The following is a 55608-nucleotide window of genomic DNA, read 5'->3' on the forward strand; positions in this document are numbered from 1 at the left end:
GCCGCGCAAATCCGTCGTCGGTTTGAGATCGCGTGCCTGATAAAGGTCGGCAGTCTTCAAGCCCGGCCAGTCCGAGATCACGCGGCCGCCCTTGATGGCGCCGCCTGCAAGCAACGCAATGGTGCCGGTGCCGTGATCCGTTCCCGACGTTCCATTGATGCGCGCGGTACGGCCAAACTCCGTCACGACCACGATCGCGGTATCCCGCCATTTGCCGCCAAGCCCGGTTTCAAAATCGGCGAGCGCGCCGTCGAGACCCGCCAGCAATTGCGCGAGCCGCCCAACAGGACCGCCCTCATTGGCGTGGGTATCCCAGCCATCGAACGCAAGCGCGGCAATCCGGGGGCCGTCATCTTTCGCCATGATCCTGGCTGCCCCCTGCGCGGCAAGCCGCATCGCATTTGGGCCGCCGAACATCGGCTTCATGCCGCCATCGTTCGCCGCGAGCTTGTCGATCTGCAACCCCTGTGACAGAGCGGTGGCAAGTATCGGATCGCGATGGTTATAGAGTTCGATCAAGCGCATGGCGGTGTCGTCGGCCGCCTGAGGAAGCCGCGCCGGCACCCAGCCGACCGTGGGCGCCGCGCCGCGCAGCACCAGCGGCGTCGTTGCACCGACGCCCAGACCGCGCGAGACATGTTCGCCACGCGGCAGATTTTCCAGAGCGCGATTGAGCCATCCGCTTTGCACCCGGCCGGGACCGGCAAAACCGCTTTCCAGCACGTCCTGCCCGTCAAAATGCGAACGGTCACGATAGGCCGTCGCGGTCGCATGAATCACGGCGGCGTTGCCGTTTTTATACATCCGCGCGAATTCCGGCATTGATGGATGCAGCGCGAAAAAAGAATCGAGCGCGATCGCCGGATGCGGCCCCGCAAGCGCGAGCGCAATGGAGCCGTGCAGCCCGGCGTAATCGGGGTCGGCGACGGGCGCGACGGTCGCAAGGCCATCCAGCGCGCCGCGCAGGATGATCGTTATCAAATATGGATCGCGCCCATCGGCGGCATGGGCAAATTTCGGAAGATAGGCCCATGCTGCGAAGGCCGCGCCACCGGCCAGCAGCGTGCGCCGGGACAAACCGCGCGGCGTTCCATCTTCGCAGCATTCAAGGAAACGATCATGCATGGTTCATCTCCTCTGGAATTCCGGCGACATCAAAAGCAGGGCCAGCGCCTGTTCGCGCGTCTCCGCGCGCGCGACGGCCTTGCGCGTGTCGTCCGAGGCGGCCTCTCCCGCACACGCCTCCAGCACATCGTTCGGATTCAACATGCCGGCGATGCGTGAGGAAATCTGCGAGGCGACGTCGAGCCGCAGTTTCATGTTCTCCGGCGACGCCCACATTGCGTTGGTGTCGGCGAAACCATTCGGCCCCGGCGGAGTCCAGAGCGGCTCACCGAGTAGGTTGAGCGCACCGAGGTAGCGGCCCGACTCCTCGGGAATCCGGCCCATGATCCGCCCCGTCGCGACGAGAAATTCGTTCGGCGTGCGGATCTTCGTCATCGGCGCCGTCCAGGCTTCATCTGAATCCACGAGCGTCGTGGCGAGCGCTTTCAGGTCGCCATCCGTCCGTGCAAAAGCCGTTTCCAGTTTTGCGACCAGCGCAGGCGGCGGATCGTCCGCGATGAAATGCGCCGCAAATTTATGGGCGATGAACTTCGCCGTTGCAGGTCGGCGCGCAATATCCGCCAGCACCATTTCGCCCTGCGTCACACCCGTATCGTCGTAGACCTTGCCCAACAACTTTTGCGGGCCGGGTTCATGCGCGTTGGCATTGAAGATGAAGGTGCCGGGCTCGCCGAGCCGTCCCGCCCGCCCGGCGAAGGTCCATCCGGTCAGGATGGCCGCGAGCGTGGTGACATCCTGCTGAGTATAACCATTGCCGACACCCAGCGTGTGCAACTCCATCAATTCGCGCGCGAGGTTTTCGTTCAGCCCACGCTTGCGGTTGCGCCCGGCCCGCGAATTCGGTCCGACCGACTGCTGATTGTCGAGATAGAACAGCATCGCCGGGTGTTGTTCGACAGCCAACAGCATGTCGCTGAACCGGCCGAGCACATGCGGCCGGATCGCTTCCCGCTCAAAAGAGCCCGCCCATATCCGCGCAAGTTGTCCCTTGTTCGCGGAAATGCAGAAATGGTTCGACCAGAACGCGACGAGCCGCTCCACGATACCGCTTTCGGCCATCGTCGCACGCTGCACGCGCGCGAGGGCTTCGGCACGAAACGTCTGCTGGATCACATTGGGCGACTGCCGTGGCGACGGCTTGCCGGCGGCGCTCGAAAGCGGCTGCATGATATTGCCGGCCTTCGAAGCCCGTTCTCCGCCTTCGCCCGGCTTGCCATCGGATGCCATGGCAAGCGCCTGGGCGGCCGCCTTGCGCTGCTGTTTGACCTCGGCCTGATAATCGAAAGCCACCTGCGCCAGCGCCGGTGTTGCCTGCAAACCGGGAACATCGAGCAGAGCGATATTCCGGCGGCCGAGTTCCGCCTTCACGAAATCCCGCGGGTCGGACGCCGCGCTGGCAAAGTCGCCTGCGCCGCCGCCGCGCGCGCCCAGTCCAAAGCGATTCAGAGCTACCAGCGCCGCCTGTGGATCGCGTGCCATCTTGCAGATCGCCGTCTGTCGGTTCGTGTAGAACAGGCGCAGATAACGCGCCGGATCGCATGAATAGCACCTGAAAGATTTGGCTGAATTTCGTTGGCCGGAATGAAAGATACGTCACAAAAGCTCGATCAATCGCGCCAGATCATCTGCGCCCGCTGCGGGGCGGCCTTCACATGCGACCTGTCGGGACATTGCTGGTGCGCGGAGGAAACCGTGAAGCTGCCGATGCCGCGGGCAGGCGAAGACTGCCTGTGCCCCGCCTGCCTGCGCGCCAGCGACCACGGCCTCGATCAATCGAAGCCGTGAGCCACGCAGAAACCTAGGCCGCTCCCACCACGGGCGCTTTCCTTGCCATGCCATCGAACAGATCGAGCATACGCTCGCGCCAGGCATGGATCAGATCGTCGGGCTTCAACAGCTCGAACGGGCTCGTCACCCGCGCCCACTGGAACGGGCCGAACACGATGTAGTCGGCATAGTTCGGCTTCGCTCCACCGATGAAGGGTTGCGTGCGCAATGTCATCCGCAGCGGATGCAACCATTTGTGCAGGCTCTCCAGCCGTTGCTCCCGTCCGGCGACAACTTCCTCCAGCGGCCTGCCCATGTTCTTCTCGCGGGTCCGGCGAAAATAATCCTTGTCGCCCGCATCGAGCTGGTCGTGGATGTCGGCGATGATAAACGGCGCAATCTGGCCGACCGACACGTCGCTCCAGTTATTGAGGAGACGCGCCATCCCCCGTCCACCCTCGCCGCCGAACAGCGAGGGTTTGTCAGGATAAGTGTCTTCCAGATATTCCGCGATCGTCCATGAATCGTTGACGCGGGCCTCGCCATCGACCAACACCGGTACCTTCTCCGAGCCGTGCGCCTTGATCGCGTCCTTCTGCGCAAATCGCCACGGCACCGTTTCGAAAGCCAGTCCCTTGTGCGCCAGCGCCATGCGCGTGCGCCAGCAATACGGGCTGAAAAGGCGCGCGGGATCGCTGCCGGCGAGTTCGTAAAGCTGCCTTGCCATCAATTCTTGCCCGCAACCTGACCGAACAGAATCTTTTTCGATTCCTCATTCACCGTCGGCGTCTTGTCCGGGTTCACCTGCTTGGCAAGCTTGTAAGCGCGCGCGGTGGCGGGACGCGCATAGATCGCCTCGAACCAGCGCTTCAGATGCGGAAAGTCATCGAGATTCTGCTGCTGATTCTTGTAGGGCACGATCCACGGATAGCAGGCCATGTCCGCGATCGAATATTCACCGGCGATAAACTCACGGTCGGCGAGGCGCTTGTTGAGCACGCCGTAAAGCCGGTTGGTTTCCTTGACGTAACGCTCCATCGCGTAGGGAATTCGCTCCGGCGCATACTGCACGAAATGATGGTTCTGCCCGGCCATCGGGCCGAGGCCGCCCATCTGCCACATCAGCCATTGCAGCACGTCGAAACGCTTGCGCATGTCGGTCGGCAGGAATTTTCCGGCTTTCTCCGCGAGGTAGATCAGGATCGCACCCGATTCGAAAATCTTGACCGGTTCGCCACCGTCCTTCGGCGCCTGATCGATGATCGCGGGCATGCGGTTGTTCGGCGAAAACGCGAGGAATTCCGGCTTGAACTGATCGCCCTTGGAGATGTTCACCGGCACGATCTTGTAGGGAAGCCCGCTCTCCTCCAGGAACATCGTGATCTTGTGGCCGTTCGGCGTGGTCCAGTAGTAAAGGTCGATCATTTCGTGCGTCCTATCGAGGCAAGCGGAAATTCATGCGAATGCATGAACTTTGCGCGATTGTCCCGCCAAGTCAACCAGAACGCCCGCCCTCACCGATTGTTCATCGCCGGACTGCGAAGAGAGTCCCGCATTGAACCCATGCGTTCCCGATGAGACAAATAATGAGCCGCGCCGATCACACACCGGACAACACATGACGTATTCCAAGACCGACCTGCAAGCTGCGTCCGAGGCAGGCATCATCTCGGCCGGACAACTGGAGACGTTGCTTGCGTTCCTGCAATCGCGCGGAACGGCTTCATCCTCATCTCCGAAGTTCGATGTAGTGCATGTGCTTTGGTACGCAGGCGCGCTGATCGTGATCGCCGCCATGGGCCTGTTCAGCACGCTGGCGTTTTCGCAGATGGGTGGACAAGCCCTCACCGCGACGGCGCTCGTCTATGCCGCACTGTTTGCGTATGCCGGTCATTATCTCTGGACCGTCAAGAACCTGCGCACGCCAGGCGGACTCATGATCGCGGTTGCGGTGTCGATGGCGCCGCTGGCGGTTTACGGCATTCAGGATTCGCTCGGCCTGTGGAGCAAGTTCGGCAAGCCCGGCACCACGCACGATTTCTACATCTGGGTGCGCGGAAGCTGGATCTTCATGGAGATCGCGACCATTGCTGCTGCCGCACTCGCGCTGCGCTTCTACCGCTTCCCCTTCATCGTCTTTCTGGCCGCGTTCGCATTATGGTTCCTGTCGATGGACATCGTGCCGTGGATCACCGGCTCCAAACTCCGTGATTTTGAAACCGCGCGGATCGTCTCGATCTGGTTCGGCCTTGCCATTCTCGGCATCGCAGTTGTGGTGAATTCGTATCAACGCACCGGCGATTTCGCCTTCTGGCTTTATCTGTTCGGCGTGCTGACGTTCTGGGGCGGCATTTCCGCGACCTCGGGCGGCACCGTCCTACAAAAAGCAGCCTATTGCGGGATGAATGTCGGCTTCCTGTTCCTCGCCGTGTTCCTGGGCCGCCGCGTGTTCGCGGTATTCGGCACAATCGGCATCGCCATGTATCTCGGCGATCTGGCCGAGAAGGTATTCAAGGACTCGCTGCTGTTCCCGTTCGCGCTGTCCTTGATCGGTGTCGCCATCATCGCCTTCGGCCTCTATTACCACCGCCATCAGGCGGCCATTTCGGGCTGGATCGACGCGCGGATGCCGGAAGCATTGAAACGGTTGCGGCCCGTCAACAACCTCGCCTGAACCCTTTTCCTGCGCGCCCTGCGGCCCCATATTCCGCGCATGGCGAAAAATCCCGATTCCTCGAAAAAGCCGGCAAAAACTCCGAAATCCAAAGCCCATCGCGCCGATGTGAAACCCATCGGGCCCGCGCTGGCGGAGCTTTTGAACCCCGCGATCAATCGCGGCGAAAGCGGACTGGGCTCGGGCACCGGCCTGCAGCCGCCGCCGGACAATTCATGGGACCGCCGCAACGGCGGCGAAGCCGCTGCGCATCGCGCGCGCAAATCGACGCCGAAGACGTTCGATCAGGATAGCAAACCGCGGCCGCAAGGCTTCGACGAGGCACCGCAGGCCAATTACGGCACCAGCGCCCCCATTCCGACGCTCGATCCCGAACTGGCCAAGCAGCTCGGCTACGATGTCGATGACGACGACTCCTTCAAGCCAGCGCGCAACAAGATGGAATCGCTCGGCGTCAAAGCGACCGCCGAGGCGCTGGAATCGCTCATCAAAGAGGGCCGCCCGGAATTTCGCGGCGACAAGATCTGGACGCCGCATCGCCCGCCGCGCCCGGAGAAATCCGAAGGCGGCGTCCACTTCGAACTGAAATCCGAATATCAGCCGAAGGGCGACCAGCCGCAGGCGATCGCCGAACTGGTCGAAGGCATCAACCGCAACGACCGCACGCAGGTCTTGCTCGGCGTCACCGGCTCGGGCAAGACCTACACCATGGCGCAGGTGATCGCGGCTACCCAGCGCCCCGCGCTGATCCTTGCGCCGAACAAGACGCTGGCGGCGCAGCTCTACGGCGAGTTCAAGAATTTCTTTCCCGACAACGCGGTCGAGTATTTCGTCTCGTACTACGACTACTACCAGCCGGAAGCCTACGTTCCGCGCACGGACACCTATATCGAGAAGGATTCCTCGATCAACGAACAGATCGACCGGATGCGCCACTCCGCGACGCGCGCGCTGCTGGAGCGCGACGACGTTATCATCGTCGCGTCGGTGTCATGCATCTACGGTATCGGCTCGGTCGAAACCTACACCGCGATGACGTTCTCGCTGAAGAAGGGCGAGCGCATCGACCAGCGCCAGATCATCGCGGACCTCGTGGCGCTGCAATACAAGCGCACGCAGGCCGACTTCACACGCGGCACCTTCCGCGTCCGTGGCGACACCATCGACATCTTCCCGGCGCACTATGAAGACCGCGCGTGGCGCGTGAATCTGTTCGGCGACGAGGTCGAAAGCATCGAGGAGTTCGATCCGCTCACCGGCCACAAGAGCGACGAGCTTGAGTTCGTCAAGATTTACGCGAACTCGCACTACGTCACACCGCGCCCGACGCTCATTCAGGCGATCAAGGGCATCAAGAGCGAGTTGAAATGGCGGCTCGACCAGTTGCACGCCCAGGGCCGCCTGCTGGAAGCGCAGCGGCTCGAGCAGCGCACCACGTTCGATCTCGAAATGATGGAAGCGACCGGAAGCTGCGCCGGCATCGAAAACTATTCGCGCTATCTCACCGGCCGCAAGCCGGGCGAGCCGCCGCCGACGCTGTTCGAATACGTGCCGGACAACGCGCTGGTGTTCGCGGATGAAAGTCACGTCACCATTCCGCAGATCGGCGGCATGTTCAAAGGCGACTTCCGCCGCAAGGCGACGCTCGCCGAATACGGCTTCCGCCTGCCCTCCTGCATGGACAACCGGCCGCTGCGCTTCGAAGAATGGGACATGATGCGCCCGCAATCGGTCGCGGTATCGGCAACGCCCGCGGCTTGGGAAATGAACGAGAGCGGCGGCGTGTTTGTCGAACAGGTCATTCGTCCGACCGGGCTGATCGATCCGCCGGTCAACATTCGCCCCGCGCGCACGCAGGTCGACGATCTGCTCGGCGAAGTGCGGGCCACGGCCGCGAAAGGCTATCGCTCGCTCATCACCGTGCTGACCAAGCGCATGGCAGAAGACCTCACCGAATATCTGCATGAGCAGGGTATTCGCGTGCGCTACATGCATTCGGACATCGACACCATCGAGCGCATCGAGATTATCCGCGACCTGCGGCTCGGCGCGTTCGATGCGCTGGTTGGCATCAACCTGTTGCGCGAAGGCCTCGACATTCCCGAATGCGCGCTGGTCGCGATCCTCGACGCCGACAAGGAAGGCTTCCTGCGCTCTGAGACGTCACTCATCCAGACCATCGGCCGCGCCGCGCGTAACGTCGACGGCAAGGTGATCCTCTATGCCGACCAGATGACCGGCTCGATGCAGCGCGCGATTGCCGAGACTGACCGCCGCCGCGAAAAGCAGGTTGCGTATAATGAGGCCAACGGCATCACGCCGGAGAGCGTGAAGAAATCCATCGGCGACATTCTCAATTCCGTCTACGAGCGCGACCATGTGCTGGTGGAAGTCGGCGACGGCGGTATGGCCGACGACGCCGTGGCCATCGGCCATAATTTCGAGGCGGTGCTGGCCGATCTTGAAACCCGGATGCGCGAGGCGGCGGCCGATCTCAATTTCGAGGAAGCGGCGCGGCTGCGCGACGAGGTGAAGCGCCTGCGCGCGACCGAGATGGCGGTGGTCGACGATCCCACCGCGAAGCAGAAGGCCGTGACCGGCAAGGCTGGCGCTTATGCGGGCGCGAAGAAATACGGCGAGAGCGCCAACCTGCCGCCGAAACAAAAGTCGCGCATCCACAAGCCTTCACTGGATGAAATGGGCATCGCCACCTGGCATGAGGTGTTGCCGGACCGCAAAGGCGCGAAGCGCCCGCGCAAGCCGACGCTCGATGAAATGGGACCGGGCACCGAGAGCCGGATCTACAAGCCGAAATCGATGCGCGAGGGCGGACAGGAATTCGGCGGAGTCATCAAAGGCCCGTCGCCGCGCTCAACCGGCGGCGCACCGGGACATCGCGGCGGGTGGAAGAAGCGTTAGTTCTTGTCATTGCTACCCAACGAAGCATCCTCGACCTTTGATATTAGGCGATCTTGCCATGCCGAATAAGTTTCGTTTGTTGCAATATTAATCCAATCAGTTCGCCCATTCCGGCTTGTTCCCATAACAGCTTGCGCAGCAGCGCTGGGTGATGTGAATGCAACATCTTCAGTAAAGCGAAGTACGCCATCCATATCGGAGGAACTTAGTTTACCCGTTCTGCGCAACTGCTCGCGATAAGTCCTGACATTCGAAGCCAGAGAGGGCGCCTCTTCAACCCGAGCTTGAGAACCAGCAAGAATTATCATTTGCCCGTCAATCTCTACTGCGCGCGCCTGCAGGCCTCCAGCGCTCATTCGAAATTCTGCGCTTTGCTTATTCGCAATCTCAATCTGACCTACAGATTGAGAGTCATTAAGATTAAGCTGAGCCTTCGAATGCTGGCCACCAGATATTTCTTTGTTTCTTGAGGAGGGAACCTGTGGGGTTGGCCGAACGAAATCTGCCCCAAGAACCGGAAGAAGCAGTTGAAGGCGAACTATGAAGTCATCCATATCCGATAGATCGGCTTCTGGAAGTAAGTCGAATTTAGGATCACTCTTGTTCGCTAATTTTGCTCGACCCTCGCGTTGTATGACCTCGATCAGTTTACTTTCGAGATAGCGCGCATGTGCCTTCGTTAGATTAAGATCTTTGCTCGTTAAGACACAGGCATGCTCCCAAAAATCTTTTTCTTCATCCTTATTGTGACTGGAAATCCTGATGCCGACGTTATCGCCTTCTCCGACATACACCATAACCTGATCGGCATCCTCTGGGTCTGGGCCAATCAGCAGATAAGCTCCAGTTCGCCTAACCTCCGGCCGGGCGAGAAGTGCGGCGATACTAGATCGGGGAGCGAAAAGAATGTGTCCTGTCCAATTTATGATCTCCGCAGTACGCATTCCGTCTGGAACACCATCCACCAAAAATAATTTTATGGTCCTACCTGCCAAATTAGTCATGAAATCTCTATCCATCAAAATTAGTCGATGTAATCTTCCGACCTCCATTCTAGACAGAATGGGATCCTTGCACCAATGCGCAAAGATGTCTCCATATCTCAATGTTGTATGGAGTATTCTGCGATCCGTTACCCGCCCACCCCCGGCGCTTCGTGGCCGGTGCGCGCAACATATTCCGTGTAGCCGCCGCCATATTGGTGGATGCCATCGGGCGTCAATTCCAGCACACGGTTGGAGAGCGCGCCGAGGAAGTGGCGGTCATGCGAAACGAACAGCATCGCGCCCTCATATTGCGCAAGCGCCGTGATCAGCATTTCCTTTGTGGCGATGTCGAGGTGGTTGGTCGGCTCGTCCAGCACCAGAAAATTCGGCGGATCGTAAAGCATCTTCGCCATCACGAGGCGCGCCTTCTCGCCGCCTGACAGCACGCGGCACTTCTTCTCGACATCGTCGCCGGAAAAGCCGAAACAACCAGCCAGCGCGCGCAACGAGCCCTGCCCCGCCTGCGGGAATGAATCCTCCAGCGATTGAAACACGGTGCGCTCGCCGTCGAGCAGATCCATCGCATGCTGGGCGAAGTAACCCATCTTGACGCTGGCGCCGACCGCGACATCGCCCTCGTCCGGCTCCGACGCGCCCGCGACGAGTTTCAACAGCGTGGACTTGCCCGCGCCGTTGATGCCCATCACGCACCAGCGCTCACGGCGGCGGACCTGAAAATCAAGGCCATCATAGATTCGCCGTTCGCCATAACCCTTCTGCACGCTTTTCAGCGTGACGACATCCTCGCCCGAGCGCGGCGCAGGCGGAAAATCGAACGACACGGTCTCGCGCCGTTTCGGCGGATCGACGCGCTCGATCTTGTCGAGCTTCTTCACCCGGCTCTGCACCTGCGCGGCGTGCGAGGCGCGCGCCTTGAAGCGCTCGATAAACTTGATCTCCTTGGCCAGCATCGCCTGCTGGCGCTCGAACTGCGCCTGCTGCTGCTTGTCGGCCAGCGCGCGCTGCTGTTCGTAGAATTCGTAATTTCCGGAATAGGAGGTCAGCGTGCCACCGTCGATCTCGATGATCTTGTTGACGATACGGTTCATGAACTCGCGATCGTGCGAGGTCATCAAGAGCGCGCCATCGTAATTCTTGAGAAAACCCTCCAGCCAGATCAGGCTTTCGATGTCGAGATGGTTCGACGGTTCGTCGAGCAGCATCACGTCCGGACGCATCAGGAGAATCCGCGCCAGCGCCACGCGCATCTTCCAGCCGCCGGAGAGATTGCCGACATCGCCATCCATCATCTCCTGCGTGAAGCTGAGCCCCGCGAGCACTTCGCGGGCGCGGCTTTCCAGCGCGTAGCCGTCAAGCTCCTCGAAACGCGCCTGCACCTCGCCGTAGCGCGTGATGATCTCATCCATCTCGTCCATGCGGTCCGGGTCGGCCATCGCGGCTTCAAGCTCTTTCAGCTCGGCCGCGACTTCGCTCACCGGACCGACGCCGTTCATCACCTCGGAGACGGCGCTGTGCCCCGCCATCTCACCGACGTCCTGGCTGAAATAGCCGATGGACACACCGCGTTCGACCGCGACCTGGCCTTCGTCGGGAAGTTCCTGCGCGGTGGCGAGGCGGAACAGCGTGGTCTTGCCGGAACCGTTGGGGCCAACGAGGCCGATCTTCTCGCCCTTGAGCAAGGTCGCCTGCGCCTCGATGAAAATGATCTGATGGCCGTTCTGCTTGCCGATATTGTCGAAACGAATCATGACGCCGTTGAATGATAAGAGATGAAGGATTTGCGCAGGCTCTTACGGCATGCGGGGCCGTTGCGAAAGGGCATAGTTCCTTATGAGCCACGACCGGCGAATTTCAGAAATGCGACATCATTGCGGCAACGCGCATGAGAAATATTTGTGCATGACGTGATGTGCCGAGGGCTGAACCGCACCCTCGAAACATGTTATTAACCGGCATCGTTTGAGGTCGGCGGCCTGTTGCCCCGTCTTGCGAGAAACCGATGATCTCTTTGCTTGCCAGAGTTCCACGCCAGATCCGGGCGGGGTGCGCTTTGCCTGCCGCGCTGCTGATGCTGTCAGCGGCGGCGGCGCACGCACGCGCGCAGGACGATGAGTCCAACCAGCCGACGCAGACCAAGGACGAGGCAGCAGCGGATGTGCCGGAGCCGACCGCGTTTGAATGGAGTCTGCTGGACCCCTCCATTCCGGTGACGATCGACAAGACGTATAAATATCGTGCGCCCGCGACGCTGTCCGGACCGAGTGCGAACTGGGACCGCACCGAGAAAGACGACGGCGGCTCCGCCGTCACCGTAAAACGGTCGGTGCTGCCGTTCTGGGACACCAAGGTCGGCGCCGACATGAACGTCGCGCCCGATGGCCCCGTTACTTCAGGCGAACTGCTCGCGCGTCAGGCGCAGGGCGATACGACATCGCTGCAATCCGGCGGCAGCGTCTGGGCGACCATGAGCGCGCCCGGCGTCGCCGGCATCTGGGACAAGACATCGCTCAATGCGCGGATCGATCCGTCCGCCGACCAGAACAAGATCGGCACCGCGATCAGCAAGACGATCCCGATTGACAACAACCAGTACGCCCTCACCGTACAGAATGGTTATGCCGTGGCGCAGCCGCTGGATACGCCGATTGCAGGCCTTGGGCCGCGCACGGGCCGCAGCATCGAAGTCGATCGCTCGGCGAAGCTCGAATTCCGCGAAACCGGCACGAGCCTGATCGCAGGCGAGACCCAGTCTTCTCTGGATAACAAATGGCTCGGCCGCGTCGGCGCGGAGCAGAAGCTGTTCGGCGGCGTCAGCATATCCGGCACTTATGCCCAGACCGCCGATGGCTTCGACAACAAGAGCCTCACCGCCGGATACAAATATCACTGGTAGCTGCATTCCCGAACGCCAGCGGGAACCCGTTCATTTCGCAATACGATGTAAATGCCGTCTTAATGCTGGCGCGGCTGCAGCCGTCATATCCTCTTGTCCACAAAAGGCGCGGACGATTACCCTACTCCTGCCTCGTTATGGTCACGATCCGTTGAAGTAATGCCGCCTCACCTTCGTCGTGCGGGGGACAACCGCTCGCAGGCCTTGCGAAAAGGAGAAAGCCGATGAACGCCATGCCGTCAGAAAAAATCGAAACCAACGAAATCGACGACAATCTCGCCGCCGTGACCGATGTCGAGGCCGGCATCCGCGATTTCGTCCGCAACGATATCGCCTACTTGCGCAAGACGCCTTCGATCCTGCACTCCGGCGATAGCCCGGATGCGGCCGCCGAGGCCACCGTCAACAACGTCAACACGCTGATCCAGCGTGTCGCCGGCGCATCCGCGAGCGAAATCGATACCCTGATCACCGAGCTCGAGAACCTTCGCGGCTTCATGCATGAAGAGGGTCAGCGCGTGCAGCGTGAGCTGGCGAGCTTCGCCCAGTTGAGCCAGACCGCGATGAAGTCGACCCGCATGATTGCCGACAGCATCGCACAGTGGAAGCGGCCGTCCGAGCAGTAGGACCCCGGTCTCACCCCATGATCGGCAGGGCCGCCCATCCATCCGGTGCGGCCCCGTCGCCGGTTTGAACCTGCCGCGTGTCTCGCGCGACTTAATGAATGCGCCATCCCGGCGCGTCATGCAGGGGTCAAACCGTGAAGATTATTAAACCCGACACCGCGGAGCCGATTCCGCTTCCCTCCTCAAAACAGAACATCGCGATCATCCTGATCCGCTTTGTGCTGTTTCTCGCCATCGCCGTCGTGGTGCTGTCGCTTGCCTACATCAAGTAACCAACGAAAAAGAACGCTGTTGCGGCTTTCTCCGGCGCATACGCCGTGCGAGAATTAAATCAAACGCAACAGGGGATTTGCGCATGTTTCAGATCAACGATCTTTTCCAGTGGGACCGTTTCATCACGCCAACGATCATCAAGACCTTTTACTGGCTGGTGATCGCGCTCGTCATTCTCGGCGGCATCTCGGGAATCTTCGGCGGGTTGCTGCAGATGGCGATCAGCCCGTTCGCCGGATTCATCATGGTGCTGATGGCGATCGCTGGCGTCGTCGCGGGCGTGGTGTTTTCGCGCATCGCTGCCGAATTCGTGTTGATCGTTTTCCGGATCAACGAACACCTCGGCGCCATCCGCGAACAGGGGCGCACCGACACGCAGCCGCGGTTCTGAACCGCGGCACGCCATTTCAATTACGTGTTGAACCGGAAATGCATCACGTCGCCATCGGCGACCACGTATTCCTTGCCTTCCAGCCTGAGTCTGCCCGCATCGCGCGCCCCCGCTTCACCGCCCAGCGTGACGTAATCGTCGTAAGCGATGGTCTCGGCGCGAATGAAACCCTTCTCGAAGTCGGTATGGATCACGCCCGCGGCACCCGGGGCCTTGGTGCCCTTGGTGATGGTCCAGGCGCGGGCTTCCTTCGGACCGACGGTGAAGTAAGTGATGAGGTGCAGAAGGTCGTAACCGGCGCGGATCAGGCGATCGAGGCCTGCCTCCTCCAGTTCGAGGGTCGAGAGGAAATCCGCACGCTCCTCGCGTGACAGCGTCGCGATCTCGGATTCGATCTTGGCGGAAATCACCACCGCGACCGCGCCTTCCTTCTTCGCATGCTCGAACACGGACTGCGAGAATGCGTTGCCGGTGGCGGCCGCGCCTTCCTCGACGTTGCAGACGTAAAGAACCGGCTTCGAGGTCAGGAGACCGAGCATGCGGAACGTCCGCTCCTCCTCCGGCTTGCGCTCGAGAAAGCGCGCGGGCTTGCCGTCACGCAACAGCTTCAGTGCGCGCTCGACGAGATCGAGCTGCTCCTTGGAGTCCTTGTCGCCGCCCTTCGCCTTCTTGCTCAAATTATCGACGCGCTTTTCGAGGCTTTCGAGATCCGCGAGCATCAGCTCGGTCTCGATGGTCTCGATGTCCGCGAGCGGCGCGATCTTGCCCTCGACATGGGTGATGTCGGAATCTTCAAAGCAGCGGACCACATGAGCCACCGCATCCACCTCGCGGATGGTCGCGAGAAACTGGTTGCCGAGTCCTTCGCCCTTGGACGCGCCCTTCACAAGGCCTGCGATATCCACGAACGTCAGTTGCGTCGGGATGATCTGCGCCGACTTGGCGATCTCGGACAGTTTGTCGAGCCGCGGGTCCGGCACCGCGACCGCGCCGACATTCGGCTCGATGGTGCAGAACGGATAGTTCGCCGCCTGCGCCGCCGCCGTTTCCGTCAGCGCATTGAACAGCGTGGACTTGCCGACGTTCGGCAATCCGACAATGCCGCATTTGAATCCCATGATATCCCCTTGATCGTCAGCGCCAGTTTACTTGTCGCTGGTGTCGTCCTTCGGACCGAATCCCTTGGCGTCCATCGCAAGATGGACCTTGTTCTGAAACGCAGAGTCTTTGCCCTGCGCAAGCAGCGCGGCGTTGTCGGACACGATATCGCACAATGCCTCGACCCAGGGCCGCTCCGCTTTCGCGAAATCGTTCAGCACATGGATGTGCACCAGTTCCTTGACGCCAGGGTGGCCCACCCCCATCCGCACGCGCTTGTATTCGTTGCCGACATGCGACGAGATCGAGCGCAAGCCGTTGTGTCCGGCGATGCCGCCACCGACCTTGACGCGAACCTTCGCGGGCGGCAATTCGATCTCGTCGTGGAACACCACGACATCGCTCTCGCCGAGCTTGAAGAAATTCGCAGCCTCCTGCACCGCGCGACCGGACTCGTTCATGTAGGTCGCGGGCTTCAGGAGAATGACACGCTCGCCATCCAGCACGCCCTCGGAGGTCTCGCCCTGAAAGCGACGGCGCCACGGTGAGAAACCGTGACGCCGCGCCATTTCGTCGAGAACCATGAACCCGATATTGTGCCGGTTGCCTTCGTACTTCGATCCGGGATTTCCCAGTCCGACGAACAGGCGCATGGCGCGGGCAGTCTTCTCTTACTTCTTCTTGTCGCCGCCGGCCGCAGGGGCCTTGGCAGCACCGGCTGCGGGAGCCTTCGCTGCACCAGCCGCGGGAGCCGCAGCACCGGCGGCGGGAGCCGCGGCACCAGCCGCAGGCGCCGCAGCAGCGGCTTCCGCAGCAGGCTTGGCTTCTTCGCCCATGCCCGACGGCGGCACGACGGTGACGAGCGTCACGTCGTCGCGCGAGACCGGTTTCACGCCCTTCGGCAACTGAACGTCGCTGAGGTGCAGCGAGTTGTTGATTTCGAGCTTGGACACGTCGACTTCGATGAACTGCGGAATCTGCTCGACATCCGCCTCGAGTTCGACCGTGTGGTTCACCATGTTGACCGTGCCGCCACGCTTCACGCCCGGAGAAACTTCGGCGCCCTTCACGTGCAGCGGAACGCTAACGCGGATGGTCGCGCCTTTGCCGAGGCGGAGGAAATCGACATGCAGCGGGAAGTCCTTCACCGGATCGAGCGAATAGTCGCGCGGAATCACGCGATGCTTCTGGCCATCGAGATCGATGTTGAACAGCGTGGTGAGGAAGTGGCCTGCGAAGATGTTCTGACGCAGAGCCTTGTCGTCCAGCGAAATCGTGACCGGCGGCTTGTTGTCGCCGTAAATCACCGCCGGCACGCGGCCGGCACGACGTTCAGCCCGAGCGGCCCCCTTGCCGGCCTTCGGACGAGCGGTCGCCTTCAATTCCTTGACGGTCGCCATAGTTGTAAGTCCTTGTTTTTACAAAATTTAAGGGCCGCAAACGCGGCCCGTTCGATCGTCGCGGCAAGCCTCCAGGGGTGCGGGGGCCGCGAACGAGCCGGTTCTTAGCCCCAACGGCCTGAAAAGACAAGGAATGGCGCGCGAAAACCGGGCCGAAACCATTCCAGGGCTCGGGAAAACTCCCATCGGCAAAAATTGGCTGAAAGGTAAAATTCTAAGGGTTCCGAAACGGTTTTATCGGAACTTTGCCCTAGGGTTCCGGTGCCGGAAGAACGCCTGGCCCGGCAAAGTGGGGTTCCAGAAGAGGCCAAGATGACGCTTGCATATAGGTCCGCCGCCAGAAGGCGCGTGCTCCTTGCATCCGACCGTAACGACCGCAGCGACGACCTGATCGCCATCCTGACCAAGGCAGGCGAGGTCGAACGCATGACCACCGCCGAGATGCCCGACGATCCGGATAATTATGCGGGCATCGTCATCGACATCGATCTGTCCTCGGTTCCAAGCGTCCAGACGGTTCGCCGCAAATTGACCGGCAAGGCCTATCAGGGCATGCCGCGACTGTTCGTGCTGTCGGATTCATTGCACCGGGAAGCGACCCAGGCCTGGTCGCTTGGCGCAACCGACACCATCCGCTGGCCATTCGATCCCAAGACCATCCTGCAGCGCGTTGCCCTCTCTTTCCCGCAAACGGAGGAAGAGACCAGCGCGAGCATCGTGCTCAGCGAAGGAATCTCCGCCGCTCAGGATGTGATGGTCCGCATTTTCGAAAAGCTGCCGACCGGCGTGCCGCTGTCCTACAGCGACATCGTCCATGCCGAGGACAAGATCCTGCGGGCATTGCGCCGCTCAAGCCTGCGCGAATGGCTTGTCGCCATCAACAAGCATCATGTTCGCAGCTACCGTCACACGCTGTTCGTCACCGGCTATGCCGTCGCCTTCGCCCAGCATCTCGGGATGCGCAATGAAGACCAGCGTCGCCTCGCCCGCGCAGCCCTGATCCACGATGTCGGCAAGGCCTACATTCCGGCCGCGATCCTCGACAAACCCGAGGCGCTGACACCGGACGAAGAAGCAGAACTCGCCAAGCATTCGCAGATCGGTCACGACGTGCTCAAGGCGCATGGCGATTTTCCGCCGGAGATGCTCGACGTGGTGCTGCACCACCACGAACTGCTCGACGGCAGCGGCTATCCGCAGCAACTGAGCGGTGATCAGATTTCGGATATCGTGCGTATGATCACCATCATCGACATCTTCGCGATGCTGGTCGAGGATCGCGCCGACAGCCCCCCGATGTCGCATCAGGATGCTATCGCGGTGATGGAACGGATGCAGACGCAGATCGACCAGCCCCTGCTCCAGGCGTTCCGCCCGGTGGTGCTGGCGGCGTAACGGCTTTCCTGCTTTCCGCTAGCCGCCGCCGAGCTTGGCTTCGAGCGCGGCGATCCGCGCCTTCAGCGCCTCGTTCTCCTCGCGCGCGAGCCGCGCCATGTCCTTGACCACGTCGAATTCCTCGCGCTTGACGAGATCGAGATCGTTGAGGATCCGCTCGGCCTGATGCCGCACCACTGTGTCGATCTCGCGCTTGACACCCTGGGCGGCGCCGGCGGCGTCGTTCATCAGGCGCGCGACTTCATCGAAAAAGCGGTTGTTGGTCTGGGTCATCTTCATCTCCGATGGCGGCCACGGCCGGCTCTGAAGCACACAATGGGGATCGAAAGGCGCGGGCGCAAGCCGTCTCGCGGGGCTTTGATGCGATCGCGCCATTAACTTTCCATGCTTGATGGGCATGCTTGACTTCCCCCCATCACAGCGGCCATGACCGCATGACGTGATGATCGTCCACGGGGATCGAACCGCCGATGCTGTCCACCATCCTCCTTACCGCGACGTTCATCCCGCTCCTGCTCCAGTTTCCGGCCTTCGATCCGATCGCGATCAGGCTCGGGCCGCTCGCGATCCGGTGGTATGCGCTGGCCTATATCGGCGGCATCGTCATCGGCTGGCTCTATGCCCGCAGCATCATCCGCACCGAGAAGCTGTGGGGCGGCCGCGCGCCGATGACCACGCTCGATTTCGACGATTTCATTCTGTGGGTGACGCTCGGCATCATTCTCGGCGGACGCACCGGCTACGTGCTATTCTACAATCTCGATTTCTTCATCGCTCACCCGGCGCAGATTTTTGAATTGTGGAACGGCGGCATGTCGTTCCATGGCGGTTTCCTCGGCTGCGTCATCGCCGTGCTGGCGTTCGGGTATCACCGCAAGATTCCGGTGCTGTCGCTTGGCGATGTCACCTGCGCGGTCGGCCCCATCGGGCTGCTGCTCGGACGGCTGGCAAATTTCGTCAATGGCGAATTGTGGGGCCGGCCAGCCGATCCGACCCTCCCATGGGCGATGGTGTTTCCGACCGGCGGCCCGGTGCCGCGCCATCCGAGCCAACTCTACGAGGCCGGACTCGAAGGCGTGCTGCTGTTCATCATCCTTGCAGTGGCCATTCGCTGCGGCGCGCTGAAGCGTCCCGGACTCATCATCGGTATTTTCGCAACCTGTTATGGGCTTGCGCGCATCACCGGCGAATTTTTCCGTGAACCGGACCCGCAACTCGGATTTCTGTGGGGCGGTTTGACGATGGGAATGATATTGTCGGCCCCTATGATTGTGGCGGGGCTGACATTCATCGGCGTGGCGTTACGGCGCGGCGCGCGCAACAACGAGGCATCGTGACCGAGATCGAATACACGCCGTTCGAGCTTTATCTGCGCCAGTTGATCGCGACTGCGGGACCGATGCCGGTTTCGCGCTACATGCAGCTCTGCATGACGCATCCGGAATACGGCTATTACGTCAACCGCGATCCGCTCGGCCGTGGCGGCGATTTCACCACAGCGCCCGAGATTTCCCAGATGTTCGGCGAGCTGATCGGCCTGTGGGCGGCCTCGGTCTGGAATGCGATGGGCATGCCCGAGCGCGTCCAGTTGATCGAACTCGGTCCCGGCCGCGGCACCATGATGGCGGACGCGTTGCGCGCGATCCGGATTCTGCCTGCCTTCTTCGACGCGATCGACGTGCATCTGGTCGAGGTCAGCCCGTCGCTGCGCGCGATCCAGCGCGACACGCTCGCCGATGTCAAACCGTTTCAGTGGCATCATCAGCTCAGCGACGTGCCTGATGGCCCGGCGATCATTCTCGCCAATGAGTATTTCGACGTGCTGCCGATCCATCAGATGGTCAAGAAGGACACCGGCTGGCACGAGCGTATGGTGGACGTCGACGACGATATTTTCGTCTTCACCACCGCGCCCGAACCGACGCCGCGCTTCGAGGTCTCGGTGCCGCCTCATGTGCGCAACGCACCGAACGGCACGATCTTCGAGTGGCGCGAGACCAACGAGATCATGGCGCTCGCGCGGCGCATCCGCGAGTTCGGGGGCGCCGCACTCCTGATCGATTACGGCCATGTCCGCTCCGACGCGGGCGACACCTTCCAGGCCGTCGCCAAACACAAATACACCGATCCGCTGCGCGCGCCCGGCACCGCCGACCTCACCGCCCATGTCGATTTCCAGGCCCTCGCCGATGCCGCGCAATCGATGGGCGTGCTTGCGCATGGCCCCGTCGAACAGGGCACGTTCCTCGGTCATCTCGGCATCGAGACGCGTGCGCAAACGCTCATCAAGCATTCCGCGTCGCAAAGCGCGGGCGATGTCGCCAGCGCGCTGAAACGGCTGGTCGAGAGCGGCCCGAAGGCGATGGGCTCGCTGTTCAAGGTGCTCGGCCTGTCGCATCCCTCGATTCCAGCGCTCGCAGCGCTGTCCGATACGCCTTCATGATCGTCACATCGTCATTGCTGTCGGACCTGCCGGGGCTGCGTCACGCTTTCTTCACCCGCGAGGGCGGCGTCTCGGAAGGAATTTACGAGAGCCTGAACGGCGGACTCGGCTCGAAGGACGATACGGCGCGCGTCAACGAGAACCGCCGCCGCATGGCGAGTGCGCTCCATGTGCAGCCATCGCATTTCCTCACCGTCTATCAGGTGCATTCGCCGGATGTCGCGATCGTCACCGAGCCATGGCCGACGGATGAGCGGCCGCATGCCGACGCGCTGGTAACGCGTACGCCGGGATTGGCCATCGGCATCACCACCGCGGATTGTGGGCCGGTGCTGTTCGCCGATCCGAAGGCGCGGGTGATCGGCGCGGCGCATGCTGGATGGAAGGGCGCGTTCGGCGGCGTGATCGAGGCGACGCTCAACGCCATGGAAACACTCGGCGCGCACAGAACCGACATTCGCGCGGCGATCGGCCCGCTCATCCGCCAGCCAAGTTACGAAGTCGGCGCGGAGTTCGTCGAACGCTTCACCGCGACCGATGCCGATAACGCGCGTTACTTCATCCCCTCGTCCCGGCCCGATCACGCGATGTTCGATCTTGCCGGTTTTATCCGCACACGGCTCGAACGCGCCGGGATCGAAGCCATCGGCGATGTCGGCCTCGACACCTATGCCGACCCGCGCTTTTTCAGCTACCGCCGGACGACACACCGCGCCGAGCCCGACTACGGGCGCAACATCCACGCGCTGGTGCTGGATTAACCACGCTCCCACGACCGCCGGTCTGCCCTAGACGTTAATGCATTTTAACGATATCGGTTTGGCCCACGGCGCGACAGACGCCGGTTAGGGAAGCGATTTTTGACGCCTTCAATCCTGACGATGGCAGCGGAGAAGCTTGGTTGGGCGAAAAGGCCTTGCCAGCGAAAAGCTTTTGCCTGGCTGGCGCTTGGCGCCTTGGCGGTGCTGACCGCAGGTTGCACGGCCGAAGGACCCAGCCCGACGGCCTCGCAGGGATTCGGCCCGACCGTCGCCTTTGAATCCGTCGATGGACCGCCACCGCAGGTGTTCCAGCGCCTCGTGAAGGTGCTCGAGACCGAGGGGGCTACCCGCCATATTTCCGTGGTGTCGCGAGAGGCCAACCCGACCTACCGGGTGCGCAGCTATTATGCGGCCCAGGTCAAGCGCGGCACCCATAACGCCTCCATCGCATGGGTCTGGGATGTCTATGCTGGCGACCAGAGCCGCGCCGCCCGCCTCAGCGGCACCGAACCCGCGGGCGCCGCCGGAGCCGATGCCTGGGATGCCGCCAGCGATCAGGTTCTGCGCAGGATTTCTCAGGCCGGCCTCAGCGGGCTGACCAATCTGGTCAATGGCGGCGCTGCGCCGGTCCAATCGGCTCCGCCGGTTCCCGAGACTGCCGGCCCCGCCGTGGCGGGCCTGCCGGCCACCGAGACGCCGGAAACGGGCGCGCCCTCCCAGGCACTGGCCTTCAGCGGCCAATAGATTCCGGGATTCAGCGGGAAAAATAACGCACGTCTTATTGCCAGCGGCGGTATGCGCTTGTTATCACCCCGGCAACTGAAAGAGCCGGGTAAACAGGGGCCTGCCGACATGCTGACGAGCGTAGGAACGAAGACGCGGGACAAAGCCTCTGCGTCGGCGAAGAACGGTTCGATCAAGCTCGTCACCGGCAATTCCAACCCGGCGCTGGCCCAGGCCATCTCCAGCTATCTCGACCTGCCGATGACAAAGGCCGTCGTCCGGCGCTTCGCCGACATGGAAATCTTCGTCGAGATTCAGGAAAACGTACGCGGCTCCGACGTGTTCGTGGTGCAGTCTACGTCCTACCCGGCCAACGACCACCTGATGGAACTGCTCATCATCATCGACGCGCTGCGCCGCGCCTCCGCGCGACGCATCACCGCGGTGATCCCGTATTTCGGCTACGCCCGGCAGGACCGGAAAGTCGGCTCGCGTTCGCCGATCTCCGCAAAGCTTGTCGCCAACCTGATTACGCATGCCGGGGCCGACCGCGTGATGACGCTCGACCTGCATGCCGGACAGATCCAGGGCTTCTTCGATATCCCGACCGACAACCTCTATGCCTCTCCGGTGATGGTGAAGGACATCCGTGACCGCTTCCAGCTTGAGAACGTCATGGTGGTGTCGCCCGACGTCGGCGGCGTGGTCCGCGCACGCGGCCTCGCCAAACGCATCAACGCGCCGCTCTCCATCATCGACAAGCGCCGCGAGCGCGCTGGTGAGTCCGAGGTGATGAACGTGATCGGCGACGTCTCCGGCTACACCTGCGTGCTGGTTGACGACATCGTGGACTCCGGCGGCACGCTGGTGAACGCGGCCGACGCGCTGCTCGCCAACGGCGCCAAGGATGTTTACGCCTACATCACCCATGGCGTGCTGTCCGGCGGCGCGGTTGCCCGCATCACCGCATCGAAGCTGAAGGAGCTGGTTATCACCGACTCCATCGAGCCCACCGAAGCGGTGCGCAACGCCCCGAATATCCGTTCGCTCCCGATCGCGACCCTGATCGGCGAGGCGATCGATCGCACCGCTTCTGAAGAGTCGGTGTCGAGCCTGTTCGACTGAACGGCGCCCCTCGCAGCCCTTCCCTTTCTGCCAATCCGGTTTGCATGGCCTCCGCCGCGCGCCGCATCGAGTCATCCGGACGGCACCGGCGGGACTCGCATGACGCGAAATTTTCGCGCCGGAGTCGCAATCGCCGATTTGATTCCGGTTTGTTCTCTTTTCGCCTGTTGATGACTTCATTTTTTTCCCGAATGCCTGTGGAACGAGTCGCCGTTCGATTGCGCCCGAGTCGCAAATCACAGATCAATTCTCGTGCACCTTCGGACGGCCTGAACGACAAAGCCGGTTCGGATTTGTGGCGACGATGATCGTCAAACCGTTTTTGCATCTCGTTCCGCGTGCACCAATCGACAGGATGAAGCCAGCATGTCCCTCTTGGACATCACTCTCGATTCAACACCCAGCCCTCTCACGGTCGTCGAGGAAATCGCGGCCAGTAACGATCTTGCCTTCGAGCGCTCCGGCGAAGACGAAGTCACCATCGTCTACAAGGGCCGCTTCACCGACTATCAGATCTCCTTCACCTGGATGCCGGAGATCGAGGCCCTGCACGTCGCCTGCGCCTTCGACATGAAGATTCCCGTCGCCCGCCGCGCCGAGGTGCAGCGCCTGATCGCATCCGCCAACGAGCAGATGTGGGTCGGCCATTTCGATCTTTGGTCGCAATCCGGCGTGGTGATGCACCGGCAGTCGCTGCTCCTGCCGGGCAACATGAGCGCCTCGAACGCGCAGTGCGAGACGATGTTCGAGACCGCTGTGATGGCCTGCGAGCGTTACTTCCCCGCCTTCCAGTTCGTGGTCTGGAGCGGCAAGACCGCTACCGAGGCAATGTCGGCGGCGATGTTCGACACGATGGGCGAGGCCTGAGCGGCCCTGCCCTCATGCCCGGGCTTGACCCGGGCATCCCTCACAAGACAATTTGCGAAGCGCATGATTACTGCGGCCATGCCGCAGCAAGTCCCGAGAGGCTGCTTCGATGACCACATCCACCAATGCACTCGCAAACCTGAACGGCTCCATCGTGCTTGCGGGTGCAGGCAAGATGGGCGGCGCGATGTTGTCGGGCTGGCTTGCGCAGGGCGTGGCCGCCGACAGGCTCGCGGTGATCGATCCTGCACCTTCGGATGACATCACGTCGCTGACCGCGAAGGGCCTGCGCATCAACCCCACGCAGCCGGGTGACGTCGCCGTGCTGGTGATGGCCGTGAAGCCGCAGATGTTCGCGGACGCGGCACCTCAACTGCGTACGCTTGTAAAGCCTGCCACGCTGGTGATCTCGATCATGGCAGGCGTGCCGATCGCGAAGCTCTCGCAGGCCTGCGGTGGCAAGGTGGTGCGGGCGATGCCGAACACCCCGGCGGCCATCGGACGTGGGATCACCGTCGCGGTTGCCGAGGCAGGCGTCGGCCAACAGCAGCGCGATATCGCCGATGCGCTGCTGAGCGCGACCGGCAGCGTCGAATGGATCGATGACGAAGCGCTGATGGATGCCGTCACCGCCGTGTCGGGCTCGGGCCCGGCTTACGTCTTCCTGCTTGCCGAAGAGCTTGCCCGCGCTGGTATCGCAGCGGGTCTTTCGCCGGAATTGGCCACGCGGCTTGCGCGCGAGACGGTGGCAGGCTCGGGCGAGTTGCTGCATCGCTCGGACCTGACGAGCGAGACGCTGCGCAAGAACGTCACTTCGCCCGGCGGCACCACCGCAGCCGCGCTCGAGGTGCTGATGGGTCCGGGAGGCTTTCAGCCGCTGCTGACGCGCGCCGTGGCCGCCGCGGCAAAGCGGTCCAGAGAACTCGCGAAGTAACTTTTACACCGGCACGCGCACCGCGGCGCGCAGGCCGCCGAGCGGGCTGTCGCCCAGCGTGATGTCGCCGCCATGCGCGCGGGCGATATCGCGGGCGATGGCAAGGCCGAGGCCGGTGCCGCCCTCGTCCTGGTTGCGCGCATCGTCGAGCCGCAGGAATGGCTTGAACACTTCCTCGCGCAGATGCAACGGAATCCCGGGGCCGTCGTCATCCACCGTCACCGTCAGCCAACGATCGTCGCGATAGCCGGTGATGGAAATCGTATCGGCGTGGCGCGCCGCATTGGACACCAGATTGGCCAGACAACGCTTGAACGAGGCGGGGCGCACCGTGACCATCGGATCGCCCTCGAAAGTCACGGTCGCCGGATGGCCGTGGCGCTCCGCATCGCCACGCAACTCCTCCAGCGCCTGCGCCATGTCGGTCGGCGTCGCCTGCTCGCCGCTGTCGCCGCGCGCGAAGGCGAGATAATCCTCCAGCATGCCGCTCATCTCGTCGACGTCCTTGCGCATGCCATCGGCTTCCGCGCCATCGCCAAGCAATGCCAGTTCGAGCTTGAAGCGGGTCAGGATGGTGCGCAGATCGTGGCTGACGCCCGCGAGCATGGTGGTGCGCTGTTCGATGCTGCGCTCGACGCGCTCCTTCATCTCCATGAAAGCCTGCGCCGCGCGCCGCACCTCACGCGCGCCGCGCGGCCGGAAGTTCGGCGCATCACGGCCCTTGCCGAAATTCTCGGCGGCATCGGCCAGATGCAGGATCGGCCTGATCTGGTTGCGCAGGAACAGCACCGCGACAATCAGAAGAATTGACGACGTGCCGAGCATCCAGAAGATAAATATCTGCGAGTTCGAGGCATAGGCCGCGCTGCGCTGGGCGTAGACGCGCATCACCGTGTCGTCGAGCTTGATACGAATTTCGACGAGATTGGAACGGCCCACCGTATCGATCCAGAACGGGCGGCCGATCTGCCGGCTCAGTTGCAGCGACAGCGCCTGATCGAGCAACGAGAAGAACGGCTTCGGGCCCGGCGGCGGCATGTCGTTCGGCGGCAGGAAATCCACCACGAGGCCGAGGCGGGTCTGCGCGATGCGGCGGAGCTGCACGCGATCCTTGTCCTGCGGATAGGTCTTGTAGACATCGATCAGCCCGGAGATGTCCTGCACCACCGCCGCCGACAGACGCCGCGTCACCGTGTTCCAGTGCCGCTCCATGAACACGAACGCGACCACCGATTGCAGGATCACCATCGGCACGATGATGATGAGCAGTGCGCGCGCATAAAGCCCCTTCGGCATCAGTTCCTTGAGGCCGCGGGCGAACCACTCGTTCAGCACCGACATGCCCCGGAGCAAGGGATGCAACACGGATTTTGCGGACTCGAGCATGCTCATGGCGAGGCGACGAGCCGGTAACCGATGCCGCGCACCGCTTGCAGGAACAGGGGATTGGCGGGATCGCGTTCGATCTTGCGGCGCAGGCGGTTGATCTGGACGTCGACCGCGCGCTCGTTGCCGTTGGCGCCGTTGCCGGTCAGCGCGCCGCGCGGCACGGTTTCACCCGGCGACGCCGCGAGGATACGCAGCATCTCGCGCTCGCGGTCAGTGAGATGAACAACCTCCTCGCCGTTGCGCAATTCGCCACGCTCCAGATGATAGACGTAAGGCCCGAACGCGACCGACTCCACCGTTTCCACCGCGACCGGCGCAACGCGTTTGAGGATGTTGGCGATACGTAGCAGCAATTCACGCGGCTCGAACGGCTTGGCGACATAATCGTCGGCGCCGATCTGCAGGCCTTCGATCCGGCTTTCCGCTTCATGCCGCGCGGTCAGCATGATGATCGGCACCTGCGAGGTTTCGCGCAAGCTCCGCGCGAATTCGAAACCGGTTTCGCCCGGCATCATCACGTCGAGGATCAGGAGATCGAAATGCAGGCCGGTCAGCTTGGCGCGCGCGGCCGCGGCGCTTTTCGCCGTGGTGACGCGATAGCCCTCGTTGCCGAGAAAGCGCGACAGCAGATCGCGGATGCGGCGGTCGTCATCCACCAGCAGCAGATGCGGCGCCTCATCGTTGATCGGCTTCAGCCTTTTTGCACCGGCTGCCGTTTCGTTCACGATCTCGTCCTCATGTCCGGGCCGCCGCCTTTGAGTATGACCTCAAGCACCTTGTCGGGATCATCATGATCGATGAGACCGAGCAGGAACTTGCGGACGCTCGAAGCACCCTCCGGGTCAAGCGTCGCGAGCGCGCGGTCGATGCGCCTGGTCTGGAGGCTCGCCAATTTCACCACCAGCGCTTCGCCCTTGGCGGTGGCGAAAAGAAGACGCTGGCGGCGATCGCTGTCGCCGGCCCGCTGGATGATATAGCCCTCGTCGAGGAGTTGCTTCAGGACCCGCCCGAGTGATTGCTTGGTGATGCGCAGAACCTCCAGCAGGTCCGCCACCTTCAGCCCAGGATAGCGCTGGACGAAATGCATCACGCGATGATGCGCGCGACCGAAGCCGAACTCCTCCAGCACATGGTCGGCATCGCCGACGAAATCGCGGTAGGCGAAGAACAGTAATTCGACGATGTCCCAGCGCACCTCGGGCGGCAGGGATTGGCCGCTCGAAAGCTCGGTTCTGATGGTTTTTAAATTTATGTCAGCCATGTTGACATATTTTGGTTTTACGTTACAAAGCAGGTGCCTTTCGCGAAACTTTCGGAAAAACTCCGGCGTTCCGTGAAGGTCTCGATAAATTACAGGGCGACGGCCCAATCTAGCGATTGATTGTCCGTCGGCCCGGCGCGAAACATACTGGACTTCACGGATTTCGCGAAATCGTAACGGCATGCGCGCTGGCCGTCCGGAACGACGCCAAGCGACAGACTGTATTGGGAGACAAAATCATGGGCGTGTCCTTCGACAAAATCGATGGCGCGGTCTTGCTGGAATTCGAAAAGCAACTCGCAGCGAATCCCACGCCCGCAAACGACCGCACGGCAAAACTCGCTGACCCTGGGTTTGGCCGCGTTTTCACCGATCACATGGCTGTCGTCCGCTACAACCACACGAAGGGCTGGCACGGCGCGCGCATCGAATCCCGCGCGAGCTTCGCCCTGGACCCTGCGACGGCCGTCCTGCACTACGCCCAGGAGATTTTCGAAGGCCTCAAGGCCTACCGGCGCGCCGATGGCGGCGTGAACCTGTTCCGCCCCGACGCCAACGCGCGGCGCTTCTGGAATTCGGCGGAACGCATGGCCATGGCACCGCTGCCCGAGCACGTGTTCATTGACGCCGTCGAACATCTGGTGCGCACTGACCGCGACTGGATTCCGGGTGGCGAAGGCAGTCTCTATCTGCGGCCCTTCATGATCGCCAACGAAATCTTCCTCGGCGTCAAGCCGTCCGCTGAATACATCTTCGCCGTGATTGCATCGCCGGTCGGCTCCTATTTCAAGGGCGGCCCTGCCCCCGTTTCGATCTGGGTCTCGGAGAACTACACCCGCGCGGCCATCGGCGGCACCGGTGCCGTGAAATGCGGCGGCAATTATGCCGCAAGCCTGCGCGCGCAGGCCGAAGCCATCGAGCATGGCTGCGATCAGGTGGTGTTCCTCGACGCGGTCCAGCGCCGCTACATCGAAGAACTCGGCGGCATGAACATCTTCTTCGTGTTTGACGACGGCTCGCTGCTGACGCCGCCGCTCGGCACGATCCTGCCCGGCATCACGCGGGACTCGATCATCACCCTCGCGCGAGAGGCAGGCAAGCTCGTGCGCGAAGAGCCCTACACGATCGATCAGTGGCGCGCGGATGCCGCCAGCGGCAAACTGAAGGAAGCCTTCGCCTGCGGCACCGCGGCGGTGATCTCGCCGATCGGCAAGGTGCATTCGGTGAGCGGCGATTTCGCGATCAACGGAGGTGCCGCCGGCCCGGTCGCGATGGGACTGCGCAAGCAACTCGTGGACATCCAGTACGGCCGCGCGGCGGATGCGCACAACTGGATCAAGAAGGTTTTCTGATCCATTCGCCTTAACAAGTTTCGAATGACGCCGCAGCCTACGCTGCGGCGTTTTCGTTTACCGGCACCAGTCCCAGTCGGGCGCGGCGCATCCAGCGTCCGATCATCGCGCAGGCGACGACCGCAAGGCCCGAGGCTAGTCCGATCCAGATGCCGGTACCGCCGAAGCCGAGCCTGAACGCGAACAGCAGGCTCAGCGACATGCCGATGCCCCAATAGCCGATGGCGGCGTAGACCATCGGCACCCTTGTATCCTGCAAACCGCGCAGCATGCCCGCGCCGACCACCTGCGCACCATCGAAGATCTGGAAGACCGCCGCCCACATCAGGAACGACACCGCGAGGCCGACGACGGCGGCATTGGCCGGATCGTTGAGATCGACAAAGGCCGCGATCAGCAATCGCGGCGCAGTCAGCATCAGCGCGCTCATTGCCGCCATGAAGGCGATGGCCAGCACAAAGGCGGTCCAGCCCGCGCGCGTGATTCCATCCGCATCGCGGGCGCCATAGGCAAGACCGACGCGCACCGTCGCCGCCTGCCCCACGCCCATCGGCACCATGAAAGTGGTCGATGCGATCTGGATCGCGATGGCATGAGCGGCGATGGCATCGGTGCCGAACTGTCCCATCAGGAACACGGCTGCGTTGAACACCGTGATCTCGAACATCACGGTCGCGCCGATCGGCAAGCCGACCCGCCACAGCGTCCGCAACCGCGGCCAGTCCGGCCGCCACCAATGGCCGAACAGGCGATAGCGGCGGAAACGCGCCGCACACATCACCACTATAACCATGCCCGTAAACAGAAACAGGTTGGAGAGCGCCGTTGCCGTGCCCGCGCCGCGCAGCCCCATCGCCGGAAAGCCGAAATGGCCAAACACCAGCGCGTAGTTCGCGGCGATATTGAAAAAGAACGACATGCCGGTGATGACCAGCGCCCACACCGGCCTCTCCAATGCGGCAACGAACGAGCGCAGCACGATGTAACCCAGCGAGGGCAGCACTCCCCATTGCAGATGGTGCATGAAGGCGGCAGCCTCCGCCGCCAACGTGGGATCGAGCCGGAACGCGATCAGGATCGCTTCCGCCTGCCACAGCAGAATCCAGCTCGGCACCGCGATGATCAGCGCGCTCCACAATCCCTGCCGGAATGTGCGGCGCACGTCCCGCACCATATGCAGCTTGCGGCCGATCGCGCTCGCCATCATCGGCGAGGTCGCCGTGAGCAGGCCGATTCCGAACAGCAGCACCGCGAGATAGAGATTGACCCCGAGGGTTGCTGCGGCGAGCGCCGTCGGCCCAAGACGCCCCACCACGATCACATCGGTCGTGGTCAGCGCGATTTGCACGAGATTGGTCAGCACCAGCGGCCAGCCAAGCGCGAGCATCGCGCGAAATTCATCGCGCCAGACTTCTCGCGTCGAGACGCTCTGGGGAGTTACGAAAAGCATGATCGTTGACAGATAGGCAGCGGGGGCGAAACTACAGCCATCAAGCCGCAGAATATCGCAACATCATGGCGGCCGGACTGCCGGAGGCTTGCCTTTCCCTATACCGCCGAGCGCGCTTTCCACATCTCGTAAGGGTCTTCACCTTCGATGCGAACCGGAATGTGAGTGGCCTTCACGGATTGTGCGGCCAGCGGCTTGGCCATCTCGGCATAGACTTTCGCCGTGGACAGGCTGTAAGGCTCGCCTTCCTCATTGGAATAAGCGTAGGCGAATTCCCGAATCCCGGTGAGATGCATGGCCGAGAGGCACATCGGGCAAGGATGGCCGCTCGCATAGATCGTGCAACCGTCGAGACGCGGACTGCCGAGCACGTGGCTGGCCACGCGAATGGCCTGCAACTCGGCATGCGTGGTCGGGTCGCCGGTCTCGAGAATCTCGTTGACGCCGGTTGCAATCACCTTGCCATCCTTGACTAGCACCGCGCCGAACGGGCGCCCGCCCTTGCGGACGTTCTCACGCGCCAGTTCGATGGCTTCGCACAGGAAGCGTTTTGCGTCTGGCATGTCGGCCTCCTTGAAATCAGATCAGGCTAAATCCTGCGCGCCGACCCAGAACACCTCGCCTTCCGACTCCTCGGTGTCGAGCCAAAGCAGCGGCAGGGTCGGGAAAGCATCCTCCACCGCCTCGCGGCAGCGGCCGACCTCGCAGAGCAGGCCGCCATTCGGTGTGAGGTGCGCAGCTGCTTCATTGATAATCCGCCGGACGATGTCGATGCCGTCCGCACCGCCGTCGAAGGCGAGTTTCGGCTCGTGCCGGCATTCCGGCGGCAGCGAAGCCATCCCCTCCGCGTCGACATAGGGCGGATTGGAGATGATAAGGTCGTAGCGTTCGTTGCCGAGCGGCGCGAACAGGTTGCCCTTGTGCAGCGAGATGCGATCTTCGAGGCCGTAGTCGGCAACGTTCTTCGCCGCCACCGCGAGCGCATCCTTCGAGAGATCGACCGCATCCAGCGTCGCATTGAAGAAAGTCTGCGCCGCCAGAATGGCAAGGCAGCCCGAACCGGTGCACAGATCGAGCACACGCCCGACGCTGCCCGGATCGTCGATCAGCGGCATTTCGCTGTCGCCGCTGAAATGTGAATCCAGCAATTCGCCGATGAAGGAGCGCGGCACGATCACGCGCTCGTCGACATAGAACGGCAGCCCGCGCATGTAGATCTTGTTGACGAGATAGGCCACGGGCTTGCGCGTGCGCACGCGCTGACCGATCAGGCCAAGCAGTTTTGCGGCTTCCGCCTTGGTCACCCGTGCCTGCGCGAATGTCTCGAACTGCTCGGGCGCAAGATGCAACGCCTCGGTGACGAGGAACGCCGCCTCCGCCACCGGATCAGTGGTGCCATGCGCGAACACCAGTTCAGCCTCGTTGAAGCGGCTGACCGCATAACGCAGGACATCCAGCAGCGTCAGCAATTCGCCGGGCTTGGCAACAGGAGCAGCCTTGATGCGCGTCGCGACCTTAACACGCGGCGCAGCCTTGCGGCGCGACACAGCACGCGTCGCCTTCGTCGTCTTGCGTGCCATTATTTGCGCCCCCAGCGCGAGGTCGCTGCGTCGTCAGCGCTGTGTGCCTCGACCCAGACACCTTTGGTTCCGGACAGGCGCTTTTCCGATTTCCAGAACGGCGCGTTGGTCTTGAGATAATCCATCAGAAATTCCGCCGCCTGAAATGCCGCCTCGCGGTGCGGCGATGCCGTCAGCACCAGCACGATATTGTCACCCGGCGTAACAGTGCCGAAGCGATGGATCACGGTGACGCCGGACAACTGCCAGCGCTTGCGCGCTTCCTCGGCATGACGGCGGATCTCGGTCTCCGCCATGCCGGGATAATGCTCCAGCGTCATCTCCGAAATCGCCAGATCGTCATCGCCGCTGCGGCAGATGCCGATAAAGCTCACCACCGCGCCAATGTCCGGGCGGTTCGCAGTCAGCATTCTGGTTTCGAGCGCGACATCGAAATCGTCATGCTGCACGCGAACTGTGATCGGGATGGTCATCGTGATGGCTCAGCCGCCGGTCATCGGCGGGAAAAATGCGATCTCGCGCGCGCCCGCAATCGCCGCGTCCGGTTTGACATGGGTGTGGTCGATGGCGGCGCGAATGATCGCGGGCTTCTCGAAGGCGCGGGCGTATTCCTCGCCGCGCTGCGTCAGCCAGCCGATCAGGTCACCGACCGTACGGATGGCGGCGGGCGGATCGATCGTCTCTTCCGCCTTGCCGATACGCTCGCGCACCCATGCGAAATAAAGAACCTTCATCACTCATCCTCCACCAGATGATGGATGCCGGAACGGAAATAGTCCCAGCCGGTATAGAGCGTGACGAGAGCCGATATCCACAACAGCGTGATTCCGATCGGGATGGTCGGCGGCAGGATCGCCTCGCCCGCCTCACCCGCGATCAGAAACCCGATAGACACCAGTTGAACAGCGGTCTTCCACTTCGCAAGCTGCGTCACCGGGACGCGGACATGGAGCGCCGCGAGATATTCGCGCAACCCCGAGACCAGAATTTCGCGGCACAGGATCACGATCGCGGCCCATAGCGACCAGCCCTTGATGGTCTCGTCCGCCGCCAGCATCAGAAGGCACGACGCCACCAGCAATTTATCGGCAATCGGATCGAGCATCCGCCCGAACGCGGATTGCTGATTCCACATCCGCGCGTAATAGCCGTCGAAGAAATCGGTGACCGCGGCAATGATGAAGACCGCGAGCGCGACCCAGCGCAGCCACAAGGGCCCGTTGCCGATCGACTGGGCATACATGCAGGCGACCACGATCGGCACGGCCGCGATCCGCGAATAGGTCAGGATATTCGGCAGCGCAAACGAGTGTTTGAGCGGCTTGCGGGTGGTCACACTGGACATGGGCACGATACCAATACTGTGCGGCTCCCAAGGTCAACACCGAAGGCGATCATGGCGGTTATGTCCCCTGTCAGGCTCACCGGTCAGGACCGGGCGGGATGGAAGAAATCGTGGATTCGCCGCGCGCTTTCGGCGCTCACGCCTGGAACCTTGCCAAGGTCTGCCAGCGAGGCGCGCTCGATTTCCTTCAACGTTCCGAAATGATGCAGCAGCGCCCGCTTGCGGGCCGGGCCGATGCCCGGAATTTCCTGCAAGCCCGCCTCGCGGATGTCCTTCTTGCGCAGCTTGCGGTGCGATCCGATCACGAAACGGTGTGCCTCGTCGCGCAGCCTCTGGATGAAATACAGCACCGGATCGCGCGGCTCGAGCTTGATGGCCGGGCGGTCCGGCAGGAACAGCGTCTCGCGCCCGGCGTCACGGTCCGGCCCTTTGGCGACCGACATCAACGAGACGCCAGTGACGCCGAGTTCATCGAAAATCTGGCGCACCGCGTTCAACTGCCCAAGGCCGCCGTCGATGATGACGAGGTCCGGCCATTGCGGGACGTCATCGTCCTTGGCCTGCGCGCCCGCCTCCGCCGACAATAGCCGCTTGAAACGGCGCTGCAACACCTCGCGCATCATGCCGTAATCGTCGCCCGGCGTGAGATTTTCAGAGCGGATGTTGAATTTGCGATACTGGTTCTTCATGAAGCCTTCCGGCCCTGCGACCACCATGGCGCCGACCGCATTGGTGCCCTGAATGTGGCTGTTGTCGTAGATCTCGATCCGGCGCGGCGGCTGCGGCAATTGCAGCGCGCTCACGAGGCTGTCGAGAAGCCGCGTCTGGGTGGCGGTGTCGGCGAGCTTGCGGCCCAGCGCCTCGCGCGCGTTGGTCAGCGCGTGATTGACCAGTTCCTTTTTCTCGCCGCGCTGCGGCGTCGAAACCTCGACCTTGAATCCGGCCTTGACGCTGAGCGCGCTGGCCAGCAGTTCGCCTTCCTCGATCTTGTGGGAGAGGAGGACGAGCTTCGGCGGCGGCTTGCCGTCGTAGAATTGCGACAGGAACGAGCCCAGCACCTCCTCCGCCGTCAGCGACTTGTCTGCGCGTGGGAAATAGGCGCGGTTTCCCCAGTTCTGCCCGGTGCGGAAGAAAAACACCTCGACGCAGCTATAGCCGCCCTCCTGATGGATGGCGAACACGTCCGCCTCCTCCACCGTGCGCGGATTGATGCCCTGCTGCGCCTGCACCGCCGACAGCGCGGCCAGACGGTCGCGATACAGTGCCGCGCGCTCGAATTCGAGCTCGGCGGAGGCCTTCTCCATCTCCGCGGCGAGTTGCTCTTTCACCGCGCGGCTGCGGCCGGAGAGGAAGTCGGTCGCCTCCCGCACAAGCTGGGTATAGGCGGGGAAATCGATCTCGCCGGTGCACGGCCCCGCGCAGCGCTTGATCTGGAACAACAGGCAAGGCCGGGTGCGGCCCTCGAAAAACGAATCCGTGCAGGAGCGGATCAGAAACGCGCGTTGCAGCGCCGTCAGCGTCCGGTTGACTGCGCCGACGGAGGCGAACGGCCCGAAATAGCGGCCGGGCCGCGTCTGCGCACCGCGATGCTTGACGAGCTGCGGCGCCCAGTGATCGCTGGTGATGAGAATATAGGGAAACGACTTGTCGTCGCGCAGCAGCACGTTGAAGCGTGGCCGCAACTGCTTGATGAGGTTCGCTTCCAGCAGCAGCGCCTCGGTCTCGGTTTCAGTCGAGACGATCTCGACATTCACCGTCATCGCGATCATGCGCGCGATCCGCACCACATGGCCGGTCGGGCGGGCGTAGGACGAAAGCCGCTTTTTGACGTTCTTGGCCTTGCCGACATAGAGCACGTCGCCGCTCTCGTTGAGCATGCGGTAGACGCCAGGAGAGGTTGGCGCGAGCTTCACCGCCTGCTCGATCACGGCGCGGCCGACTCCGAGGCGGCTCTCGCCCCCCCATTCGGCCTCATCCTCCACCGGCTCGGGAAGCGCGGAGTCGTCCTCCTCCGGGTTGGTCACGGCAAGGTCGCTATCCTGCGGCGGGACATCGGAGGAACCCGGCGCCTGCGCGCCGCCGGGTGCCGGCGGACTCGTCACCGGATCATCAACGCTCCGCCCCGGTGCGGCCATCGATCTTTCATGATCGTCGCTATTCATGGCCCCAAATTAGTGATCGCGGAGGCTGAGGGCCAGCGGTCGGTAAGATTCTCTTAACAACGATCCACCCCGAAAACCCCGCGTTAAGAAGTGTTTAACGTAAAACTCTCGATAAATTTTACGCAGAAAAGACGGGCTTTCGTAACCACGATGGCCCGTGACCCCCGCCTTGGAGGCGCGGGTCGAAAAGTCAGTAGCGTATGCGTCGGGAGTATTTGAGATGTTGAAGAAAGCCCTCGGAGTAGCGATCCTGGCCCTGAGCAGCGCTGCGAGCGCCCAGGCCGCCGATCTCAGCTATCGCCGTCAGGCGCAGCCCTACACCGTCAACCAGCCGCTGAACGGCTATAGCTGGGCGGGCCCCTATCTCGGCGCCAACCTCGGCTACAATTTCGGCGACGTCTCCAACAGCGGGACCAGCCCTTCCGGGTTCAGCGGCGGTATCCAGGGTGGCTACAACTGGCAGTTCGGCACCCCCTGGGTGCTTGGCCTCGAAGCCGACCTGCAGGCCACCGGCGCTGACGACACCTTCGCGGCATGGAAGTTCTCCAACCCCTGGTACGGCACCATTCGCGGCCGCGTCGGCTACGCCATCAACCCGAATTTCATGATCTACGGCACCGGCGGTCTGGCCTTCGGCCAGTTGAAGGGCACCATGCCGGGCCTGAGCGAAACTCACACCACCGCGGGCTGGACCGTGGGCGGCGGCGCCGAATTCGCTCTCACCAACAACTGGTCGCTCAAGGCCGAGTACATGTACGTCGATCTCGACAGCAGCAACTTCCTCATCACCGGTCTGCCGAACGGCTATCAGTTCTCGACCGTGCGCGTCGGCGTGAACTATCACTTCTGATCGCAGCGAAAGCATCGCTTAGCGCTTTTCAATCCCGGGCCTTGCGCCCGGGATTTTTCATGGAGCGAAAGACTTCAGGAGAATACTTCAGGACGAGACCACGAGGTCGACCGCTTTCGGGCCCTTGCCCTTCTTGTCGGGCTCGACCTCGAACGTGATGTGCTGCCCTTCGGTCAGGTTTTTCAATCCCGCTTTCTCGACCGCGGTGATGTGAACGAAGACATCCCGCCCACCGTCATCGGGCTTGATGAACCCGTAGCCCCGCTCCGCATTGAAAAACTTCACGACCCCTGTCATCGCCATGGGATCCCCTCCCCGCACGTATCTTCGACCGGCGTCCCCACGCCAGCCCCCCGGCAATCAGCTAATCACTGCCGCGCAGACTTGACTATTGCCTATGTGGCAAGTTCGAAAAAATACCAGACTGCGGAGGGAAGGCCTCAGGGGCGGACGACTTCGATGCGATAACGCCCAGCGCCACCGAGGCCGAGCGGCTTCTCCAGCTCGGGCAGGACCGTTTTGAGCTCGGAGGCGAGCGTCCAAGGCGGGTTGACGATCAAAAGCCCGGTCGAGACGAGCCCGCTGTCAGCCGTCTGCGGCGCGACGCTGAATTCGACGCGCAGGCAATTCTCACCGCCACCCTCGCGCGCAGCCGCAACCGAGGCGATCTCCCGTGCAAGCCGGTCCGGGCCGCGCCGGTCCTTGGCCGGGTACCAGAGCATGTAGATCCCGGTCGGCCATTTCGCATAGGCCGCAGCGAATTTCTCCACGAGGCGGGAGAATTCATCCTTGTCCTCGAACGGCGGATCGATCAGCACCAGCCCGCGCCGTTCATTCGGCGGCACGTAGGCGGTCAGCGCGGTCCAGCCGTCGAGATCGACCACGCGGGCCTGTGGATCGCGGGAGAGATTGCGGATCAACTCCTTGCGGGCGGCGTCCTGAATCTCGCACGCCACCATCCGGTCCTGCGGCCGCAGCAGCGCCCGCGCGATCAAAGGCGAACCGGGATAGGCGACAAGCTCGCGCGGCGGGTTGAAGGCGCGGACGATGTCGAGATAGGGCGCGACCAGCGCCTGCGCTTCGTCTGAAAACCGCGCCTGCAAAATCCGCGCGACGCCGAACCGCCACTCGCCGCTGCGCTCCGCCTCGTCGCCGGTCAGGTCGTAACGGCCCGCGCCCGCATGAGTGTCGATGACGCGAAACGCCGACTGCTTCTGGTGCAGATAGGTCAGGATCCGCGTCAGCACGATATGCTTGATGACGTCCGCGAAATTGCCGGCGTGGAAGGCGTGGCGATAATTCATCGGCGCGGCTTACGACATGGCGGCGGTTTACGCAAAGCCTTAGCCTTTGCGCAAAAGCGCACCGCTCCTAGCCGCCGCGCATCGGCGGCATCACGATCTGGTTGCGGCGGCAGGCGCTGCGATCGACCTGCTCACAAGCACGGAACTGCAGATCCTTGTTCATACAGATCCGCACCTCACCAAGCCTGCGGCTGTCGCAGCGCACGGCGATGGCGGAGGCGCTGAGGCCCGGATTGGCCTTGATGAAGGCTTCCTCCACCTCGTTCGGCGACACCGTCTTGGGTGCGGCGAGGTCGAGATATTCCTCCGGAATCTTCACCGTGGCGCGGGCCTTGCGGATGGTCTCGAAATAGGCGCGCGCGCCAAGCCCCGCGCAGGTGCCGTGCTTGTCCCACTCGCTGTAGATCAGCCCCGGTGCCGGCATCAGATCGAGCATCGAGCGCATGACGTTGCGGTCGAGCCGCGGCGCGGGCCGCCGGCAATATTCGGGATAGCCGCGCTCATATTGCGGCCACAGCCCATGCACCACGAACGAATAGGGACGCCCGCCGCACTGTGCCTGCGTGCTGCGCCCGTTGCTGCCGCGCTCGCGCGCGGCCTCGCAGAAGGACGGCGACCATGACAGCGACAGCACGTAGAAATCGAAAGCGCCCGGCGCGTTCTGGCGATGATCCTGCGCGGATGCGTTCGCGCCTGCCAGCAGCAGCGCGCCCGAGACGAGAGCGAGCGAAGCCAGCCCCCGGCGCAAACCTCTCCAACATCCGATCATGAAAACGCCCCCACCCCTTACGCCTTCGAAAAGCGTAACGAGACCTCCGGAACATTACAAGAACAAATTGCAGCAGGCCGAATCGACCTGCGTTACGGCATCGCCGCGCGGCAATTGCGGCCGTAGGCCCAGTTGCGGTCAAGCCCGACCACGCACCATTCAACGCCGGAGCTGAGACCCGTCCCCGCAAAGCCGCCATCCTCGATGATGGAATAGCGCACGAGGCGCGGATGGCCGTCGCTGATCATCGCGCTCGCCGTGCAGAAGCGGCGGGGAATCGCGTTGTAGGCGCCGTTCGGGCTTTCCCACGGGCGGAAAGCCACCTCGCGCACATCGGCAAAGCCGGTGATGCGCAGGTCCGAATTCCAGTAGGTCGATTCCTTCTGCGCGAACTGGGCAGAGACCGCGTGCAACGCCTGCCAGCATTCGCCCATTTGCCCGTCATAGCGCGGGCTGGAGAGCCAGAAGTTCAATTCCAGCGGATTGGCGGCGCGGGCGCTGTCCACAGTGGAGATCGCACCGAAAGCCGCGACCAGCATGGCGAGGACCGCGATTCGCGGCGACGAAAAAGCAATGCGCATGTGACGAAAGCCCATGATGAGTTGCCGGACGGTGCCGCGAAGCCCGATCCTGGTCAAGTGCAGCGCGGCAACACCTTCGGACAACGCCCCATCGCCAGCCCGCCAGCGCTTTCAAAGCCATCGCGCCAAGGCTAGACTCAGCCGCAAATCGAAGGAGCGACCGATGCGCATGAACGGACGTTGGATGATGGCGGCAGCGGCGATCGCCTGCGGTATCGCGGTGAGCACGCCGGCCAAGGCCGACTGGGTGCCGCCGTTCAAGGGCAACGACACCGGCGGCATCATCGCCTACGCGCTCTACCAGCAGGGCGCGGACATCAAGGCGATGGCGACCGACCATTGCGCCCGCTACGGCAAGGTCGTGAAGCTCACTGGCGTCGATGCGCAATATGGTGGCTACATTTCCTTCGCCTGCGTCTGGGTGCCGCCCGGCAGCACCCAGCGGCCGCTGCGCACGGCCTACTGATTTTTCGGATCAGGGAGGATCGGCCATGACACCGCGTCTGACCCTCCGAACCGCCGCTCTGGCCGCCACATGCGGCTGCGCCACGCTGGCCAGCGCGGCCTCGCTTGAAGATATCCCGAACCGCAAACCGGGCCTGTGGGAAATCAAGATGATGTCCGCCGACGCGCGGATGCCGCAGCAGACGATGCAGCAGTGCACGGATGCCAGCACCGACGCCGAAATGCGCACGACCTTCAGCCCGATGGCCAAAGAGATGTGCTCGCAGCAGAACATGCAGAAGACGACGACCGGCTACAGCATCGATGCCACCTGCAACTTCCATGGCATCGCCTCGACCTCACACACCGAGATCAGCGGCGATTTCAATTCCGCCTACACCGTGAAGGTCTCCACCACCCGGAGCGATGGCCCGCCCGGCGTCGCGCAGGCGGGCGACATGACCATGAACGCCACATGGGTCGGCCCCTGCAAGGATGGGCAGAAGGCCGGCGACATCATCATGCCCGGCGGCATCAAGATGAATGTCAACGACATGAAGGCCCTGCGCGCGCTGATCCCGCAGCGCGCACCCTCATCTCACCCGCACTGATAATCAGCTACGCCTTCTTCTGGCGTTCCAGATAGATCTTGCCGCCCTTCATCTTGTGCTGAAGCGGCGCCTCGTTGATCTGGATCACCACCGCATCGGGCTCGACGCCGAGATTCTTCACGAGCGCGGCGGTGATGTCGACCATCATGCCCTTCTTCTGCTCGTCGGTGCGGCCGGCCGCCATGTTGATGGTGATCTCGGGCACGACGTTTCTCCGCGTTCGATCTGAAAGGCTTCAAGCCCAGTTGATGTCGTGGCGCGCCAGCACCTTTTGCACACCCTCGACAAGTTCGCTCTCGCTGACGGCGAACTGCGCCTCGTGCTGCTGCTTCTGCAGGAACGCCTCGCGATCCGCGCTCTCGCCACCGACCTGCGCGCCGAGAATGAGATCCTTAATCTGCACGATGCCCTTCGCTTTCTCATCGCCGCCCTGAATGATGGCGCAGGGCGAGTTGCGGCGGTCGGCATATTTGAACTGCACGCCGAGATTGTTCTTCGGATTGCCGAGATACATCTCGGCGCGGATTCCAGCGTTGCGCAGCGTCGTGACAAACTTCTGGTATTGCGCGATCTCGTTGCGGTCCATCACCAGCACGACCACGGGACCGGCTTCCGGCCTGGTGTCGATCTTGCCGAGCAACGTGAGTGCCGCCTGCAGGCGCGAGACGCCGATGGAGAAGCCGGTCGCGGGCACCGGCTCGCCACGGAAGCGCGAGACGAGACCATCGTAACGCCCGCCGCCACCGACCGAGCCGAACCGCACCGGGCGGCCTTTCTCATCCTTGGTCTCGAGCAGCAGTTCAACTTCGTAGACCGGGCCCGTGTAGTATTCGAGGCCGCGCACGACGGATGGATCGATCTTGATGCGGTCTCGCGTATACCCCGAAGACTCAGCGAGCATTGCAATTTGCCGCAACTCTTCGATCCCATCTTTGGCGGTTTGAGTTGAACCGAAATGCGTCATCATTCCATCGAGGACGCCTTTATTGCTTTCTACGAAATAGGATTTGTCACCGTCATCGCTTGAAAACGTTAGGACTTTTCCAACAGTGGATCGCTTTTCTGGTGACAGGTTGGTTACGTCCTGAAGTTCAGTCACATTACCTGACTGAAGCAGAGCAAACACAACGATCTTTTCAGTCTGTTCGTGATTCAAACCGGCGCCCTTGGTGAAGTCGCCTTTTCCTTCCTCACCACCATCCCATCGTCCTGCACCGAGCAGTTTCCGAATTTCATCGATCGGAAATTTATCCAGCTTGTCGATAGCGCGTAGCACCGTGAGCCGCTTGCCTGCATTCTCTTCGCCACCGAGACCAATGCTCTCCATCACGCCGTCGAGCACCTTGCGGTTGTTGACCTTCACCACATAGGAGCCGCGCGGAACGCCCAGCGCCTCCATCGTGTCGGCGGCCATCATGCACATCTCAGCATCGGCGGCGGGCGAAGCCGAGCCCACGGTGTCGGCGTCGAACTGCATGAACTGACGGAAGCGCCCCGGCCCCGGCTTCTCGTTGCGATAGACGTAGCCGTTGCGATAGCTGCGATAGGGTTTCGGCAGCGTGTCGAAATTCTCCGCGACATAGCGCGCGAGCGGCGCGGTGAGATCGTAGCGCAACGAAATCCACTGCTCGTCATCGTCCTGGAACGAGAATACACCCTCATTCGGCCGGTCCTGGTCGGGCAGGAATTTGCCGAGTGCGTCAGTGTATTCCATCGCCGGGGTCTCGACCGGTTCGAAGCCGTAACGCTCGTAGACGGCGCGGATTTTCTCCACCATCGCGCGCGTTGCGGCGATCTCGGACGGCGTGCGATCCACCAGCCCGCGCGGCAGGCGGGCACGGAGTTTTTGCGGCTTTTTGGATTTTTTGTCGGACATGGCCGGTTGGTATCAGCCGCCAAAACGTCCGGCAAGCACCGAAGGGGTCAGTTCACCAGCACCGCGCCATCGCAGCGGATGCCCGCGACCCAGACATCCGCCTGCCCCAATCCGACCCCGAGTGTCTGCAGCACCGTATTCAGCAGCGTGTCGATCGAGCCAGTGGCACCCGAGATGACCGACACCACCTGCGGCCCGAGCCCCGGAATCGGCAACGCCAGCGGGCCGAGTTGAACGGACAGCGACAGGTCACCCAGCAGGCTCCCCGTCAGCGACGAAGTGAAGGACGTGGTGTTCACGGTCTTGCGCGTCTGCGCCTGAATATCGGCATAGCTGAAATTCACATTGGTCGGAGCCGTGTTCGCCATCGCCGCATGGGCGCGGCCCGTGATCTTGATCGCGCCGAGATCGACGATAGTCGCGGCCGGCGGATTCGGCTTGGTGGTGAAATTCGTCATATCGGCACTGGTCACTCCGCCGATCCACGCATCGACGATGCCGGGCGAGACGCCGAGTTGCGCGGTGGATGACGCGATGTCGGGATAGCCGCAACTCACGTTGTTCAACGTCGCGGTGCCCGCCGCGACTTCCACATAGATCGGCAGGTTCACCGCCGCGACCGAGCCGCTGCCGATCAACTGGACCGTCGCGAGGATACGGGTTTGCGCGGTGTGCACGCTCGCCCCCGCCTGGCCGATGGTGATCCAGCTTGAACCCACTGGCCGTTCGCCGACAGTGACCTGAAGCGAGACGGCAGCGATGCCCGGCAGGCCAAGATTGAGGCTCGTGGCGATCTGGTGGGTGCCGTTGGCCAGTTGCGCGGTGGCCGACAACAGATCCAGTGCGTCGAGATCGACACCCACTTTCGGCTGCTGGCCCACAAGCATGTCGCCATAGGGACCGGCATCGATCAGGTCACCGAGCGTCACCTTGGTGGTGACGCCTGCCAGCGACGAACCGACGTTCGACAACGCGCTGCTCGCGGCGCCTGTGGCACCGCTTGCCTGCAGCGCGGCAATGACGTCCGTCACTTTCAGGTTGGATTGCAGCAGCGAATCGTAACTGACGCCGGTGAGATTTGCGCGCGTCGCCAGCGCCGACATGAAATCGAACAGGTTGACCTCGGCATCCGCCAGCGCCTGATAATCCATCGCCGAGAGCGACAGCGAGGTGCCAAGCATCTGGCCCAGCAACTGGTTGAGCAACCCGCCGTTCAGCGAGGCGAGCCGCGAGCCGATCGCGAAGGTCGCAAGCTGCGTGGTGCTCGCGACCGAACTGACCCGGAGATTGATATAGGGATCGCCGGTCAGCACCTTGCCGAAGAACAGCGGCGTCTTCGTCTGCATGGTGACGCGCACGGCGTTGGCGGGCGTGGCTCCCGCGGTGAAGCGCTGCTGCGGCACAAGCGACGTGTCCGCCTTGTACACACCGGTCTCGACAGCCACGAGCGAGTCCGGCGGGTAGTTGTTTTTGGCGACAGTGGCCGCAGCAGCGCGGGGGGCCCGGGTGAGATCGCTCGCCGCCACGATGGCGGCGAGGTCGGCCGCGCTTTGCGCGCGGCGCTTGTCGGTGAACACCGAGCCGACATCGACACCGAGCGCGGCACAGCCGGTCACCAGCAGCATGCAGGCGGCGGCGATGAAGGCGATGTTGCCGCGTTCGTCGGAGACGAACTGGCGGCCCAGATGCCGCGCGAATTGTCCCGGCTGCTTCATCAATAGCCTCCGCGCGGAATCGCGGCCGAGCGCACGATGACCGGCGGCGGGGCGGGCACGAAGGACGGCAGCGAATAAATGAGCGTGTTCGAGGCGTCGTAGTTGACGGTAACGATGAACACGTTGGGATCGGCACCGGAGGTCGCGGCGTTGACCGACAGATGTGCGGGCACGATCAGCGGATAGCTCGCGGCGTTCTGTGTCACATAGTTCGTGGCCAGAGATTTGCGCTCGGTCTCATTGAGGCCCGCGACCGAAGTGCGCGCAGCTTCGGCGGCCAGTTGCTGCACGTCGTGGACCATCGCGAGATAGGCGCCGAACATCACGATGCCGAACACCAGCAGCATGAAAACCGGCAGCACCAATGCGAATTCGACGGCGGACGCACCCGAACAGGCGCGGCGAAAATCCCGGAAGCGGTGAAAGCCCGTTGTCATGGGCGCAGGATGCTCACACAACTTTTAACAGATTACGAAAGATATATACTACCAATGGTAGTAAATACATGCCGTCCCGGATGCGCAGGCACCGGGGGCGAGCGATGCGCCCACCGTCGTTCCGCTCATTGTCCCCGCCTGATAGGGTCCCGGCCATCTGCCTGCCCGAGGGAAGGAAATCCGTCTTGAATATTCAGCAGTCCCGCTCCGTTTTGTCGCCGAACGACCTTGCCGCCTATTGGATGCCGTTTACCGCCAACCGCGCCTTCAAGAAGGCACCGCGCATGCTCGCGGGCGCGAAGGACATGCACTACTTCACGACGGACGGGCGACAGATCATCGACGCGGCCTCGGGCATGTGGTGCTCGAATGCAGGCCATTGCCGCGAGCCGATCACGCAGGCGATCGCCAGGCAGGCGGCGACCTTGGACTATTCGCCGCCGTTCCAGTTCGGCCATCCGCAGGCGTTCGAGCTTGCGAACCGCATCGCGGCGCTCGGCCCTGAGGGGCTCGATCATGTGTTCTTCTGCAATTCGGGATCGGAAGCGGTCGACACCGCGCTCAAGATCGCGCTCGCCTATCATGCGACGCGCGGCGAAGCCGCGCGCACGCGGCTGATCGGGCGCGAGCGCGGCTATCACGGCGTCGGCTTCGGCGGCATTTCGGTCGGCGGCATGGTCAACAACCGCCGTCTGTTCGGCGCGCTCCTGAACGGCACCGATCACCTGCCCACGACCTACGACCGCGAGCACCAGGCTTTCTCAAAAGGCGAACCGGAATGGGGCGCCCACCTCGCCGACGAACTGGAACGGATCGTCACGCTCCACGGCAAGGATACCATCGCAGCCGTGATCGTCGAACCGATGGCGGGGTCGACCGGCGTGCTGGTCACACCGAAGGGCTACCTGCAGAAGCTGCGCGCGATCTGCGACAAGCACGGCATCCTGCTGATCTTCGACGAGGTCATCACCGGCTTCGGCCGCCTCGGCTATGCCTTCGCCGCCGAGCGCTACGGCGTGGTGCCCGACATGATCACCTTCGCCAAGGGCGTCACCAACGGCGCGGTGCCGATGGGCGGCGTGCTGATCCGCAACGACATCCACGATACGTTCATGAAGGGGCCGGAACACATCGTCGAGTTGTTCCACGGCTACACTTACTCGGCGCATCCGCTTGCCTGCGCCGCCGGCCTCGCCACCCTCGACATCTACCGCGACGAGGACCTGTTCGCGCGCGCCCGCAAGCTGGAACCGTTGTTCGCCGACGCCGTGATGGGGCTGCGCAAGGAACCGAACGTCATCGACATCCGCACGGTCGGTCTGACGGCGGGTATCGACCTCGCGCCCAAGGACGGCCAGGGCGGCCTGCGCGGCCTCACCGCGCTCGCCAACGCCTTCAACGACCATGACCTGATGCTGCGCGTGGCGGGCGACACCCTCGCCTTGACGCCGCCTTTGATCATGAGCGAGGCCCAGATCGGCGAGATCATGGACAAGGTCGCGGCCGTCATCCGCTCGGTCGCCTGAACGCCCGCCCTGCCCGCGCCCGGCCAGCCGGCAGGACGCGGGCCGTTTCGGCGTCTTCGGACCCGCTCCGGCCGCACATCCGGCGGTGGAGAAACACCAGACAGCGCCCCGCAGAACTTCCCGTTGAATCGAACTTGATGCTAGAATCAGCCTTGCCGGGGGGATGGCTGCTGCATGGTCCGCGTATCGACGATTTTCATCGCCATCTGCATGGTGCTGATCGCGGCTTCATTCGGCCTGATTCTGTACGCGATGACTGGCCTGAGCATGCGCGAATCCGCGCTTGTTGCACTGGCCGCGTTCGTTTGCCTTATCCTCTACAATGCCATCTCGATGCGCATCCGCGGGGGCACCGATGCCAGCGGCCAAATCGCGGACCTATCGCGCGGCACCGCCGATCTCGCCCGGCAGGTTGCCGAGTACGGCCGCCGCATGGCGCTGATTGAATCGAGGCTCGCCAGCGCGGACAATGTTGCGCAGGACCGCGCCCGCGCGGTGATGGGCGAGATCGGCGAACTCGGTGTCATGATCAAGCACCTCGCCGGGTCGGTCGCGACCCACGACGAACTGCTGACCTCCGCCACAAGCCTGACGGTCGCACACCATCCTTCGCAGCCTCAGATGACGAGCGCGCCTCAGACCCAGCCTGTCGAGCCAGTCCACGCGGCCGAGTCGCCCGCGCCAGTGCCCGTCGCATTGCAGGCTGCCGCAGAAGCGATCTCGAATCTTCCGGACATGCTTGCCGCCATCAAGAATGCGACGGAAGCCAACCGCATCGATCTCTATCTGCAGCCGATCGTGTCGCTGCCCCAACGCAAAGTGCGCTTCTACGAAGCCGTTTCGCGTCTGCGCGACGAGAAGGACCACGTGTTCACCGCAGGCCAGTTCATCGACATCGCCGAAGCGAGCGGCGTGGTCGGCCAGATCGACTACACCGTGCTGTTCCGCTGCGTTCAGGTGCTGCGCCGCCTGCAGGTGCGGACCAAGGACGTCGGCATGTTCTGCAACATCTCCGGCGTCACGCTCGCAAACCCCGACATTTTCGGTGAGTGCATCGCCTTTCTCGAAGCCAACCGCGCGCTCGCGCCCTCACTGGTGCTGGAATTCAAGCAGAGCGCCTTCCGCAGCCTCGGCCCCATCGAGATCGAACATCTCGCCGCGCTGAAACGGCTCGGCTTCCAGTTCTCCATCGACAATATCGCCGACATCAGGATCGACGGCCGCGAACTGGCCGACCGCGGCGTACGCTACATCAAGGTCCCGGCCTCGCTGCTGCTCGACCAGAAGGAGGCCGCATCCTCCGACATCCATACCGCCGATCTGACGAGCCTGCTGACAAGGTTCGGCATCGACCTGATCGCGGAGAAGATCGAGGGCGAGCGCTCCGTGGCGGATCTGCTCGATTATGACGTGCGCTTCGGCCAGGGCTTCCTGTTCTCCGCGCCACGGCCGCTCCGTCCGGAAGCCGCAGTGCCGACTCCGGTCGCCGCGAGCCGCCAGTCAAAGGCTCCTTCCCCACCACCCGCCGAGCCTGCCGCGGTCGCCGCCCGCGCAGCCGCCGAGACACGCCTGTCCGGCACTGCCGCGCTCGCACGGCGGATCGCGCAAAGCTGAACCTTTCTTTCCTCGCCGCATCGTGGCAGGGGTTGGTCATGCGCATATAACTGCGCCTGATCTTTCCCCGGACACGAATAATGAGCTTTCCCCGCTTCGCCCCGCATTTGCGCGACCTCGTTCACGACACAGACGTTCTCATCAGCGACATCTGGGGCGTGGTCCATAACGGCGTGGTGGCGTTTCCCGAGGCCTGCGAGGCCTTGCAGACATTCCGCAAGCAGGGCGGCATCGTGGTGATGCTGACGAATTCACCGCGCCCGACGCCAGCCGTGCAGGAGCAGCTTCGCGACCTGCGCGTGCCGGACGATTGCTACGACGACATCGTCACCTCCGGCGATCTGTCGCGCCATTACATCGCCGCGCGCCCCGGCCAACCTCTCTACCAGATCGGCCCGGACCGCGACGGCCCGACCTTTCATGGCCTCGACGTCAACTTCGCGCCGCTGGAGCGTGCCGATTATATCGTCTGTACCGGGCTGTTCGACGACGAGACCGAGACGGCGGAAGACTATCGCGAGATCCTGCTCAAAGCCCTGAGCCGCAAGCTGCCGATGATCTGCGCCAATCCCGACATCATCGTCGAGCGCGGCCACAAGATGATCTATTGCGCGGGCGCGATCGCCGAGCTGTATCGCGAGCTTGGCGGCGACGTCACCTTCTACGGCAAGCCGCACCTCCCCGCCTACCAGCGGGCGTTTGAGCTTGCCGCCGCGCGACGCGGCGCGGCTGTGCCGCGAGAGCGGATGCTGGCGATCGGGGATTCGGTACGCACGGACCTCGCGGGAGCTAACAATTCCGGCATCGCATGCGTGTTCGTGACGCGTGGCATCCATTCGGCCGATTTCGCGAGCCTTGAAGAGCTCGACGCCGCAACATCCAAACAATTGTTTGGTGACACCCAGCTACCTTCCGTGCTGATGCGGGAGTTGCGCTGGTAAGAGGCCCGCCGACAAGCCTCAAAAGCAAAATGCCCGGCGCGAGCCGGGCATTTCAAAACACAAATCCGTCGATCGCGCAGCGCTTACGCGTTGTTGTCGGGGAACACCGCGTCGATCTTGGTCTTGAGCGTCGCCGCATTGAACGGCTTGACGATGTAGTTGTTCACGCCGGCTTTCTTCGCCGCGATCACGTTCTCGGTCTTGGACTCGGCGGTGATCATGATGAACGGCGTGGTGGCGAGATTGGGATCGCCGCGCACTTCCTTGAGCAGGTCGTAACCCGTCATCGGCTCCATGTTCCAGTCGGAAATCACGAGCCCGTATTTCTTGCCGCGCATTTTGGCGAGCGCGGCCGAGCCGTCGCTGGCGTCGTCGATGTTCTCAAAGCCAAGTTGTTTCAAAAGGTTTCTGATAATGCGGATCATGGTGTTGTAGTCATCCACCACCAACACCGGCATCGATAAGTCCATAGCCATCGCTCAGCTTCTCCCGAACGCCCAGCCCATGGGCGCGCTTCGTCTATATTCTATAGTGGCGCGATCCGGACCTTGCGGTCCCATCCCAGCCTTGGGAGGAATTGCTAGCATCCCGGCTTAAACAGCCCGTTAATCCGTTCCATCGCCTTGACTTCATCCTCCCCACCCGGTCACTTCGAGCATCCTGTTCTCACTTGGCGTTATGATAAAAAATCCGTTTCAAATCATCCACGACACCACTCCGCCGGCCGACATCCCGCGCGGCGCGGTCATCGCGCTGGGCAATTTCGACGGCGTTCACCTCGGGCATCGCACCGTGATCGCGGCCGCCCAGAAAATCGCTAAAAGCGCAGGGCAGAACGCTTTTGCATTAAGTTTCGAGCCACATCCGCGCAGCTTCTTCAATCCGGCCGCGGCGCATTTCCGTCTCACCAACGAACAGGCCAAGCTGCGCCTGCTTGCAGGCACCGGGCTCGATGGCGCGGTGGTGCTCGACTTCAACGCGGCCCGTGCCGCCACCAGCGCACAGGATTTCATTAACCAAGAACTCGTCCAGCGGCTTGGCGTGTCCGGAATCTCCGTCGGCGACGACTTTCATTTCGGCAAGGGCCGCAGCGGCTCGCCTGCGACTTTAGCCGAACAGGGCGAGCGGCTCGGCATCAAGGTCCACATTCAATCGCATGTCGATCTATCGGGACTGCCGATTTCCTCCAGCGCCATCCGCGCCTCGCTCGCCGAAGGCCGCATTCGCGACGCCACCGCCATGCTCGGCGGGCCGTGGTTCGTCAGCGGTACCGTGATCCCCGGCGAGAAACGCGGGCGCGAGCTTGGCTATCCCACAGCCAACATCCGGCTCGATCCGCATGTCGACCTCAAGCACGGGATTTACGCGGTGCGTGTCGGACTCGGCGGCGGCACCGACCCGCAGCGCTTCGATGGCGTCGCGAGTTACGGGCGGCGGCCAACCTTCGACAACGGCCCGCCGCTGCTCGAAGTCTTCCTGTTCGATTTCAGCGCGGACCTCTATGGCCAGACGCTCGACGTCGCCTTCATCGAATATCTGCGCGACGAGCTGAAATTCGACAGCATCCCGGCGCTGATCCGGCAGATGGACGACGACAGCCTGCGCGCGCGCGCCGTGCTGGAGGCGGCCCCCGGCGCATTTCCAACCCTCGGTGCGATCGGCTAAACGGAAATCTCGCCCTTCCGGCCGCACAACCCGGGCCGCATGGGCAAAAACATCGGCCCGATAGAAGCATTTACCGCTTTGGACCGTTTCCCCACGGCCAGAAAATGCTATTCACCCCGCCATGACCGAGAAGCCTAAATCCGACGCCCCCGATTATTCCAAAACCCTCTACCTGCCGCAGACGGACTTCCCGATGCGCGCGGGCCTGCCGCAGCGCGAGCCGGACTTCCTGGCGCGCTGGAACGAGATCGGCCTGTACGAGCGGCTGCGCGAGCAGTCCAAGGACCGTCCGAAATTCGTGCTGCATGACGGCCCGCCCTACGCCAACGGCAACATTCATATCGGCCACGCGCTCAATAAGATCCTCAAGGACCTTGTGACCAAGAGCCAGCAGATGCTCGGCCACGATTCCAACTACGTGCCGGGCTGGGACTGCCACGGCCTGCCGATCGAGTGGAAGATCGAAGAAGGCTACCGCGCCAAGGGCAAGAACAAGGACGCGGTGCCGATCAACGAATTCCGCAAGGAGTGCCGGGCGTTCGCGCAGAAATGGGTCGACATCCAGCGCGAGGAATTCAAGCGTCTCGGCGTGATCGGCGACTGGGCGCATCCCTACACCACCATGAACTTCGCCGCCGAAGCGCAGATCGCGCGCGAGATCATGAAGTTCGCCGCCAATGGCCTTCTGTATCGTGGCTCGAAGCCGGTGATGTGGAGCGTGGTGGAGAAGACCGCGCTCGCCGAAGCAGAGGTCGAATACGAAGATCACATCTCCGATACGGTGTGGGTGAAGTTTCCGGTGAAAGCCGCGTTCGGCCGTCTCGCCAACGCCTCGGTGGTGATCTGGACCACGACGCCGTGGACGCTGCCCGGCAACCGCGCCATCTCCTTCTCCTCGAAGATCGGCTACGCCCTCTACAAGGTCACCGACGCACCCGCCGATAACTGGGCGAAGACCGGCGACCTTCTGATCCTCGCCGACAAGCTCGCCGGGGATGTGTTCAAGCAGGCGCGCGTCACCACCTTTGAGCGCGTGTCCGACATCGACAGCGGCATTCTCGACGCGCTCGAATGCAGCCATCCGCTGAAAGGCCTGGACGGCGGCTACGAATTCACCGTGCCGCTGCTCGACGGCGACCACGTCACCGACGACACCGGCACCGGCTTCGTCCACACCGCGCCGGGCCATGGCCGCGAGGACTTCGACATCTGGATGGCGAATGCACGCGAGCTGGAAGCGCGCGGCATCTCATCCACGATTCCCTACACCGTCGATGCCGACGGCGCGCTGACCGCGCAGGCGCCTGGCTTCACCGGCAAGCGCGTGCTCACCGACAAGGGCGAGAAGGGCGACGCCAACGATGCCGTCATCAAGGCACTGATCGAGCGCGGTGCATTGCTCGCGCGCGGCCGTCTCAAGCACCAGTATCCGCATTCCTGGCGCTCGAAGAAGCCGGTGATCTATCGCAACACGCCTCAATGGTTCATTGCGATGGACAAGGATATTCTGAACAGCGGCAAGGCGAAGCCCGGCGACACGCTCCGCCATCGCGCCTTGCAGGCCATTTCCGTGACGCAATGGGTGCCCGAGCAAGGCCAGAACCGCATCACCGGCATGATCGCGGGCCGCCCCGACTGGGTGGTGTCGCGCCAGCGCGCATGGGGCGTGCCCATCACCGTATTCGTTCGCGAAAAGGGCGACGGCTCGGTGGAGATTCTCCGCGACGAAGCCGTCGATCTGCGGGTCGCAGAAGCCTTCATGAGTGAGGGCGCCGACGCCTGGTACGCCGATGGCGCGCGCGAACGCTTCCTCGGCAATCATGCCAACGAAGACTGGAAGAAAGTCGACGACATTCTCGATGTCTGGTTCGATTCCGGCTCGACGCACGCTTTCGTGCTGGAAGACGCGCAGCAATTCCCCGGTCTCGCCGGCATCAAGCGCAAGGCCGACGGCGGCAACGACACCGTGATGTATCTCGAAGGATCGGACCAGCATCGCGGCTGGTTTCATTCCTCGCTACTGGAAAGCTGCGGCACGCGTGGCCGCGCGCCCTACGACATCGTTCTCACCCACGGCTTCACGCTCGACGAGCACGGCCGCAAGATGTCGAAGTCGCTCGGCAACACCACCGCGCCGCAGGATGTCATCAAGCAGTCGGGCGCGGACATCCTGCGCCTGTGGGTGGCGCAGTCGGACTACTCCGACGATCTGCGGATCGGGCCGGAAATCCTCAAAGGCACCATCGAGACCTATCGAAAGCTGCGCAACACGATCCGCTGGATGCTGGGCAGCCTCGCGCACTTCCATAACGCGGACCGCATCAAGGTCGACGAGATGCCCGAGCTTGAACGGCTGATGCTGCATCGGCTCTCCGAGATCGATGCCGTCGTGCGCCAAGCCTATTCCGAGTTCGACTACAAGACGGTGATCGCCGCATTGTCGCATTTCATGAACACCGAACTGTCGGCGTTCTACTTCGATATCCGCAAGGATACGCTGTACTGCGACCCGCCATCGTCAGTGGCGCGCAAGGCGGCGCTCACGGTGATCGATTATCTGTTCCGTAGCATCGTCACCTGGCTCGCGCCCATCCTGTCTTTCACCGCCGAGGAAGCGTGGCTCTCGCGCTATCCCGACGCATCGTCCGTGCATCTGGAGCCATTCCAGAGCGTGCTCGCGGCATGGCGCGACGATGCGCTGGCCCAAAAGTGGGAAGCAATCCGCGAGGTGCGCCGCGTCGTCACGGGCGCGCTGGAAGTCGAGCGCGCCGCCAAGCGCATCGGCTCCTCGCTGGAAGCCTCGCCGCTGGTCTACGTCTCGGACATGGCGCTGCTCGGTACTCTCGCCGACATCGACCTTGCGGAAATCTGCATCACGTCCAACGCGATGGTGACCAACGAGACCCCGCCAGCCGGTGCGTTCACACTCAACGATGTTCCGGGTGTCGCCGTTGTGGTCGAGAAGGCCGCCGGCACCAAATGCGCGCGCTCATGGAAGATCCTCCCGACCGTCGGCGACGATCCCGAATATCCGGATGTCACGCCGCGCGATGCGCAGGCGCTGCGCGAGTGGAAGGCGCTGGGAGGGACCGTCTAACCGATGTCGCCCCTGCTGCGCTCCGGCCTGATCGCTGCCGTCGCCACGCTGATCGTCGATCAGGCCTCCAAGCTGTGGCTGCTGCATGTGTTCGACATCGGCCGCCGCGGCATGGTGCGGGTGACATCGTTCTTCGATCTCGTACTCGCCTGGAACACCGGCATCAGCTACGGCTGGCTTCAGAACATGGGCACGACGGGCCAGACCCTGCTGATGGCCGGCAAAGCAGTTGCCATCGTCTTGCTGGCCATCTGGATGGCGCGCTCGCAGACCCGGCTTGCGGTGATCGGCCTCGGCCTCATCATCGGCGGTGCGATTGGCAACGCCATCGACCGCATCGCCTACGGCGCGGTGGTGGACTTCGCCCTGTTCCACATCGCGGTCGCCGGAAAAACCTATAGCTGGTATGTGTTTAACCTTGCCGACGCGGCGATTGTTGCCGGTGTCGCCGCCCTGCTATATGACTCCCTGATCGCCCCAGCCGCCGCAAAAACGCCCCGATAAACGGCGATACAGGCAGCGGCCGGTGACGCTTAAGTGACTGTGCTATCGCCACATTTCCTGTCGAAAGCTGGACGGATCACGATGATTTCCCTGCGCTCCGATGACACCCTCGCCAAGCCCGCCATCTCGAAGGCTGCGCTGACGCGCATGTTCAGGGTTACCGGGATTGCCTGCGCACTGACGCTCGCCGTCGCCGCCAGCGCCGCTTACGCTCAGGACGATGACGAGCAGCAGCCGGACACGACCTTCGAGCACAAGATGATCGACGGCCTGCTGCGCGGTCTCGGCGGCGAGACGATGGAAGACAACAACAAGGGCATCGTGTACCGCGAACGCTCTCCCCTGGTGATCCCTTCCAAACTCGATCTGCCGCCACCGGCATCGTCGAAGACGCCGACTGCGGCAAACTGGCCGAAGGATCCCGACGTTCAGGCCCGTAAGGAGGCCATCGAAGCCAGCAAGCAACCGGGGCCTGATTGGGACCAAGCCAAGCGGCCTCTGATGCCGAGCGAACTCGCCAAGAAGCCATCGTCCAAGAAGCGCGCAACGGCACTCAACGATGACCGTCCGGGCATGGACAACTCCAATTACAACCTGATGACGCCTTCGCAGCTTGGCTTCAAGAACAGCATGATGTCCGACCTGTTCGGCGGCGGCAAACAGGAAACCGCGAAGTTCGTCAAGGAGCCCGAGCGCAGCGAACTGTCGCAGCCGCCCGCCGGCTATCAGACCCCGTCGCCGAATTACGCCTATGGCGCGGGTCCGATGGAAAGCAAGACCAAGACCGAATACAATCCGATCTTCGATAAGGGCGGCAATTAAAACAGCCCACGCAGGCTTGCGGCCAGATCCATACATTGATTTGTCGTAAGCTTACGCCGCGCGCCATGATCCCGCCATCCGGGCAGCCCAGTCAGGGTTGTTCTTTGTATTGTTTCGGAGCCGATATCGGATCATGCGCGATCTCAAAATCATTTCCCGGCGTGACGCACTCCGCGGCATCGCACTGACCGCAACCGCCCTGACCTCGCCGTGGCCTGCTTTCGCGGACACCGCGCCAGCCTCGAACCAGCCCTCGACATTCACCATCGCCAACGGCCTACAGGTCGTGGTCATTCCCGACCATCGCACGCCAACCGTCACCCAGATGATCTGGTACAAGGTCGGCTCGGCCGACGAGACGGCGGGAAAATCAGGGCTCGCGCATTTTCTCGAACACCTGATGTTCAAGGGCACCGCGAAGCATCCCGCCGGAGAATTCTCGCAGAGCGTGGTGCGGGTCGGCGGCAGCGAGAACGCCTTCACCTCGTATGATTACACCGGCTACTACCAGAGCGTGCCGCGCGACAAGCTCGCGCTGATGATGGACTTCGAATCCGACCGCATGACCGGGCTGATCCTCAAGGATGAGAACGTCTTGCCCGAACGCGACGTCGTGCTGGAAGAATACAACATGCGCGTCGCCAACAGCCCTGATGCCCGGCTGACAGAACAGGTGATGGCGGCGCTCTACCTCAATCATCCCTATGGCCGCCCGGTCATCGGCTGGCATGCCGAGATCGAGAAGCTCAACCGCGAGGAAGCTCTCGACTTCTACCGCCGCCACTACGCCCCCAACAATGCGACGCTTGTGGTCGCGGGAGACATCACTGCCGAAGATCTGCGGCCCATGGTCGAGGCGACCTACGGCAAGATCGCACCGCAGCCATCCATTCCCGCCAAGCGCATCCGCCCGCAGGAGCCGCCGCCGGCAGGCCCGCGCACCGTAACCCTGGCCGATCCGCGTGCCGAGCAGCCAAATCTGCGCAGGCTTTATCTCGTACCGTCGGCGGTCACAGCTGCCGCGGGCGAGAGCGAGGCGCTGGAAGTCCTCGCGCAACTGATGGGCGGCGGCGTCAATGCCTATCTGTTCCGCGCGCTCGCGGTGGAGCAGAAAGTCGCGGTGAGCGCCAATGCCTGGTACCAAGGCACGGCGCTCGACCCATCCCAGTTCGGCATCGCCGCCTCGCCGAAGCCCGGCGTCACCTTCGAGCAGATCGAACAATCGATCGACAAGGTGATCGCGACCGTTGCGAAAACGCCGGTCCCGGCCGAAGACCTCGAGAGCGCAAAAACCCAGTTGATCGCGGAATCGGTCTACGCCCGCGACAGCCAGAGCACGATGGCGCGCTGGTACGGCGGAGCGATCACCGTCGGCCTCACCGTGGCGGATATTCAAAGCTGGCCGGATCGCATCCGCGCGGTCACGGCGGCGCAGGTCAGCGATGCTGCAAAGAAGTGGCTCGACAAGAAGCGCTCCGCGACAGGCTACCTCATCAAGGAAGCGCCGTCGCGCGAGGAGAAACGCTCGTGAGAATCGCCTTGAAACACATTGCCCGGACGCTCGCACTCGGCGCGGCACTCCTTGCCTTCGGCCACGCGCCCGCGCAGGCTGCCGCCAAAATCCAGCGCGTGATCTCGCCCGGCGGCATCGAAGCCTGGCTGGTGCAGGATGCGACCGTGCCGCTGGTCGCCATGCAATTCGCCTTTCGTGGCGGTAGCGCACAGGACCCTGCCGACAAACCCGGCGTCGCCCAGTTGATGGCCGACAATCTCGACGAGGGTGCCGGCGATCTCGATTCCAATGCCTATCATGAACGGCTGGAGCGCCACGCGATCCAGATGAACTTCACCGTGACGCGCGACTACATTCGCGGCTCGCTGCGGATGCTGAA

General features: G+C 62.8%; 57 protein-coding genes (2 of these 57 running past the window's edge). 28 read left to right on the forward strand and 29 right to left on the reverse strand.

Translation table 11 applies throughout. From position 1 onward, the window contains the following. Positions 1-1125 carry the 5' portion of a DUF1501 domain-containing protein gene (locus AC1RNA_RS00575; RefSeq protein WP_492949873.1) on the reverse strand. Its footprint begins 111 nt before the window's first position, so 1125 of the gene's 1236 nt are visible here — the first part of the coding sequence; its start codon is at positions 1123-1125; the stop codon falls past the left edge of the window. Between the two features lie 3 nt (positions 1126-1128). Next, a complete protein-coding gene (locus AC1RNA_RS00580; protein WP_492949874.1) occupies positions 1129-2604 on the reverse strand; it encodes a DUF1800 domain-containing protein in 1476 nt (491 codons plus the stop codon). Between the two features lie 102 nt (positions 2605-2706). Here AC1RNA_RS00580 and AC1RNA_RS00585 point away from each other — a divergent pair, with 102 nt between their 5' ends. Next, positions 2707-2910 (forward strand): cysteine-rich CWC family protein, encoded by a 204-nt coding sequence (locus AC1RNA_RS00585; RefSeq protein ID WP_492949875.1) that lies wholly within the window; start codon positions 2707-2709, stop codon positions 2908-2910. Between the two features lie 13 nt (positions 2911-2923). Here the strand turns inward: AC1RNA_RS00585 and AC1RNA_RS00590 are convergent, their stop codons facing one another. Beyond that, a complete protein-coding gene (locus AC1RNA_RS00590) occupies positions 2924-3619 on the reverse strand; it encodes a glutathione S-transferase family protein (protein WP_492949876.1) in 696 nt (231 codons plus the stop codon). Continuing rightward, entirely contained in the window at positions 3619-4317 is a 699-nt protein-coding gene (locus AC1RNA_RS00595) for a glutathione S-transferase N-terminal domain-containing protein (RefSeq protein WP_009339940.1), read from the reverse strand. The genes AC1RNA_RS00590 and AC1RNA_RS00595 overlap by 1 nt, the downstream gene beginning before the upstream one ends. A gap of 193 nt (positions 4318-4510) precedes the next feature. Here AC1RNA_RS00595 and AC1RNA_RS00600 point away from each other — a divergent pair, with 193 nt between their 5' ends. Then, positions 4511-5566: a hypothetical protein gene (locus AC1RNA_RS00600; protein ID WP_492949877.1), complete on the forward strand. Its 1056-nt coding sequence runs from the start codon at positions 4511-4513 to the stop codon at positions 5564-5566. A 39-nt stretch (positions 5567-5605) separates the two neighbouring features. Then, positions 5606-8485 carry an excinuclease ABC subunit UvrB gene (gene uvrB, locus AC1RNA_RS00605; RefSeq protein WP_492949878.1) on the forward strand — a complete coding sequence of 960 codons (2880 nt, stop codon included), beginning with the start codon at positions 5606-5608 and terminating at the stop codon, positions 8483-8485. Here the strand turns inward: uvrB and AC1RNA_RS00610 are convergent. Both AC1RNA_RS00610 and AC1RNA_RS00615 read right to left on the reverse strand, forming a co-directional pair. After that, positions 8482-9489 (reverse strand): GIY-YIG nuclease family protein, encoded by a 1008-nt coding sequence (locus AC1RNA_RS00610; RefSeq protein ID WP_492949879.1) that lies wholly within the window; start codon positions 9487-9489, stop codon positions 8482-8484. The genes uvrB and AC1RNA_RS00610 overlap by 4 nt on opposite strands. 128 nt (positions 9490-9617) lie before the next feature. Next, complete coding sequence (locus tag AC1RNA_RS00615) at positions 9618-11240, reverse strand: ABC-F family ATP-binding cassette domain-containing protein (protein WP_492949880.1); 1623 nt, start codon at positions 11238-11240, stop codon at positions 9618-9620. A 251-nt stretch (positions 11241-11491) separates the two neighbouring features. Between AC1RNA_RS00615 and AC1RNA_RS00620 the strand changes: the two genes are divergently transcribed. The 4 genes from AC1RNA_RS00620 (at position 11492) to AC1RNA_RS00635 (ending at position 13675) form a co-directional block, all read left to right on the forward strand. Continuing rightward, entirely contained in the window at positions 11492-12385 is an 894-nt protein-coding gene (locus AC1RNA_RS00620) for a hypothetical protein (RefSeq protein ID WP_009339932.1), read from the forward strand. A 224-nt stretch (positions 12386-12609) separates the two neighbouring features. Next, the gene (locus AC1RNA_RS00625; protein WP_009339931.1) at positions 12610-13011 is read left to right on the forward strand and encodes a hypothetical protein; all 402 of its coding nucleotides are present in this window, start codon (positions 12610-12612) and stop codon (positions 13009-13011) included. 134 nt (positions 13012-13145) lie between these two features. Further along, the gene (locus AC1RNA_RS00630) at positions 13146-13283 is read left to right on the forward strand and encodes a hypothetical protein (protein ID WP_009339930.1); all 138 of its coding nucleotides are present in this window, start codon (positions 13146-13148) and stop codon (positions 13281-13283) included. Between the two features lie 83 nt (positions 13284-13366). Then, positions 13367-13675 (forward strand): DUF4282 domain-containing protein, encoded by a 309-nt coding sequence (locus AC1RNA_RS00635; protein WP_009339929.1) that lies wholly within the window; start codon positions 13367-13369, stop codon positions 13673-13675. A gap of 20 nt (positions 13676-13695) precedes the next feature. Here the strand turns inward: AC1RNA_RS00635 and ychF are convergent, their stop codons facing one another. From ychF to AC1RNA_RS00650, 3 genes are read right to left on the reverse strand one after another with little or no spacing between them, the layout of a single operon-like run. Beyond that, positions 13696-14793 carry a redox-regulated ATPase YchF gene (gene ychF / locus AC1RNA_RS00640; RefSeq protein WP_492949881.1) on the reverse strand — a complete coding sequence of 366 codons (1098 nt, stop codon included), beginning with the start codon at positions 14791-14793 and terminating at the stop codon, positions 13696-13698. Between the two features lie 27 nt (positions 14794-14820). Next, positions 14821-15426, reverse strand: coding sequence for an aminoacyl-tRNA hydrolase (gene pth / locus AC1RNA_RS00645; RefSeq protein ID WP_009339927.1), 606 nt, complete (start codon positions 15424-15426; stop codon positions 14821-14823). Positions 15427-15444: 18 nt separating this feature from the next. Beyond that, a complete protein-coding gene (locus tag AC1RNA_RS00650) occupies positions 15445-16173 on the reverse strand; it encodes a 50S ribosomal protein L25/general stress protein Ctc (RefSeq protein ID WP_009339926.1) in 729 nt (242 codons plus the stop codon). 312 nt (positions 16174-16485) lie between these two features. On the opposite strand from AC1RNA_RS00650, the gene AC1RNA_RS00655 reads away from it, so the two are divergent. After that, positions 16486-17568: an HD-GYP domain-containing protein gene (locus AC1RNA_RS00655; protein WP_492949882.1), complete on the forward strand. Its 1083-nt coding sequence runs from the start codon at positions 16486-16488 to the stop codon at positions 17566-17568. Positions 17569-17586: 18 nt separating this feature from the next. Here the strand turns inward: AC1RNA_RS00655 and AC1RNA_RS00660 are convergent, their stop codons facing one another. Continuing rightward, positions 17587-17841, reverse strand: a complete 255-nt coding sequence (locus AC1RNA_RS00660; RefSeq protein ID WP_009339924.1) for an accessory factor UbiK family protein — start codon at positions 17839-17841, stop codon at positions 17587-17589. A gap of 230 nt (positions 17842-18071) precedes the next feature. Between AC1RNA_RS00660 and lgt the strand changes: the two genes are divergently transcribed. From lgt to proC, 7 genes are all read left to right on the forward strand, one after another. Further along, on the forward strand, positions 18072-18905 hold the full coding sequence (lgt, locus tag AC1RNA_RS00665) for a prolipoprotein diacylglyceryl transferase (protein ID WP_492951153.1): 834 nt from the start codon (positions 18072-18074) through the stop codon (positions 18903-18905). Between the two features lie 62 nt (positions 18906-18967). Further along, entirely contained in the window at positions 18968-20011 is a 1044-nt protein-coding gene (locus AC1RNA_RS00670; RefSeq protein WP_492951154.1) for a class I SAM-dependent methyltransferase, read from the forward strand. Further along, entirely contained in the window at positions 20008-20772 is a 765-nt protein-coding gene (gene pgeF, locus AC1RNA_RS00675; RefSeq protein ID WP_492949883.1) for a peptidoglycan editing factor PgeF, read from the forward strand. The genes AC1RNA_RS00670 and pgeF overlap by 4 nt, the downstream gene beginning before the upstream one ends. A gap of 120 nt (positions 20773-20892) precedes the next feature. Beyond that, positions 20893-21516, forward strand: a complete 624-nt coding sequence (locus tag AC1RNA_RS00680; protein WP_492951155.1) for a hypothetical protein — start codon at positions 20893-20895, stop codon at positions 21514-21516. A 108-nt stretch (positions 21517-21624) separates the two neighbouring features. Further along, positions 21625-22620, forward strand: coding sequence for a ribose-phosphate pyrophosphokinase (locus AC1RNA_RS00685; RefSeq protein ID WP_009339919.1), 996 nt, complete (start codon positions 21625-21627; stop codon positions 22618-22620). Between the two features lie 366 nt (positions 22621-22986). After that, positions 22987-23487 carry a type III secretion system chaperone family protein gene (locus tag AC1RNA_RS00690; protein WP_009339918.1) on the forward strand — a complete coding sequence of 167 codons (501 nt, stop codon included), beginning with the start codon at positions 22987-22989 and terminating at the stop codon, positions 23485-23487. 109 nt (positions 23488-23596) lie between these two features. Continuing rightward, positions 23597-24421 (forward strand): pyrroline-5-carboxylate reductase, encoded by an 825-nt coding sequence (gene proC / locus AC1RNA_RS00695; RefSeq protein ID WP_492949884.1) that lies wholly within the window; start codon positions 23597-23599, stop codon positions 24419-24421. A 3-nt stretch (positions 24422-24424) separates the two neighbouring features. Here the strand turns inward: proC and AC1RNA_RS00700 are convergent, their stop codons facing one another. Genes AC1RNA_RS00700 through AC1RNA_RS00710 form a run of 3 tightly spaced genes read right to left on the reverse strand, consistent with a single transcriptional unit; the run spans position 24425 to position 27071 of the window. After that, positions 24425-25762: an ATP-binding protein gene (locus tag AC1RNA_RS00700; RefSeq protein WP_492951156.1), complete on the reverse strand. Its 1338-nt coding sequence runs from the start codon at positions 25760-25762 to the stop codon at positions 24425-24427. A 47-nt stretch (positions 25763-25809) separates the two neighbouring features. After that, positions 25810-26535: a response regulator gene (locus AC1RNA_RS00705; protein WP_492949885.1), complete on the reverse strand. Its 726-nt coding sequence runs from the start codon at positions 26533-26535 to the stop codon at positions 25810-25812. Then, the gene (locus tag AC1RNA_RS00710; RefSeq protein WP_492949886.1) at positions 26532-27071 is read right to left on the reverse strand and encodes a MarR family winged helix-turn-helix transcriptional regulator; all 540 of its coding nucleotides are present in this window, start codon (positions 27069-27071) and stop codon (positions 26532-26534) included. Before AC1RNA_RS00710 ends, AC1RNA_RS00705 begins: the two co-directional genes overlap by 4 nt. 239 nt (positions 27072-27310) lie before the next feature. Between AC1RNA_RS00710 and AC1RNA_RS00715 the strand changes: the two genes are divergently transcribed. After that, positions 27311-28423, forward strand: a complete 1113-nt coding sequence (locus AC1RNA_RS00715) for a branched-chain amino acid aminotransferase (RefSeq protein WP_009339913.1) — start codon at positions 27311-27313, stop codon at positions 28421-28423. Between the two features lie 37 nt (positions 28424-28460). Here the strand turns inward: AC1RNA_RS00715 and AC1RNA_RS00720 are convergent, their stop codons facing one another. The 7 genes from AC1RNA_RS00720 to uvrC all read right to left on the reverse strand — a co-directional run bounded on the left by AC1RNA_RS00720 (position 28461) and on the right by uvrC (position 34960). Then, positions 28461-29873 (reverse strand): MATE family efflux transporter, encoded by a 1413-nt coding sequence (locus tag AC1RNA_RS00720; protein WP_492949887.1) that lies wholly within the window; start codon positions 29871-29873, stop codon positions 28461-28463. Between the two features lie 98 nt (positions 29874-29971). Continuing rightward, positions 29972-30436 carry a nucleoside deaminase gene (locus tag AC1RNA_RS00725; RefSeq protein WP_492949888.1) on the reverse strand — a complete coding sequence of 155 codons (465 nt, stop codon included), beginning with the start codon at positions 30434-30436 and terminating at the stop codon, positions 29972-29974. 21 nt (positions 30437-30457) lie between these two features. Next, on the reverse strand, positions 30458-31453 hold the full coding sequence (gene prmB, locus AC1RNA_RS00730) for a 50S ribosomal protein L3 N(5)-glutamine methyltransferase (RefSeq protein ID WP_492949889.1): 996 nt from the start codon (positions 31451-31453) through the stop codon (positions 30458-30460). Then, positions 31453-31926: a molybdenum cofactor biosynthesis protein MoaE gene (locus AC1RNA_RS00735; RefSeq protein WP_492949890.1), complete on the reverse strand. Its 474-nt coding sequence runs from the start codon at positions 31924-31926 to the stop codon at positions 31453-31455. The genes prmB and AC1RNA_RS00735 overlap by 1 nt, the downstream gene beginning before the upstream one ends. 9 nt (positions 31927-31935) lie before the next feature. Then, positions 31936-32187, reverse strand: coding sequence for a molybdopterin converting factor subunit 1 (moaD, locus tag AC1RNA_RS00740; RefSeq protein WP_009339908.1), 252 nt, complete (start codon positions 32185-32187; stop codon positions 31936-31938). Continuing rightward, a complete protein-coding gene (gene pgsA / locus AC1RNA_RS00745; RefSeq protein WP_009339907.1) occupies positions 32187-32798 on the reverse strand; it encodes a CDP-diacylglycerol--glycerol-3-phosphate 3-phosphatidyltransferase in 612 nt (203 codons plus the stop codon). Before pgsA ends, moaD begins: the two co-directional genes overlap by 1 nt. 83 nt (positions 32799-32881) lie before the next feature. Beyond that, positions 32882-34960, reverse strand: coding sequence for an excinuclease ABC subunit UvrC (gene uvrC / locus AC1RNA_RS00750; RefSeq protein WP_492949891.1), 2079 nt, complete (start codon positions 34958-34960; stop codon positions 32882-32884). A 220-nt stretch (positions 34961-35180) separates the two neighbouring features. Here uvrC and AC1RNA_RS00755 point away from each other — a divergent pair, with 220 nt between their 5' ends. After that, positions 35181-35810, forward strand: coding sequence for an outer membrane protein (locus tag AC1RNA_RS00755; RefSeq protein ID WP_009339905.1), 630 nt, complete (start codon positions 35181-35183; stop codon positions 35808-35810). A gap of 87 nt (positions 35811-35897) precedes the next feature. Here AC1RNA_RS00755 and AC1RNA_RS00760 read toward each other — a convergent pair whose 3' ends face one another. The 4 genes from AC1RNA_RS00760 to AC1RNA_RS00775 form a co-directional block, all read right to left on the reverse strand. Beyond that, on the reverse strand, positions 35898-36113 hold the full coding sequence (locus AC1RNA_RS00760) for a cold-shock protein (RefSeq protein WP_009339904.1): 216 nt from the start codon (positions 36111-36113) through the stop codon (positions 35898-35900). A 137-nt stretch (positions 36114-36250) separates the two neighbouring features. Then, complete coding sequence (locus AC1RNA_RS00765) at positions 36251-37114, reverse strand: 23S rRNA (adenine(2030)-N(6))-methyltransferase RlmJ (protein ID WP_492949892.1); 864 nt, start codon at positions 37112-37114, stop codon at positions 36251-36253. A 67-nt stretch (positions 37115-37181) separates the two neighbouring features. Continuing rightward, positions 37182-37883: a ribonuclease T2 family protein gene (locus AC1RNA_RS00770; protein WP_009339902.1), complete on the reverse strand. Its 702-nt coding sequence runs from the start codon at positions 37881-37883 to the stop codon at positions 37182-37184. Positions 37884-37975: 92 nt separating this feature from the next. Continuing rightward, the gene (locus tag AC1RNA_RS00775; protein ID WP_492951157.1) at positions 37976-38464 is read right to left on the reverse strand and encodes a hypothetical protein; all 489 of its coding nucleotides are present in this window, start codon (positions 38462-38464) and stop codon (positions 37976-37978) included. Positions 38465-38627: 163 nt separating this feature from the next. Between AC1RNA_RS00775 and AC1RNA_RS00780 the strand changes: the two genes are divergently transcribed. After that, the gene (locus tag AC1RNA_RS00780; RefSeq protein ID WP_492949893.1) at positions 38628-38930 is read left to right on the forward strand and encodes a hypothetical protein; all 303 of its coding nucleotides are present in this window, start codon (positions 38628-38630) and stop codon (positions 38928-38930) included. A 25-nt stretch (positions 38931-38955) separates the two neighbouring features. After that, positions 38956-39519 carry a DUF3617 domain-containing protein gene (locus AC1RNA_RS00785; RefSeq protein ID WP_492949894.1) on the forward strand — a complete coding sequence of 188 codons (564 nt, stop codon included), beginning with the start codon at positions 38956-38958 and terminating at the stop codon, positions 39517-39519. A gap of 7 nt (positions 39520-39526) precedes the next feature. On the opposite strand, the gene AC1RNA_RS00790 is transcribed toward AC1RNA_RS00785, so the two are convergent. Genes AC1RNA_RS00790 through AC1RNA_RS00805 form a run of 4 tightly spaced genes read right to left on the reverse strand, consistent with a single transcriptional unit; the run spans position 39527 to position 43547 of the window. After that, on the reverse strand, positions 39527-39724 hold the full coding sequence (locus AC1RNA_RS00790; RefSeq protein ID WP_492949895.1) for a tautomerase family protein: 198 nt from the start codon (positions 39722-39724) through the stop codon (positions 39527-39529). Positions 39725-39754: 30 nt separating this feature from the next. After that, positions 39755-41395, reverse strand: a complete 1641-nt coding sequence (gene hisS / locus AC1RNA_RS00795) for a histidine--tRNA ligase (protein WP_492949896.1) — start codon at positions 41393-41395, stop codon at positions 39755-39757. A gap of 47 nt (positions 41396-41442) precedes the next feature. Further along, complete coding sequence (locus AC1RNA_RS00800; RefSeq protein WP_492949897.1) at positions 41443-43110, reverse strand: pilus assembly protein TadG-related protein; 1668 nt, start codon at positions 43108-43110, stop codon at positions 41443-41445. Beyond that, entirely contained in the window at positions 43110-43547 is a 438-nt protein-coding gene (locus AC1RNA_RS00805; RefSeq protein WP_492949898.1) for a TadE/TadG family type IV pilus assembly protein, read from the reverse strand. Before AC1RNA_RS00805 ends, AC1RNA_RS00800 begins: the two co-directional genes overlap by 1 nt. Before the next feature lie 185 nt (positions 43548-43732). Between AC1RNA_RS00805 and aptA the strand changes: the two genes are divergently transcribed. The 3 genes from aptA (at position 43733) to AC1RNA_RS00820 (ending at position 47628) form a co-directional block, all read left to right on the forward strand. After that, positions 43733-45073: an omega-aminotransferase AptA gene (aptA, locus tag AC1RNA_RS00810; RefSeq protein ID WP_492949899.1), complete on the forward strand. Its 1341-nt coding sequence runs from the start codon at positions 43733-43735 to the stop codon at positions 45071-45073. A gap of 174 nt (positions 45074-45247) precedes the next feature. Next, on the forward strand, positions 45248-46687 hold the full coding sequence (locus tag AC1RNA_RS00815; protein ID WP_492949900.1) for an EAL domain-containing protein: 1440 nt from the start codon (positions 45248-45250) through the stop codon (positions 46685-46687). 80 nt (positions 46688-46767) lie between these two features. Then, positions 46768-47628, forward strand: coding sequence for a TIGR01459 family HAD-type hydrolase (locus AC1RNA_RS00820; protein ID WP_492949901.1), 861 nt, complete (start codon positions 46768-46770; stop codon positions 47626-47628). An 83-nt stretch (positions 47629-47711) separates the two neighbouring features. Here AC1RNA_RS00820 and AC1RNA_RS00825 read toward each other — a convergent pair whose 3' ends face one another. After that, positions 47712-48104, reverse strand: coding sequence for a response regulator (locus AC1RNA_RS00825; protein ID WP_009339892.1), 393 nt, complete (start codon positions 48102-48104; stop codon positions 47712-47714). A gap of 202 nt (positions 48105-48306) precedes the next feature. Between AC1RNA_RS00825 and AC1RNA_RS00830 the strand changes: the two genes are divergently transcribed. The 6 genes from AC1RNA_RS00830 to AC1RNA_RS00855 form a co-directional block, all read left to right on the forward strand. Next, positions 48307-49293 carry a bifunctional riboflavin kinase/FAD synthetase gene (locus AC1RNA_RS00830; RefSeq protein ID WP_492949902.1) on the forward strand — a complete coding sequence of 329 codons (987 nt, stop codon included), beginning with the start codon at positions 48307-48309 and terminating at the stop codon, positions 49291-49293. A gap of 121 nt (positions 49294-49414) precedes the next feature. After that, complete coding sequence (gene ileS, locus AC1RNA_RS00835) at positions 49415-52390, forward strand: isoleucine--tRNA ligase (protein WP_492949903.1); 2976 nt, start codon at positions 49415-49417, stop codon at positions 52388-52390. A gap of 3 nt (positions 52391-52393) precedes the next feature. Next, entirely contained in the window at positions 52394-52894 is a 501-nt protein-coding gene (lspA, locus tag AC1RNA_RS00840; protein WP_492949904.1) for a signal peptidase II, read from the forward strand. A gap of 81 nt (positions 52895-52975) precedes the next feature. Beyond that, positions 52976-53716 carry a hypothetical protein gene (locus AC1RNA_RS00845; protein WP_492949905.1) on the forward strand — a complete coding sequence of 247 codons (741 nt, stop codon included), beginning with the start codon at positions 52976-52978 and terminating at the stop codon, positions 53714-53716. A 133-nt stretch (positions 53717-53849) separates the two neighbouring features. Then, the gene (locus tag AC1RNA_RS00850) at positions 53850-55247 is read left to right on the forward strand and encodes a M16 family metallopeptidase (protein WP_009339887.1); all 1398 of its coding nucleotides are present in this window, start codon (positions 53850-53852) and stop codon (positions 55245-55247) included. Beyond that, positions 55244-55608 carry the 5' end (the start) of a M16 family metallopeptidase gene (locus AC1RNA_RS00855; protein WP_009339886.1) on the forward strand. 988 nt of this gene lie beyond the right edge of the window, so the window shows 365 of its 1353 coding nt (coding positions 1-365); the start codon lies at positions 55244-55246; its stop codon lies off the right edge, out of view. Before AC1RNA_RS00850 ends, AC1RNA_RS00855 begins: the two co-directional genes overlap by 4 nt.

The organism is Afipia sp. GW821-FHT14H12 (assembly GCF_058803465.1).

Bases quoted from the DNA above. Each gene is read 5' to 3' on its own strand.
- AC1RNA_RS00670 (WP_492951154.1), top strand. From the start codon at position 18,968: ATGCCGGTTTCGCGCTACATGCAGCTCTGCATGACGCATCCGGAATAC.
- AC1RNA_RS00720 (WP_492949887.1), bottom strand. From the start codon at position 29,873: ATGCTTTTCGTAACTCCCCAGAGCGTCTCGACGCGAGAAGTCTGGCGC.
- AC1RNA_RS00600 (WP_492949877.1), top strand. From the start codon at position 4,511: ATGACGTATTCCAAGACCGACCTGCAAGCTGCGTCCGAGGCAGGCATC.
- AC1RNA_RS00580 (WP_492949874.1), bottom strand. From the start codon at position 2,604: ATGGCACGCGATCCACAGGCGGCGCTGGTAGCTCTGAATCGCTTTGGA.
- proC (WP_492949884.1), top strand. From the start codon at position 23,597: ATGACCACATCCACCAATGCACTCGCAAACCTGAACGGCTCCATCGTG.
- AC1RNA_RS00595 (WP_009339940.1), bottom strand. From the start codon at position 4,317: ATGATCGACCTTTACTACTGGACCACGCCGAACGGCCACAAGATCACG.
- AC1RNA_RS00770 (WP_009339902.1), bottom strand. From the start codon at position 37,883: ATGATCGGATGTTGGAGAGGTTTGCGCCGGGGGCTGGCTTCGCTCGCT.
- pth (WP_009339927.1), bottom strand. From the start codon at position 15,426: ATGCGCCTGTTCGTCGGACTGGGAAATCCCGGATCGAAGTACGAAGGC.
- AC1RNA_RS00585 (WP_492949875.1), top strand. From the start codon at position 2,707: ATGAAAGATACGTCACAAAAGCTCGATCAATCGCGCCAGATCATCTGC.
- AC1RNA_RS00635 (WP_009339929.1), top strand. From the start codon at position 13,367: ATGTTTCAGATCAACGATCTTTTCCAGTGGGACCGTTTCATCACGCCA.
- AC1RNA_RS00825 (WP_009339892.1), bottom strand. From the start codon at position 48,104: ATGGCTATGGACTTATCGATGCCGGTGTTGGTGGTGGATGACTACAAC.
- AC1RNA_RS00800 (WP_492949897.1), bottom strand. From the start codon at position 43,110: ATGAAGCAGCCGGGACAATTCGCGCGGCATCTGGGCCGCCAGTTCGTC.
- AC1RNA_RS00805 (WP_492949898.1), bottom strand. From the start codon at position 43,547: ATGACAACGGGCTTTCACCGCTTCCGGGATTTTCGCCGCGCCTGTTCG.
- AC1RNA_RS00785 (WP_492949894.1), top strand. From the start codon at position 38,956: ATGACACCGCGTCTGACCCTCCGAACCGCCGCTCTGGCCGCCACATGC.
- ychF (WP_492949881.1), bottom strand. From the start codon at position 14,793: ATGGGATTCAAATGCGGCATTGTCGGATTGCCGAACGTCGGCAAGTCC.
- moaD (WP_009339908.1), bottom strand. From the start codon at position 32,187: ATGAAGGTTCTTTATTTCGCATGGGTGCGCGAGCGTATCGGCAAGGCG.
- AC1RNA_RS00755 (WP_009339905.1), top strand. From the start codon at position 35,181: ATGTTGAAGAAAGCCCTCGGAGTAGCGATCCTGGCCCTGAGCAGCGCT.
- hisS (WP_492949896.1), bottom strand. From the start codon at position 41,395: ATGTCCGACAAAAAATCCAAAAAGCCGCAAAAACTCCGTGCCCGCCTG.
- AC1RNA_RS00760 (WP_009339904.1), bottom strand. From the start codon at position 36,113: ATGGCGATGACAGGGGTCGTGAAGTTTTTCAATGCGGAGCGGGGCTAC.
- AC1RNA_RS00815 (WP_492949900.1), top strand. From the start codon at position 45,248: ATGGTCCGCGTATCGACGATTTTCATCGCCATCTGCATGGTGCTGATC.
- AC1RNA_RS00590 (WP_492949876.1), bottom strand. From the start codon at position 3,619: ATGGCAAGGCAGCTTTACGAACTCGCCGGCAGCGATCCCGCGCGCCTT.
- AC1RNA_RS00685 (WP_009339919.1), top strand. From the start codon at position 21,625: ATGCTGACGAGCGTAGGAACGAAGACGCGGGACAAAGCCTCTGCGTCG.
- AC1RNA_RS00780 (WP_492949893.1), top strand. From the start codon at position 38,628: ATGCGCATGAACGGACGTTGGATGATGGCGGCAGCGGCGATCGCCTGC.
- AC1RNA_RS00715 (WP_009339913.1), top strand. From the start codon at position 27,311: ATGGGCGTGTCCTTCGACAAAATCGATGGCGCGGTCTTGCTGGAATTC.
- pgeF (WP_492949883.1), top strand. From the start codon at position 20,008: ATGATCGTCACATCGTCATTGCTGTCGGACCTGCCGGGGCTGCGTCAC.
- AC1RNA_RS00680 (WP_492951155.1), top strand. From the start codon at position 20,893: ATGGCAGCGGAGAAGCTTGGTTGGGCGAAAAGGCCTTGCCAGCGAAAA.
- AC1RNA_RS00850 (WP_009339887.1), top strand. From the start codon at position 53,850: ATGCGCGATCTCAAAATCATTTCCCGGCGTGACGCACTCCGCGGCATC.
- AC1RNA_RS00660 (WP_009339924.1), bottom strand. From the start codon at position 17,841: ATGACCCAGACCAACAACCGCTTTTTCGATGAAGTCGCGCGCCTGATG.
- AC1RNA_RS00710 (WP_492949886.1), bottom strand. From the start codon at position 27,071: ATGGCTGACATAAATTTAAAAACCATCAGAACCGAGCTTTCGAGCGGC.
- AC1RNA_RS00845 (WP_492949905.1), top strand. From the start codon at position 52,976: ATGATTTCCCTGCGCTCCGATGACACCCTCGCCAAGCCCGCCATCTCG.
- AC1RNA_RS00765 (WP_492949892.1), bottom strand. From the start codon at position 37,114: ATGAATTATCGCCACGCCTTCCACGCCGGCAATTTCGCGGACGTCATC.
- AC1RNA_RS00620 (WP_009339932.1), top strand. From the start codon at position 11,492: ATGATCTCTTTGCTTGCCAGAGTTCCACGCCAGATCCGGGCGGGGTGC.
- AC1RNA_RS00725 (WP_492949888.1), bottom strand. From the start codon at position 30,436: ATGCCAGACGCAAAACGCTTCCTGTGCGAAGCCATCGAACTGGCGCGT.
- AC1RNA_RS00610 (WP_492949879.1), bottom strand. From the start codon at position 9,489: ATGACTAATTTGGCAGGTAGGACCATAAAATTATTTTTGGTGGATGGT.
- AC1RNA_RS00625 (WP_009339931.1), top strand. From the start codon at position 12,610: ATGAACGCCATGCCGTCAGAAAAAATCGAAACCAACGAAATCGACGAC.
- AC1RNA_RS00655 (WP_492949882.1), top strand. From the start codon at position 16,486: ATGACGCTTGCATATAGGTCCGCCGCCAGAAGGCGCGTGCTCCTTGCA.
- AC1RNA_RS00735 (WP_492949890.1), bottom strand. From the start codon at position 31,926: ATGACCATCCCGATCACAGTTCGCGTGCAGCATGACGATTTCGATGTC.
- AC1RNA_RS00650 (WP_009339926.1), bottom strand. From the start codon at position 16,173: ATGGCGACCGTCAAGGAATTGAAGGCGACCGCTCGTCCGAAGGCCGGC.
- AC1RNA_RS00830 (WP_492949902.1), top strand. From the start codon at position 48,307: ATGATAAAAAATCCGTTTCAAATCATCCACGACACCACTCCGCCGGCC.
- prmB (WP_492949889.1), bottom strand. From the start codon at position 31,453: ATGGCACGCAAGACGACGAAGGCGACGCGTGCTGTGTCGCGCCGCAAG.
- AC1RNA_RS00690 (WP_009339918.1), top strand. From the start codon at position 22,987: ATGTCCCTCTTGGACATCACTCTCGATTCAACACCCAGCCCTCTCACG.
- AC1RNA_RS00615 (WP_492949880.1), bottom strand. From the start codon at position 11,240: ATGATTCGTTTCGACAATATCGGCAAGCAGAACGGCCATCAGATCATT.
- AC1RNA_RS00700 (WP_492951156.1), bottom strand. From the start codon at position 25,762: ATGTCGGTGCTGAACGAGTGGTTCGCCCGCGGCCTCAAGGAACTGATG.
- uvrC (WP_492949891.1), bottom strand. From the start codon at position 34,960: ATGAATAGCGACGATCATGAAAGATCGATGGCCGCACCGGGGCGGAGC.
- ileS (WP_492949903.1), top strand. From the start codon at position 49,415: ATGACCGAGAAGCCTAAATCCGACGCCCCCGATTATTCCAAAACCCTC.
- uvrB (WP_492949878.1), top strand. From the start codon at position 5,606: ATGGCGAAAAATCCCGATTCCTCGAAAAAGCCGGCAAAAACTCCGAAA.
- AC1RNA_RS00775 (WP_492951157.1), bottom strand. From the start codon at position 38,464: ATGCGCATTGCTTTTTCGTCGCCGCGAATCGCGGTCCTCGCCATGCTG.
- lspA (WP_492949904.1), top strand. From the start codon at position 52,394: ATGTCGCCCCTGCTGCGCTCCGGCCTGATCGCTGCCGTCGCCACGCTG.
- AC1RNA_RS00820 (WP_492949901.1), top strand. From the start codon at position 46,768: ATGAGCTTTCCCCGCTTCGCCCCGCATTTGCGCGACCTCGTTCACGAC.
- pgsA (WP_009339907.1), bottom strand. From the start codon at position 32,798: ATGTCCAGTGTGACCACCCGCAAGCCGCTCAAACACTCGTTTGCGCTG.